General features: G+C 56.1%; 44 protein-coding genes and 3 tRNA genes (1 of these 47 running past the window's edge). 27 read left to right on the forward strand and 20 right to left on the reverse strand.

Translation table 11 applies throughout. From position 1 onward, the window contains the following. A partial coding sequence (locus RDV48_02435) for an HNH endonuclease signature motif containing protein (GenBank protein MDQ7821635.1) occupies positions 1-1,602 on the forward strand: 1,602 nt, incomplete at its 5' end. 231 nt (positions 1,603-1,833) lie between these two features. Here the strand turns inward: RDV48_02435 and RDV48_02440 are convergent. Next, positions 1,834-1,906: transfer RNA gene (locus RDV48_02440), tRNA-Ala, on the reverse strand. Positions 1,907-2,026: 120 nt separating this feature from the next. Between RDV48_02440 and RDV48_02445 the strand changes: the two genes are divergently transcribed. Together RDV48_02445 and RDV48_02450 are read left to right on the forward strand one after the other, a co-directional pair. After that, positions 2,027-2,977, forward strand: a complete 951-nt coding sequence (locus RDV48_02445; GenBank protein MDQ7821636.1) for a diguanylate cyclase — start codon at positions 2,027-2,029, stop codon at positions 2,975-2,977. 41 nt (positions 2,978-3,018) lie between these two features. After that, positions 3,019-3,390, forward strand: coding sequence for a hypothetical protein (locus tag RDV48_02450; GenBank protein ID MDQ7821637.1), 372 nt, complete (start codon positions 3,019-3,021; stop codon positions 3,388-3,390). Positions 3,391-3,409: 19 nt separating this feature from the next. Here RDV48_02450 and RDV48_02455 read toward each other — a convergent pair whose 3' ends face one another. Then, positions 3,410-4,399 carry a TGS domain-containing protein gene (locus tag RDV48_02455; protein MDQ7821638.1) on the reverse strand — a complete coding sequence of 330 codons (990 nt, stop codon included), beginning with the start codon at positions 4,397-4,399 and terminating at the stop codon, positions 3,410-3,412. 175 nt (positions 4,400-4,574) lie between these two features. On the opposite strand from RDV48_02455, the gene RDV48_02460 reads away from it, so the two are divergent. Then, the gene (locus RDV48_02460; GenBank protein ID MDQ7821639.1) at positions 4,575-5,636 is read left to right on the forward strand and encodes an NHL repeat-containing protein; all 1,062 of its coding nucleotides are present in this window, start codon (positions 4,575-4,577) and stop codon (positions 5,634-5,636) included. A 182-nt stretch (positions 5,637-5,818) separates the two neighbouring features. Continuing rightward, positions 5,819-6,628 (forward strand): energy transducer TonB, encoded by an 810-nt coding sequence (locus tag RDV48_02465; protein MDQ7821640.1) that lies wholly within the window; start codon positions 5,819-5,821, stop codon positions 6,626-6,628. On the opposite strand, the gene RDV48_02470 is transcribed toward RDV48_02465, so the two are convergent. Next, the gene (locus RDV48_02470) at positions 6,622-7,377 is read right to left on the reverse strand and encodes a FliA/WhiG family RNA polymerase sigma factor (protein ID MDQ7821641.1); all 756 of its coding nucleotides are present in this window, start codon (positions 7,375-7,377) and stop codon (positions 6,622-6,624) included. The two genes, RDV48_02465 and RDV48_02470, sit on opposite strands and share 7 nt — an antisense overlap. Before the next feature lie 160 nt (positions 7,378-7,537). Here RDV48_02470 and RDV48_02475 point away from each other — a divergent pair, with 160 nt between their 5' ends. From RDV48_02475 to pheT, 4 genes are all read left to right on the forward strand, one after another. Further along, positions 7,538-8,476: a response regulator gene (locus tag RDV48_02475; GenBank protein ID MDQ7821642.1), complete on the forward strand. Its 939-nt coding sequence runs from the start codon at positions 7,538-7,540 to the stop codon at positions 8,474-8,476. Between the two features lie 169 nt (positions 8,477-8,645). After that, positions 8,646-9,677: a YncE family protein gene (locus RDV48_02480; protein ID MDQ7821643.1), complete on the forward strand. Its 1,032-nt coding sequence runs from the start codon at positions 8,646-8,648 to the stop codon at positions 9,675-9,677. 147 nt (positions 9,678-9,824) lie between these two features. Beyond that, positions 9,825-11,372 carry a phenylalanine--tRNA ligase subunit alpha gene (locus RDV48_02485; protein MDQ7821644.1) on the forward strand — a complete coding sequence of 516 codons (1,548 nt, stop codon included), beginning with the start codon at positions 9,825-9,827 and terminating at the stop codon, positions 11,370-11,372. Next, on the forward strand, positions 11,372-13,060 hold the full coding sequence (gene pheT, locus RDV48_02490; GenBank protein ID MDQ7821645.1) for a phenylalanine--tRNA ligase subunit beta: 1,689 nt from the start codon (positions 11,372-11,374) through the stop codon (positions 13,058-13,060). Before RDV48_02485 ends, pheT begins: the two co-directional genes overlap by 1 nt. Before the next feature lie 3 nt (positions 13,061-13,063). Here pheT and RDV48_02495 read toward each other — a convergent pair whose 3' ends face one another. The 4 genes from RDV48_02495 to RDV48_02510 form a co-directional block, all read right to left on the reverse strand. Continuing rightward, positions 13,064-14,380, reverse strand: a complete 1,317-nt coding sequence (locus tag RDV48_02495) for a serine/threonine-protein kinase (GenBank protein ID MDQ7821646.1) — start codon at positions 14,378-14,380, stop codon at positions 13,064-13,066. After that, positions 14,377-16,638: a hypothetical protein gene (locus tag RDV48_02500; protein ID MDQ7821647.1), complete on the reverse strand. Its 2,262-nt coding sequence runs from the start codon at positions 16,636-16,638 to the stop codon at positions 14,377-14,379. Before RDV48_02500 ends, RDV48_02495 begins: the two co-directional genes overlap by 4 nt. After that, positions 16,625-17,290: an RNA polymerase sigma factor gene (locus RDV48_02505; GenBank protein MDQ7821648.1), complete on the reverse strand. Its 666-nt coding sequence runs from the start codon at positions 17,288-17,290 to the stop codon at positions 16,625-16,627. The genes RDV48_02500 and RDV48_02505 overlap by 14 nt, the downstream gene beginning before the upstream one ends. Before the next feature lie 76 nt (positions 17,291-17,366). Next, a complete protein-coding gene (locus RDV48_02510) occupies positions 17,367-18,929 on the reverse strand; it encodes a tetratricopeptide repeat protein (protein ID MDQ7821649.1) in 1,563 nt (520 codons plus the stop codon). Positions 18,930-19,139: 210 nt separating this feature from the next. Between RDV48_02510 and RDV48_02515 the strand changes: the two genes are divergently transcribed. The 3 genes from RDV48_02515 to RDV48_02525 all read left to right on the forward strand — a co-directional run bounded on the left by RDV48_02515 (position 19,140) and on the right by RDV48_02525 (position 21,096). Next, positions 19,140-20,585, forward strand: coding sequence for a S8 family peptidase (locus RDV48_02515; GenBank protein ID MDQ7821650.1), 1,446 nt, complete (start codon positions 19,140-19,142; stop codon positions 20,583-20,585). 105 nt (positions 20,586-20,690) lie between these two features. Beyond that, positions 20,691-20,972 carry a hypothetical protein gene (locus tag RDV48_02520; GenBank protein MDQ7821651.1) on the forward strand — a complete coding sequence of 94 codons (282 nt, stop codon included), beginning with the start codon at positions 20,691-20,693 and terminating at the stop codon, positions 20,970-20,972. 41 nt (positions 20,973-21,013) lie between these two features. Continuing rightward, positions 21,014-21,096 (forward strand) — tRNA-Leu (locus RDV48_02525). Between the two features lies 1 nt (position 21,097). Here RDV48_02525 and RDV48_02530 read toward each other — a convergent pair. After that, complete coding sequence (locus RDV48_02530; protein ID MDQ7821652.1) at positions 21,098-21,388, reverse strand: hypothetical protein; 291 nt, start codon at positions 21,386-21,388, stop codon at positions 21,098-21,100. Positions 21,389-21,406: 18 nt separating this feature from the next. Here RDV48_02530 and RDV48_02535 point away from each other — a divergent pair, with 18 nt between their 5' ends. Then, positions 21,407-23,104 carry a histidine kinase dimerization/phosphoacceptor domain -containing protein gene (locus RDV48_02535; GenBank protein ID MDQ7821653.1) on the forward strand — a complete coding sequence of 566 codons (1,698 nt, stop codon included), beginning with the start codon at positions 21,407-21,409 and terminating at the stop codon, positions 23,102-23,104. Here RDV48_02535 and leuS read toward each other — a convergent pair. Both leuS and alaS read right to left on the reverse strand, forming a co-directional pair. Continuing rightward, positions 23,099-25,549, reverse strand: a complete 2,451-nt coding sequence (gene leuS, locus RDV48_02540) for a leucine--tRNA ligase (protein ID MDQ7821654.1) — start codon at positions 25,547-25,549, stop codon at positions 23,099-23,101. The two genes, RDV48_02535 and leuS, sit on opposite strands and share 6 nt — an antisense overlap. 39 nt (positions 25,550-25,588) lie before the next feature. After that, positions 25,589-28,249 (reverse strand): alanine--tRNA ligase, encoded by a 2,661-nt coding sequence (gene alaS / locus RDV48_02545; protein ID MDQ7821655.1) that lies wholly within the window; start codon positions 28,247-28,249, stop codon positions 25,589-25,591. A 290-nt stretch (positions 28,250-28,539) separates the two neighbouring features. Here alaS and RDV48_02550 point away from each other — a divergent pair, with 290 nt between their 5' ends. From RDV48_02550 to pfp, 4 genes are all read left to right on the forward strand, one after another. Continuing rightward, positions 28,540-31,179, forward strand: a complete 2,640-nt coding sequence (locus RDV48_02550) for a hypothetical protein (GenBank protein MDQ7821656.1) — start codon at positions 28,540-28,542, stop codon at positions 31,177-31,179. A gap of 56 nt (positions 31,180-31,235) precedes the next feature. Next, positions 31,236-32,597 (forward strand): SpoIID/LytB domain-containing protein, encoded by a 1,362-nt coding sequence (locus RDV48_02555; GenBank protein ID MDQ7821657.1) that lies wholly within the window; start codon positions 31,236-31,238, stop codon positions 32,595-32,597. A gap of 102 nt (positions 32,598-32,699) precedes the next feature. After that, positions 32,700-33,458, forward strand: a complete 759-nt coding sequence (locus RDV48_02560) for a Crp/Fnr family transcriptional regulator (GenBank protein MDQ7821658.1) — start codon at positions 32,700-32,702, stop codon at positions 33,456-33,458. Positions 33,459-33,509: 51 nt separating this feature from the next. Next, positions 33,510-34,775, forward strand: a complete 1,266-nt coding sequence (gene pfp, locus RDV48_02565) for a diphosphate--fructose-6-phosphate 1-phosphotransferase (protein MDQ7821659.1) — start codon at positions 33,510-33,512, stop codon at positions 34,773-34,775. Positions 34,776-34,871: 96 nt separating this feature from the next. Here the strand turns inward: pfp and RDV48_02570 are convergent, their stop codons facing one another. The 5 genes from RDV48_02570 to RDV48_02590 are packed head-to-tail and all read right to left on the reverse strand — an operon-like array spanning position 34,872 to position 39,685. Beyond that, the gene (locus tag RDV48_02570; protein ID MDQ7821660.1) at positions 34,872-35,558 is read right to left on the reverse strand and encodes a hypothetical protein; all 687 of its coding nucleotides are present in this window, start codon (positions 35,556-35,558) and stop codon (positions 34,872-34,874) included. Between the two features lie 18 nt (positions 35,559-35,576). After that, positions 35,577-36,266, reverse strand: a complete 690-nt coding sequence (locus RDV48_02575; protein MDQ7821661.1) for a hypothetical protein — start codon at positions 36,264-36,266, stop codon at positions 35,577-35,579. A gap of 17 nt (positions 36,267-36,283) precedes the next feature. After that, positions 36,284-37,657 carry a hypothetical protein gene (locus RDV48_02580; protein ID MDQ7821662.1) on the reverse strand — a complete coding sequence of 458 codons (1,374 nt, stop codon included), beginning with the start codon at positions 37,655-37,657 and terminating at the stop codon, positions 36,284-36,286. Positions 37,658-37,673: 16 nt separating this feature from the next. Further along, a complete protein-coding gene (locus RDV48_02585; GenBank protein MDQ7821663.1) occupies positions 37,674-38,372 on the reverse strand; it encodes a hypothetical protein in 699 nt (232 codons plus the stop codon). Positions 38,373-38,392: 20 nt separating this feature from the next. Beyond that, entirely contained in the window at positions 38,393-39,685 is a 1,293-nt protein-coding gene (locus RDV48_02590; protein ID MDQ7821664.1) for a hypothetical protein, read from the reverse strand. Between the two features lie 277 nt (positions 39,686-39,962). Between RDV48_02590 and RDV48_02595 the strand changes: the two genes are divergently transcribed. From RDV48_02595 to RDV48_02615, 5 genes are all read left to right on the forward strand, one after another. Beyond that, a complete protein-coding gene (locus tag RDV48_02595; protein MDQ7821665.1) occupies positions 39,963-40,733 on the forward strand; it encodes a hypothetical protein in 771 nt (256 codons plus the stop codon). Positions 40,734-40,799: 66 nt separating this feature from the next. After that, positions 40,800-41,753 (forward strand): calcium-binding protein, encoded by a 954-nt coding sequence (locus RDV48_02600; GenBank protein ID MDQ7821666.1) that lies wholly within the window; start codon positions 40,800-40,802, stop codon positions 41,751-41,753. A 140-nt stretch (positions 41,754-41,893) separates the two neighbouring features. Next, positions 41,894-41,977 (forward strand) — tRNA-Tyr (locus tag RDV48_02605). 1,477 nt (positions 41,978-43,454) lie between these two features. Then, positions 43,455-44,111, forward strand: coding sequence for a thioredoxin-dependent peroxiredoxin (gene prxU, locus RDV48_02610; protein ID MDQ7821667.1), 657 nt, complete (start codon positions 43,455-43,457; stop codon positions 44,109-44,111). A 247-nt stretch (positions 44,112-44,358) separates the two neighbouring features. Then, positions 44,359-44,844 carry a hypothetical protein gene (locus RDV48_02615; protein MDQ7821668.1) on the forward strand — a complete coding sequence of 162 codons (486 nt, stop codon included), beginning with the start codon at positions 44,359-44,361 and terminating at the stop codon, positions 44,842-44,844. A 45-nt stretch (positions 44,845-44,889) separates the two neighbouring features. Here RDV48_02615 and RDV48_02620 read toward each other — a convergent pair whose 3' ends face one another. After that, entirely contained in the window at positions 44,890-46,653 is a 1,764-nt protein-coding gene (locus tag RDV48_02620; protein MDQ7821669.1) for a hypothetical protein, read from the reverse strand. Positions 46,654-46,733: 80 nt separating this feature from the next. Then, positions 46,734-47,408, reverse strand: coding sequence for a hypothetical protein (locus tag RDV48_02625; protein MDQ7821670.1), 675 nt, complete (start codon positions 47,406-47,408; stop codon positions 46,734-46,736). A gap of 202 nt (positions 47,409-47,610) precedes the next feature. Here RDV48_02625 and RDV48_02630 point away from each other — a divergent pair, with 202 nt between their 5' ends. The 3 genes from RDV48_02630 to RDV48_02640 all read left to right on the forward strand — a co-directional run bounded on the left by RDV48_02630 (position 47,611) and on the right by RDV48_02640 (position 51,270). Next, the gene (locus tag RDV48_02630; GenBank protein ID MDQ7821671.1) at positions 47,611-49,176 is read left to right on the forward strand and encodes a clostripain-related cysteine peptidase; all 1,566 of its coding nucleotides are present in this window, start codon (positions 47,611-47,613) and stop codon (positions 49,174-49,176) included. A 266-nt stretch (positions 49,177-49,442) separates the two neighbouring features. After that, complete coding sequence (locus tag RDV48_02635) at positions 49,443-50,924, forward strand: DUF4070 domain-containing protein (protein MDQ7821672.1); 1,482 nt, start codon at positions 49,443-49,445, stop codon at positions 50,922-50,924. Positions 50,925-51,117: 193 nt separating this feature from the next. Beyond that, complete coding sequence (locus RDV48_02640) at positions 51,118-51,270, forward strand: hypothetical protein (GenBank protein MDQ7821673.1); 153 nt, start codon at positions 51,118-51,120, stop codon at positions 51,268-51,270. Between the two features lie 12 nt (positions 51,271-51,282). Here the strand turns inward: RDV48_02640 and RDV48_02645 are convergent, their stop codons facing one another. Further along, positions 51,283-51,789 carry a hypothetical protein gene (locus tag RDV48_02645; GenBank protein MDQ7821674.1) on the reverse strand — a complete coding sequence of 169 codons (507 nt, stop codon included), beginning with the start codon at positions 51,787-51,789 and terminating at the stop codon, positions 51,283-51,285. 209 nt (positions 51,790-51,998) lie between these two features. Between RDV48_02645 and RDV48_02650 the strand changes: the two genes are divergently transcribed. Next, positions 51,999-54,830: a UPF0182 family protein gene (locus RDV48_02650; protein MDQ7821675.1), complete on the forward strand. Its 2,832-nt coding sequence runs from the start codon at positions 51,999-52,001 to the stop codon at positions 54,828-54,830. Here the strand turns inward: RDV48_02650 and RDV48_02655 are convergent. Together RDV48_02655 and RDV48_02660 are read right to left on the reverse strand one after the other, a co-directional pair. After that, positions 54,823-55,875: a cyclic nucleotide-binding domain-containing protein gene (locus tag RDV48_02655; protein MDQ7821676.1), complete on the reverse strand. Its 1,053-nt coding sequence runs from the start codon at positions 55,873-55,875 to the stop codon at positions 54,823-54,825. The genes RDV48_02650 and RDV48_02655 overlap by 8 nt on opposite strands. An 11-nt stretch (positions 55,876-55,886) precedes the next feature. Then, on the reverse strand, positions 55,887-56,960 hold the full coding sequence (locus RDV48_02660) for a PilT/PilU family type 4a pilus ATPase (protein ID MDQ7821677.1): 1,074 nt from the start codon (positions 56,958-56,960) through the stop codon (positions 55,887-55,889). A 178-nt stretch (positions 56,961-57,138) separates the two neighbouring features. Here RDV48_02660 and RDV48_02665 point away from each other — a divergent pair, with 178 nt between their 5' ends. Further along, positions 57,139-57,671, forward strand: partial view of a hypothetical protein gene (locus tag RDV48_02665; GenBank protein MDQ7821678.1) — the start only. Its footprint extends 661 nt past the window's final position; only the first 533 of its 1,194 coding nucleotides appear in the window; the start codon lies at positions 57,139-57,141; its stop codon lies off the right edge, out of view.

Consider the following 57,671-nt stretch of genomic DNA (forward strand, 5'->3'; position numbering starts at 1 on the left):
AATAAAAAGGGTAACCGCCCCATATTTTCAAGTGTGCCTCTTTTGAAGAGGCGGATGTGGAATCGCCGCATCAGCGATCCCGATGAGGTCACCGGTCAGGATGGCGCGGGAGAGGACGGTGACAATCCATGGTCCTCTCAGTGGAGCATCTTCTTTCCGTCGTGGCTGGAAGAGGCCCGGCCGGAAAGAGGTGCCGGGGGCTCCGCGAGGGAAATTGCAGGCCGCCTCATAAGGGCCGCCTCGATCCGCCAGAGGCTCGACGTGGCCATAGGCATGCTCCTGCGGGCGATGGACGAGAGGCAGCTCCAGCGCCTTCTCGGCTACGAGTTCATCGAGGACTACGCCGGGGAGCGCTGCGGATTCTCGATGGCCCAGACCCGCCAGCTCATTAAGATGGCCGAGGGCTTCCACCGCCACTCCCTCACCGAGGATGCCTTCAAGAAGGGCGTCATCACCAGGGAGCAGGCGCGCCTCATTCTTCCCCTCGTGGACTCCAGGAATGAAAAGCAGTGGATTGCCTATGCGGCGAGCGTCCCCACCGTTGACCTCAGGGAAGAGGCGGGACGCATCGCCCGGATCCTGGAGTATGACTGCCTTGCCCCGCACAATTATGTGATTCTTCCCGGGTTCCGCTATGTCACCGACGAGAGGTTCCACGACCTGCCGGAGGAGGTGCAGGATCTCATAAGGAGCGGCTCATGGTACATGGGACAGACTTGTATACCGCAGTCCAATAAAAAAATGGTGTCTGTCCCCAATTATTGGCCCCTCTCATCAGATGACGAGGAGCTCGTCGCCTCCCGGGACAGGCGCCTCGATGCGCCCTGGAAGTATTTCAGCGATGTGGAGGAGTTCCTCGCCTCCGAGGCATCATTGAAAATTGAAAAAGATTCTACCCTGTGTGCGGGCCTCGGAAACCAGTCGGGGAGCGATCAACTGTATGGGGGGGCATGCAACGGGGAGGAGCAGGCACCCCATGGGCAGGGATGCCAGAATCCCATGTGTTCCTGTCATCAGTCACTGGAAAAAGCCCGGGAAGCCTGCACCATTCCCCGGGGTGAGCGCCCCGAGGAAACCTTCCTGGTGGACATCCTCTCGGCGGGAAACTCCCTGCGGGCGGCAACGAGCACCATGATGATAAAGTTCTTCCTTCCCCGGGAGCTTGAGGTGCTCTGGAACCTGGCGGCCCGGGCTTTTCTCGCCAGGCTCTCCCAGGCCGAAGGCGCCGACAGCCTCGGGCTCCCCGAAGAGAAATTCCTTGCCGCCCTGCTGGCAGAGTACCTCAGGACCGAGGGAACTATGAAAAAAGCAGCCCATCACCACAAAATCCTGAAGCGGGACCGGTTCCGCTGCCAGACTCCCGGCTGCCGCTGCAGGCGTAACCTCCATGTGCACCACCTCATCAGGCGCTCCCAGGGGGGCACCGATGACGAGTGGAACCTCATCACCCTCTGCGAGGCCTGCCACCTCCACCTCCTCCACGGTCTCAGGACCCTCACCGTGAGGGGCAGGGCGCCCTTTGAGCTCACCTTCACCTTCGGATCCTCTGAAGACGGTGAGCCTTTCCTGGTGTACAGAAACGGCTCAAAAAAGCGTCCCTGAGCAAAAGCCCACAGCGCAGGAGACTATGCCACGCCCTGGCCTCACGATACTGGACCTGTGAGAGACCCGACCTCCCCGGGGATCTTATGAAAAGGGGCTCTTGAAGGGGAGCTGCAGCGCGTGTCCCCGGGGTTACCCGGCGATCCTCCAGGCTGCTGTACGGTGAGAGATGAAAGGGCTTGAAAAAATCAAAACCCACCGTTTTCTCTTCAACAGTGGGTTTTCACGGAGTGGAGATGGGGAGAGTCGAACTCCCGACCTCTTGAGTGCGATTCAAGCGCTCTCCCAACTGAGCTACACCCCCATGTGCCCACATTATAGCCAATTGCAGGAAAAAAGTCAACAAAATTGACTTTTTTCCTATTTTTTCTTATACTGATACAGAAAGCACCAGGGTGTACCGGTCCTTTTCAAGGGAAAGATAATGAAATCCAGGGTTCTTATCGCAGACGATGACAGTGCATTCCGCAGCATGATCCGCGTTGCGCTCGAAGCTGAGGAATACGACGTTTCCGAGGCATCGGACGGCCAGCAGTGCATAGAGAAGGCTCTTAAAGACAATCCCCATATCATTCTCCTCGATGTAGTGATGCCTACCATGGATGGCCTTAAGGCCTGCAGCCTGCTGAGAGGCATGGCTTCCACGAAGCAGATTCCCATCATAATCCTTACGGTAAAGAGTGAAGTTGAGCATAAGCTTGAGGGATTCGGATGCGGTGCCGATGATTACCTTCCCAAGCCTTTCGATCCCTCGGAGCTTGCCGCACGGATAGGAGCCATTCTTGCAAGAACTCATGAAATGAAGAACCGTGTGGAAAACCTGGAGACTCTTTATCATAAGGTCTCTTCGGCCAACGAATTCCTCAGAAAGCAGATGATAATTGATGAGCTCACCTCGCTCTATAACTACCGCTACTTCATGAAGAGACTCGAAGAGGAGGTAAACCGCTGTATCCGCTACAGCAGGCATTTTACCTTGATACTTTTTGACCTGGATGACTTCGCGAGGATTAACAGCATTTATGGCCACCAGTTCGGCGACAGGATCCTCAAGGAGATAGGCTTCATTCTTCTCAATATGCTGAGGGGGATTGACATAGTGGCGCGTTACGGGGGGGAGAAGTTTATCGCGCTCCTGCCCGAGACTGACCTTCCCGGCGCCGAGAGCGTAGCCTCACGAATTCAGAGCAAGATAAACCGCCTAGAGGCGGCAGAAGGTTCCCAGAGGCTCATGGAGAAGATCACGATAAGTGGTTCCGTGTGCCTCTTTCCTGACCATGGGGGAAGCACCGACGAGATCCTTGCATCGGCGGAAAAGAGCATAGAGAAGGCAAAAAGGCAGGGCAAGCACCTCATTATCACCGCAGAAGCATAGGAGTTTGCGGAAGGTTATCACAGGAGCAAGGGGGGATGTTTATGGAGATCAGGGACAAGTCGCTTCAGTTTGAGTACCCGCTCGGGAGCGGGAGGCAGAATGAAGAGCAGGAAGAGCCTGTCTGCGATAAGTTCAGCTTTTCGGAGCATGATCTCTCGGAAGAGGGAAAGATCACCCTGATTATTCAGGTGAAGGAAAACCAGTCGTGCGGCGCCATGAAGGAGCAGTGCAAAAAATGCGGGATGGGAAGGCTCAAGGAGGATCTTGAGATAATTAACGGTTTTACCGTAGAGATTGATCCCAGGGATCTCATTGAATTTGTAAAAAAGATGCCGAAGGAAGCGGAGATCACCGTCGATCACCATGAACCCTTCCCTCTGACGGGAAAGCAGAAGAATATCTTCGGCATATGAGCCCTCCCGCACGGGACTCTCAGGCGGAATGGAGCTCTATGGTGTCCTGGTCCTGGAGCACATAGTCCTTCTGCACCATCTGCCCCTCGTATTTTTTTGAGCCCCAGATGCGGGCATATTTGAATTTTTCTTCAAACTCCTTGTGGATTGCCCGGGCCAGGTCCAGGACGGTGCTCCCTTTCGCGAGCACGTGGGGATGGTCCGGGTCGGCCTTCCTGCCGGGAGCCCTCGTATAGACCCTCACTATCTCGAGCCATTCGAAAATCCCGCGCTTGAACTCTTCGAGGTGCTCGCTCCGCAGGCATGAGAGGGCAATCAGGGGGAACCTTGCACCATAGAGCTCCCTGAGCACGGAAAAATTTTCCATGGCCTCTTCGCTCTCAGCCTTGGTGCATGCCACAAGGGTTCTTATGCGGGCAGCGCTTTGAAGGGCCTCTTCACGGGAGGGCTGGTCAGCAAGCAGGATCTTTGCCTGCTGGAGTCGCCCTATGACGGTTTCGAGCTGCTCCAGAGGATCCTGGGCCCCGAGATCGACGGTCAGGACAAGACCGTCGGCATTTCTTATGATTCCGGGGAGCCATGTCTCCATGAACTCATCCGATATGGCAGGCGTATCGACCATCTGTATCGGGACATTTTCAAACTTCATCATGCCGGGAATGACCTTCCGTGTCGTGTAAGGGTAGTCGGCCACCTCGCTTTTTGCATTGGTCACCGATGAGAGGAGCGCCGATTTCCCCGAGTTGGGAAATCCCGCGATAATGACCTGCCGCGCCCCTTCCTTTTCCACATGGTAGCTGAACTGGCTTTTCCCGGACTGCTTCTTCGCCGAATCAAGGGTGAGCTTCTTTATTCTCCGCCTGATGTCGGCCTGCATCTTCTCGGTGCCCTTGTGCTTCGGGATAGTGGCATACATCTCTTCAAGGGCGCTTATTTTCTCCTCGTTTGTCTTTGCATCCCTGAAGCGCTGCTCCGCTGCAATGTACTGGGGAGTGAGATTCGCCGGCATAGGCAGACTGCTGACCTGATGATGTAGATAATAGTATGATCATGATATTCCATATAAAGGGGGGCTCCCTCCTTTCGAGCCTTCTCTCATCGGCGGGGAGGAAGGCCTAAAAGAGGAAATTCCCCCCCATTGAGAGAAACTTACAGAGGTCATTTAAGAAAGGGAGGACTCTTACATGAAAAAGCTCGTATTACTGATGTGCGCTGTGGCGGTGCTGCTGCTGGTGTGTGCCTCACAGCCGGGGTGGGCAGAACAGTACAGGCTGGTGAAACATTTTGGGTACCTTGACGGGTGGGGTAATGCCATGCGCTTCCCGACAGGTATCTTTGTGCAGGAAGGCAAGGGCACCAAGTATGATTGTGATGACCGGTGCAAGTATCTCAAAAAAGGCTATGAGGCCAAGTGCAGGGATTCGGCAAAAAAAGACGACACAAGGATCTTTGTTGCCGACTGGGACAGCCACCGCCTGGAAAAATATGACATGGACGGCCACCTTCTCAAGAGGTATGGCGACATCTGCCCCATGAAACCCTATGATCTCGTCATCGACAACAAGGGCGCCATTCACTCATCCTGCGAGTATTATGACAGGATCAGAAAAGTCAATTCCAAGGGCTACGTTGCCCATGTCTTTTTCCCCAATTATACGAACTATGCCGAGATTGGCACCGATCTGGTGGCTTCCTGCGACGATCCCCGCGGAATGGCCCTCTGCCCCCGCGGCAATATAGTGATAGCCGACTACGGCTACAGGAAGATTTTTGTCTTTGACGACCAGAAGCGCTATATCACGAGCTTCTCCACCACCGTGGACGGCGATTATGATGCGCTGCCCGAGACGGAGAAGAAGGATATGGATCCCCTTCCCAGGCCCATCGATGTGGCAGTTGACGGCCAGGGAAATTGCTACGTGTGCTACAATAAGGTCTTCGGCGTGAGAAAGTTCAACGCGCAGGGTCAGCTCTCTTCCGATTTCCCCAGGACCCTCTCCCTTCCCGGGAGCGAGATGAAGCTCGGCGGCCTTGCCCTTGACAGGAACGGCTCGATTTTCGTCACCGACATGACCAAGTGCATGGTCCACAAGATTTCGCCTCAGGGCTCCGTGGTGGCCTCATGGGGCCGGAACGGCCAGCTGCCAGGCGATTTCTACCACCCCATGGGAATAGCTGTTGATTCAAAGGACCGTGTTTACGTGGTGGATCATGGCAACCACCGGGTGCAGGTTTTCGCGCCTTAGCCTTTATTTCAGCAGAACCTGACAAAGGCCGGCTCTCTGCCGGCCTTTTTTTTGTCGGGGAATATTTTCATGGAATTCCAGGTAGAACCTCCATGAAGGGGATGCCGTGCCTCTCTTGATGGCTGCGGTGCTCCGTGGTATAATGGGAGGAAGTGAAAGCTGTCGTGACAGGGAAGCTCTCTATGGAAGCTCGTGAAGTTCGCTTTGTGCGCAGAAGGAAATGGACGGTTCTCCATAAGGCCATTTTGATTTCCCTGATCTTTCACCTGGTGCTCATACCAGTCATTTCACTCACGGGAAAGGCACCAAATTCGCGTTTTAATCCTGACAAGTTCCAGGTTTTCTTTGTCGATGCCGTTCCTGCCGGAGATGAGAAACCCTCATCAGGGGATGCGCCCCGCCGTGAAGCTCCAGAGGAAAAGCTCTTTGATGTCGATCTCGCAAAGACGCCGGTAATCACCGCGTCGGAGCCACCACCCCTTCCCGGCGAAGCGCCCCCTCCCCTGATTTCCTTCACTCAGGACCGTGAGCCACCGCCTGGCAGTCCGCCGCCCGAGCTTACCGGCGGCTCCCCCCAGGGTGATGAAGGGGGAGGCTCTGCGGGAGGAGGCTCCGGTGACGGGACAGGAACAGGCGCAGGCACGGGCGCAATGGTGGCGCCTACCGCCCTGGCAGGCGGCTGCAAGCTCTTTATTCTCCCGCCCAAAGAGGCGCCTCTCCCGTTGACAAATGCCCTCGCATTCTGTGAAGGCATCACCAGGTCAGAGACTTTTTCCGCAAAATCAATCGAGATGACCGTCTCTCTCGATCAGGAAGGCCAGCCGTCAAATATCAGGCTTGTCCGTTCATGCGGCAACAAGGAAATCGACAATGCGGTGCTGGAGTTGATGGGCCTGATGCGCTTTGACACGGCGCACCTGGCGAGCGCGCCTCAGTACTATCTCACCCTTGTCGTGGTGAATAATGAGATCTCCGCCAAGGGCTCTCAGTAATCTCTTTTTGCGAGCCAGTCTCTCAGCTTGAAGACCACCCTGCGATGGATCTGCTGGAGTTTCTGAAGGGATATCCCCATCTTTTCCGCTACTGTGTTGAAAGACGCTCCCTGGTAGTAGTGGAGCTGGATGAGAGTCTTTTCATCTTCGTCAAGCTCCGCCATGGCGCTCTTGATGATATTCTTGTCTTCCTGGGCCTCGTACTCGCTCACGGGATCGCTACCCGTCTTGTCCTCGAGCACATCAAGAAAGGAGAAGCTCTCTTCTTCCCCGTCTGAAAGAGGCTGATCAAGCGAGGGGACGTACATGCAGAAAAGGTCCAGCACAAGGTCGGAGACTTCTCTTGAAGTGGTTTTCAGCTCCCTGGCGATTTCCTCCTCTGTTCCCGGCCGTCCATGTTCCATCATGAACTTTTCCATGGCCTGCTGCAGCGAGCGGACCTTGGCACGGGTTCTTTCCGGCATCCAGTCAAGGTCGCGCAGGCCGTTGAAAATGGCTCCTCTGATGACCGGCGTGGCATAGGTTTCAAACTTGACGCCCCTGGAGGCGTCAAACTGCTCGATGGCCCGCATGAGTCCAATGGTTCCGTCGCTCACCAGGTCATCCATTTCAATGCCGGACCAGAGTTTTTTCAGTATTCCCAGCGCGATCTGCTTTACAAGGGGAAGATAGTGTTCCAGGAGACTCTCCTTCGCCCGCGAGTCGTTCCTTCCCTTGTAAAGCTCCCACAATGCAGCCGGTTCTTCCAAGTGATGCCTCCAGAGAGTGGTATTGTGATAAATAATTTCCTGGAACTGCGGGAAATCCTCTTTTCTCCTCATGGGGCGAAAATGGGGGGGGGACGGCAAGAGGATTTTTAATCTTTTCAAATAATTGAATCATGGATGCACTGCCTTTCGGAGAGAGCCGTTGAAGAAGCACAAAATCCTCATCGTAGACTATGAACCATCGGTGCTCAAAGTACTTGCCTCTATTCTTATCAAGGCCGGCTACGAGTGTATCACCCTGGACAACAGCGACGAAGTGCTCTCTCTTGTCGGAAAAGATATCCCCGACCTCCTTATCATTGACAGGGCGATGCCCGGGAAGGACGGTCTCGCGGTCTCCAGGGAGATTAAAAAGAAGCCCCGCTTTTCGCAGATACCCATTCTGATGCTCACCGGCGCGTGCAGCGAAGAGGAGCGGATCGATGCCCTGGAGAGCGTCGTCGATGACTATTACTGCAAGCCTTTTAATCCCAATGAGCTGCTTGCCAAGATCAAGGCAATTCTCCGCCACAGCACAAGGATCCGTGACAGCAACCCCACGACAAGGCTTCCCGGGGGAAACGCTCTGGAGGAGGAAGTGAACAGGCGCCTCACCCACGGCGAAGTATTTGCTCTCATGCATGTGGATATTGACAATTTCAAGGCTTATGCCGATGCCTATGGATTCAACAGCGCCAACAGGATGATCAAGCTCTGCGGGAAGATCCTGATCCAGGCCATCGAGGCCTTTGATGAAGGCCATCCCTTTCTCTCCCATGTAGGAGGCGATGATTTTATCATCATCACCGGCGTGGAGCTTTTTGAGAGAGTGGCATTGAAAATCATCGATCTCTTTGACTCGCAGGTACAATCCTGCTTTAAAAAGGAGGATCTTGACAGGGGCTCCTTTACGGGGGGTGACAGGAAGGGAGAGGCAAGGGATTTCCCGATCACCTCCCTCTCGATAGGAAGCACCACCAATATGAAGCGCCTCTTTCATGATGCCTCAGAAATGGGCTCATACCTGGTGAAGGCCAAGAACAGGGCCAAGCAGCTCGAGAAGAAAAAGCAAGGCAAGAGCACTTTCTTCCACCTGGAATGACGTGGGCCTTTTTATCCTCAAGAAGGACTTTGCCCCCGGGGGGGAAAATTATTACACGGGATGCCGGGCGGAATGGCCGGGACAAGAGAGATACGAATCCAGGTTCTAAATTCAATCCGGCGAGTAAAAAGCAGTCACTATCCATGAATATCTGAAAGGAGAAATCATCATGCAGACAGGAAAAAGAACATTGGCCCTCATCGCGGTCATCGGGCTGCTTCTTCTGGGAGCAGCTCTTGTGATGGCAGGGTGCGGAGGAGGATCGGGATCGGGTTCATCGTACGGTACATCGAATACTGGATACACGTATACGCGGTATGCCTTCGTCACCAATTCCAATGAAGGTACCGTGGGATTCATCAACCTCAGCAGCAACGCTTATGAGACCACGGTCTCCGTGGGAACAACCCCCTATGGCATCGCCGCTGATCCGGCCGGGTCGCTGGTATTTGTCTCGACGAGCGGCGATGGGAATTTCAACACCATAAGCGTGCCTGACAAGAAGGTAGTTGCCGTTTACGGCGGGATGAACGCTCCCAAGGGAGTTGCTGAAGGCCCCCTTGCCTCCTATGTCCTTATCGCCTCAAGCGGCGATGGGTATTCCTATATTTACAACGCCATCAACAAGGGAATAAGTGACGCCCTCCAATGCGGAGGCAATCCCCTCGAGGCCACCACGTCGAACGACAACAAGAGGGCTTATGTGAGCAACACAAACAATTCCGTCTCGGTAGTCGATCTCTCCACGGGGAACTTTCAGCTTCTCACGAACATCCCCAATGTGGGAAATGCCGATCTTGATGTCGATCCCGACGGCACCTCTCTCTTTGTCGCCGATTCTGCCAATAACAGGGTGAACAGGGTTGATACGGCAAGCTTCAGCACCACCGCCACCATTCCCGTGGGCACCAACCCTTACGGGGTGGCCTGCGGCTTCCAGGCGACCGCCGGCTACGTGTATGTGTCCAACCGGGGGAACAACAATATCTCGGTTATCAACGCAACCACCAACACTGTCACGACAACCATCCCCGTGGGCACGACACCGATGGGCCTCTGCCTGAGCCCCGATGGAAAGACTCTCTATGTGTGTAATAATGGAGCAAATAATGTCTCCATCATAGATACTACATCCAACACGGTCACGGCAACTGTCGCGGTGGGAGCCGGCCCGATAAACATTGACGTGTCGCCCTATTAATCGTTCTGCTCAAGTGACCCTTTTCAGGAGAAGAGTGCCCCTCTTCTCCTGAGATTTCCCGGGCTTTTACTCTCAAGAGCACACCTGACGACATCATTGTAGATTACCTTATTTACCATGTGTGTCAGCATAAAGGAGCATTGCCATATGTCACACCATGAGGAGATTGCCGAGCGCCTTCACCCCCTTGAGACACAGATCCTTCTCCCCTTCAAGGGCGCGCCTCGCCTGTCCTGCGACTCGCTTGCAGAGGCAAGCGGCCTTGCCCAGAGCCAGCTGCGCACCGCCATTGAGTGGCTTCTTGCCAAGAATCTCATCATTGCAAGAGATGAGGGCGTGGAGGAATCTGCCACCCTGACCAGGTTGGGGGAGCAGGTGGCCCAGTCGGGATTCCCTGAAGCAGCCGTCCTCAGGGCTCTTGAAGATAGAGAGGGAAAGTCGGTGAGCCTCAAGGACCTTCCCGCCCTGGCTGGCGTGGCCCGCGAGGAGGCAAGCCCCCTGATAGGCTCATTGAAAAAACAGGGCGCCATTGACATCCGTGAAGGAGTGATCCACCTTGTGAACGGCGAGGTCCTCAAGGTCATCGGCGAGAGGGAAGCCCTTTTCAGAAAGGTCAGGGAAAAGGGAAGGGTTGACTTGAAGGAGCTTACCCCGGCCGAAAGGGAGGAGGTACGGGGAGGATTCAAGAAGAGGACGCCTGAAAAGGGTTTTTTCCGCATAGAGGAAAAGCCCCTGCTCTCGTATGAGCTCACCGGCGGCGGGCGGGAGCTTCTTCCCTATCTGCGCTGCCGGCCCGTGGTGAACCAGCTCACGTCCCAGCTCATCGCCTCGGGAAAATGGAGGGACTGCGACCTGCGCAAGTACGACATCACCCTGAACCCGCCGAGGCTTGTCATCGGCAAGAAGCATCCTTACCGGCAGTTCCTCGAGAGGGTGAGAGCCAAGCTCATCGCCCTGGGGTTTGAGGAGATGAAGGGCTCGGTCGTGGAGACAGAGTTCTGGGATATGGATGCCCTCTTCATGCCGCAGTTTCATTCGGCCCGCAACATTCATGACGTCTATTTCGTCCATGAGCCCCGGTATGCAAAGCAGATTTCCGAGCCATTTCTCTCCCAGGTGGCCGCTTCTCATGAACATGGCGGCACCACGGGAAGCACGGGATGGAGCTACTGCTTTGACAGGGAGAAGACCAAGAGGCTTATCCTGAGGAGCCAGGGCACAGCCCTCTCGGCACGGACCCTCGCCTCGGGGCCCTCGATTCCGGGGAAGTATTTTGCCATTGCCCGCTGTTTCCGCTATGAGCAGATTGATGTGACCCACGGGACCGATTTTTTCCAGATAGAGGGAATCGTCGTGGACAGGGATATTAACTTCAGGAAGCTCCTGGGGCTTCTGAAGCTTTTTGCCAAGGAGGTGGCCCAGGCTCAGGAGATCAAGTTCGCCCCCGCTTACTTTCCCTTCACGGAGCCCTCGGTGGAGCTTCACGCGAAGCATCCTCAGCTCGGCTGGATGGAGCTGGGCGGGGCAGGCATCTTCCGCCCCGAAGTGACATCCCCTCTCAACGTGGATGTCCCTGTCATTGCCTGGGGACTTGGCATAGACCGTATGGCCATGGTGAGCCTGGGGATCAAGGACATCCGCCAGCTCTTTACCCATGACCTGGAATTTATAAGGCAGTCAAAGGTGGTGTTCTGATGCCGTCATATACCTGTATCCTGAAAGATGTGCTTTCTCTTATAAAGCTTGATTCCATGCCCCTCGAGAAATTTGAGGCATGCCTTGAGTGCGCCAAATCAGAGCTCAAAGGCTACGACATGGCAAGCGGCGAGGTAAAGCTTGAGAACAATGACACGAACCGCCCCGATCTCTGGTCGGCCGAGGGCACGGCCCGGCAGATCAGGAACTGCCACTTCGGCGGCAGGGACTCCTACGGCTTCTTTGAGGAGGCCCCCCAGGAGGACCACAGGATTATCGTGAGCGGCGATCTCAAGGACGTGAGGCCTTACATCGGCGGATTCACCGTCACCGGCATCAGCGTCACTGACGATTTCCTCAGAGAGCTCATTCAGACGCAGGAGAAGCTCTGCGAGAATTACGGGCGCTCCAGGGATCTGATTTCCATAGGCGTCTATAACGCGAGGGAGATCAGATTCCCCCTCTATTTCAACGGCTACAGGCCCGGATCAAGGCGCTTCGCCCCCCTTGGCTTCACCGAGGAGCTGGACCTCGCGGAGATTCTTGAGAAGCATCCCAAGGGGCGGGAGTACGGCCACCTGGTGAAGTCCTCTCCCTTCTATCCCCTTATCGTGGACAGCAGGGAGAAAGTGCTCTCCTTCGCTCCCATTATCAACAGCAACGATCTCGGCTGCGTCGCCGTCGGCGATGACTTTCTCTTCGTCGATGTGACGGGGAAAGAACGGGAGCCCATGACGCTGGCCCTCAATATCATGGCCTGCAACATGGCTGACCGCGGCGGCACCATCCATCCCTTCACTATTGTCTATCCTGACGGCGGCCTTCACAGGACGCCCTTCAGGTTCGAGAAGCCGGTGACCCTTGATCTCTCCTTCGCGGAAACCTATGTGGGCGAATCCCTCACTGACGGCGAAGCCCGTGAACATCTGGAGAAGATGGGCCATGCCGTCACGGAAGCCGGTCAGGCCCTGAAATGCGTGCCGCCGCCGTACCGCCTCGACTGCCTCCACCAGGTCGATCTCATCGAGGATATCTGCATCGGCAGGGGGTACGGCACCTTTGTGCCCCAGATGCCGGAGAAATTCACCATCGGCGCCTCCAGACCCGTCATGAGGCTCACCGAAGTCGTCGGCGAACTGATGCTGGGAATGGGCTTCCAGGAAGTGATGACCTATATCCTCACGTCACAGGAAACGCTCTCGGCGAAGATGCAGCACGACGAGAAGCCCGTGGCCATTGACAATGTGATGAGCGAGACGTACGGGGTCATAAGGTCCTCCCTCGTTCCCATCCTGCTCGAGATAGAATCGAAAAACCCCCGCGTTGAATACCCCCATCGCATTTTTGAGACAGGTGAGGTGGTGCTCCGCGACAGCAGCCGTGACGAGGGGGTAGCCACAGTCCACCATCTCGGCGCTCTTGTAGCCCACAGCTCATCGAATTTCTCCGAGGCCCACAGCACCCTCCAGTCCCTGCTGTGGTATCTTCAAATCCCCTACCGCCTCGAGAAAAAGGACCATCCCTCCTTTATCGAGGGAAGGGCAGGGGCTGTCTATGCCGGTGAGAAGGAAGTGGGAATAATCGGCGAGGTCCATCCCCAGGTCCTTGAGAACTGGGGGATCACCTGTCCCTGCGCCGCCTTCGAGCTCTCCCTTGATGATCTTCTTCCCACGCTCCAGGGCATCTAGGGGCTATTTTCTCCCGTAGACCTCGCTACCGGGCTGCAGAATCCTGAGGCGCCCCTCGGTGATGATGATGTGGCAGAGGCGCTCGGCGTTTTGCAGCGGGGAGGGCGGGAGAAAGCTTCTTCCCTCGCGCTCCGGGGAAGCCATGAAGGAGAATGAGCCTTTCTCCGTCTCCACGTCGGCCTTGCGCCGCCCGGAAAAACGGTCGTTGCTGAAGGCAAGGCTCTTTACCTCGTTCCAGCGGGCGAAGAACCTGGAGAGCCCGTCACGGTAATATAATCCCTGCTCGTTCGCGGTGATCTGCACCGTGGCATTGAATGACTTCTGCCGGTATTCCTTGATGCCGAGCCATATGAAGAAGGGGCTGTAAGCGATGGCAAACATCGCGAGAATGGTCTGCGACGGGAGAAGGAACACGCCGAAGGCGCATCCCGCCACACTTGCCAGCGAGGAAAGGGTGTACTGCAGCTTCCGGGGAGGCTCGTTACCGTAGGAAAAAGTCTCGGCCTCGTCCATGATGGTTCTCTCTCCCCTGAGTGCCCCCTTCATCTCCTCGATGCGCTGGAAGCGGCGCGAAGGCTCGATGGACAGGGCCTTGACAAGGACCTGCTCGCACTCCTCGGAAATGGCGGGATTGAGGTCCCGCGCGTCGGGGAAGATGAAGGGCGTGCGGGTGGGATCGTGGCCCGTGAGGAGATGGTGCAGCAGCGCCCCGAGGGAGAATACGTCAGAACGGGGATCGGTCTGCTCCTGGCCATACTGCTCAGGGGCCGCATAGCCCGGCGTGCCCATGATGACGGTGTCCTTGGGCTTGCCTATGGAAAAGAAGCGCACGAGGCCGAAATCTATGAGCTTGACGGCGCCCTGGGTGGTGACGATGCAGTTTGAAGGCTTGAGATCGCGGTACACTATCTGCTGGCCATGGAGGTAGAGGAGGGCATCGCAGATCTGCGACGCCCATTCTATGACCTCGCTCTCAGCCCTTGGCGCTCTCTCCTCCATGAGGGCCTCAAGGGTCTTTCCCTCAATGAGCTCCTCCACGAGGAACCTCCTGCCCTCGAAGACGAAGTGGTCCGTCACCTTGGGGAGGTTCATGTGGCAGAGCTGTGAGAGGAGCTCTGCCTCCCTCTTGAACTGCCCTATGAGGATCTCCTGCTGCGCGGCATCGGCGACAAGCTCGCGCATCTGCTTGAGAGCCATGGAACCACCGAGGCGCATATCTTCCACCTCGTAGACGATGCTCATGCCGCCTTCGGCAATTACCTTTTTTATCTTGTACCGGTCATCGAGCACACAGCCTTCACTGAGGATCTGGTCGTTCATGGCTTCGGCACCTCCCCCTGCTCCACCTCAAGCTTCACGGTGCCTATATCGCGGGATGGATCCTTGGCAGTCACGTTGATAATCCCCACGGGGGTGAGCTCTGTGACCCTGGCGGGCTTTCCCGGGAAGCGCAGGACGGCGAGGTAGCTCCCTGAGAGGAGATTTCTGAAGGTGAAGCGCCCCTCACTGTCGGTTTCCGTCACTATGAAGGATGAGCCTGAAAAGGCAAGGGGAGTGGGAAGGGTACCCTGGACAGAGGAGAATGCCTTCCTGGTCTCCTGGCCAAGCGCCTCGCTGATGTCCCAGAGGAACCGGTGCTCGTCGTTGTAAAACCTGTCATAGAACGAGTAGTGGCGGAAGAGGGTTTCCGATGCAAAGAGCCTCACCTTGATGCCCCGGACGGGGAGGCCATTCACGATGACTGTTCCGGACACTTTGCCGGTATCTGTCAGCGGAAAGTCCTGAGTCTGTTTTTTGCACTTGACAAGCTCCTCCCGGGAGTATGGCTCGCTGATCTTCGAAAAGAGCCCCTGGGCTTTCGCACTTTTCCCGAGAAGGAGATAGTTCATTCCAAGGGCAAGCCTCACGGAGTCACTTATGAAAAAGGTCTTCTCGTCGCTTAACTGGTCGAGCAGTGAGAGGCTCTCTTCATGCTCCCTCCCGTTCACGATAATGAAGTTTCTCGGATAGAGATAGTAATGGGTAGGGGAGCATTCTTTCACGTAGGAAAGCCAGCTTTTTATGAAGCCGTCGCTGTCCCACCTGGAGAGCATGGCGGTCATGGCGATGGAGCGGGCCAGGTTCTCGTCATGACTTCTGCGCGCCCCATCTTCTGCCTTTGAGAGAAGCCGCTCATCATCAAAAGCCGCCGGGTAAAAAGAGGTCTTCATGCCGCCGGGGAAGGTGCGGTCCATGGTATCGATGCCGACAGATACCAGCGGTACCACAGTATAAGTGTTCCGGTGCGCATTGCTGATCAGTGATCTGCAGGAATCTCTGAGGGTCCGATCCTTCTGTATGGCAGGGAAGGCCAGCAGGAGTGCGAAGCCGGCAAGGGCAGTGCCAAAAAGCAATGCGGGGACGGGAGTTTCGGTGAAAAACCTCTCCCTTTTCCTCTGCTCTTCGAATCTCAAGGCGCTCATAAAGGCGCCTGCGGCTCCGAAGAGCAGGATAGGGAGAGCAAGCAGCAGCAGCCTTGTGGCGGCCGAGCTTTCCGGCCCGGAGAGAAGGTTTTCCATCCATGGGAAGGCCATACGGGCAATATAATCATAAGCTTTTGCCTGGGGGAGCGCAATGGAGAGGGCTATTCCTCCAAGGCAGCCGTAAAAAGTATAGACAAGCGCGGGAACATGGCGGACTGACCTTGTGAGGAGCAGGACAAGGGCGAACCCCGAGAGAAGAACCCCCCCCAGAGGAGTGACGAAGGGATTGGAAGCAAGCAGCACCATGCTCAAGGTATCGCTGTGATGGCGCAAGAAGGGGAGTGAGAGGTTGCTGAAAAAGAAAGGAATTCCCCTGTACACCGGCCATTCGAGCGATATCCCGTGGCCGTTCAGGAAGGCGTCGGCAAAAAACACCATGAGGTGCCACAGGAGCAGCATGGCGAAAAGGGCCACCAGGGGAAGGGCCACCGCCATGGGGGGGAGCTTCCTCCCTGACCTGAGCGCCTCCCAGTAAGCCCGCATGTTGAGCATTCTCATCCCTCCGAAAAAGAGCATGACCCCTGAGGCGAGAATGACCATTGACGCCGCCTGATAAAAGATGCGCCAGTCCATCTCCTTCACGAAAGGCATCCAGAGAAGGGCATGGAGGGATTTCTGCGAAATGATGGCCGGCCCCACCCTCAGGCCAAAAAGGAGGTTGCACTGCGCCATGTAGAGCGAAGCGACCATGGTGAGCCCTGCCACGGCGGCGGTAAAGAGAGAAAAGAGGAGGCCCGTCGATACGGCGCCGGGCACGGTGGCCCTTTGCCGGCCCAGCAGTAAGGTGGCAAGAGCCTCTGTCACCCTGCCGGCGAAGGTCTTCACAAGCCCACGAGGCGCGGCCTGTTCAGAAGCCATTGCCGCCACCCTGCGGGCAAAGCCCTCGGGGAGCGCCGGCGCCTCAAGCAGCGGCAGCGTGGCTCGTACTTTTTCCAGCGATTCCTGAAAGGCTTTGCAGGAACGGCACCCTTCCATGTGGGTGAGGGCTTCCCGGTCTTTCACCTCGCCGTCTTCATAGGATTCAACGATCCGGTCCTTTATTTCATTGCATTTCATTACTGTGCTCCTCCTTTCCTGAAAGCCACAGGGCCATCTTTTTCCGCGCCTCGCTGAGGCGGGACTTCACGGTGCCCAGGGGAATCTTCAGGGTCTTCGAGATCTCCTCGTAGGTGAGGTCGCAGTATTCCCTGAGAAGGATTGTGGTCTTTTCCGCAAGCGAGAGTGCTCCGAGGGCTTCTTTCACCGACTCCCTGGTGCATGCGGCGTCAAGGGCACTCTCTTTCAGCGGTTGCGGGGGAGCGGCCGAGGCCAGGGAAGAGGTATCCAGGGGGATCTCTTTTCCCTTTCTCTGCTGCCATTCCCTGGCGAGGTTGGCAATGATCTGGGCAAGCCAGGACTTGAAGGAATCAGGGTTTCTGAGGCTTCCTATGTGGCGGAACACCTTCAGATATGCTTCCTGCACTATGTCCTGGGCCCTGTGGTAATCCCCCGTGAGGTGATAGGCCAGGCCGAAGGCTTTCCCCGACGTGTGGGAAATAAGGTTTTCAAAGGCCAGGGCGTCCTGGCTCTTGACCCTCTCGACAAGATCAGCTAAAAGCGCATCATGATGGCTTGCAGGCGTGCTCACCCTCATCTCTTCCGCGGCGGCGCGCCCAAGTCCTCCCTCGAGGAACTCGATGCTCCGGGTGACTGCTCCCTCCATAGTCATTGCTCCCTCCCTTCAACGGCTCTTAATGGCGTCATGAGGTAAGACGGCCCTGAGGGGGGAAAAGTTCGGAGGGTGCCTATATTTTTTTGTAGGCCCGCTGGGTCTGGTTATAGATGAGGTCCTGGTTGCTTATGAGCTGCGAGTGCCTGTATTTCACGACGGAGCTCTTCTTTTTCCGGTTTTCTGTGAGCATTGTCGCCACTTCGGGGTCGCCCTTGAGACCCTGGATGGCAATGTCGCCATCAATGCGGCTCCAGTCGTCAAAGCCCTGCTCAAAGGCCTGCCTGAAGTACTCCTTGGCTTTTTTGTCGTCGCCATGAAGGGACCAGCAGACGCCCATGCGGTAGGTGATCTCGGCGTCGCCCGGAAAGATGACAAGGGCTTCCTCATACACATGGAGGGCCCTTATGTACTCCTTGAAATACTCCTCGATCTGGCCGAGGCCCAGGTAGGCGGGGTAATATCGCGATTCCAGGGAGAGGGCATTTTTGAACTGCTCCTCGGCCTTGAGGATCTGGAAGCGGCGGAAGAGGATCTGTCCCCTGATGTAGGAAATCTCTGGATCGCGGGGACTGGTTTTCTCCTCGAGGGAGAGCTCCTTCTCCGCCTCTGCCTCCCGGCCTGTTGACAGGTATATGAGGGCCCTGGCCTTGTGCAAGCCGGGAAAGTTCTTCCTGCTCTTTTCCACGAGGTATAGCTCTGCTTCCGCATCTCTCCAGCGCTTCTCGTTCATGTAGGCCAGGGCAAGGAGGTAGTGGGCCTCGGGGAGGACAGGGCTGAGGGAGATTGCCTTCTTGAAGGCGTTGACGGCGTCGTTCTCCCTTGCCATCATGAACTTTGCCCGGCCTATGTTGAGAGCCGTCCAGGCGTTCCTCGGATCGCGCACCATGAGCTTCTCAAAGATGTCCAGGGCCTCTTCTGTCCGGTTTTTCAGCAGGTAGACCTTCGCCAGGGCATTTTTGGCCTTGAAGTTCTCGGGGTCAAGCTCCAGGACTTTCTCGTAGTTCAGCGCGGCTTCATTGATGTTTCCGTTGATAAAGGCCACGTTGCCGAGATAAAAGTAGCCGTCCTGAGAGCTTCCGTCAAGCTCCACGGCTTTCCCGAATTCCTCTTCGGCATTGCGGAGCTTCCCCTGGGTGGCGTAAACCTTGCCGAGCTGCACATGGGCGTCGGCGATGTCGGGATCGAGGTCGATGGCTTTTTCCAGGTCAGCCTGGGCCTCCTGGGGCTTTTTCTCCTCGAGGAGGAGCATGCCGAGGCCGTAATAGCCCCATGGAAACCGGGGATTGGCCTCGATGCTTTTCTGGAAGTACTGTCTTTTCTCTTCGCTGCTCTGAAGGCGGCCGTAGAGGTAAAGCCAGGCCGGGTCCCTGGGGCTCTGATCGAGCTTCTCCTTGAATTCCCTCGCGGCATCGTCCTTTTTCCCCCCGAGGACAAGAAGGTCCTGGTATTTCACCCAGGCCTGGATGTTTTTCCCATAGAGCTCTGTTGACTTTCTTAAAAGGGAGAGCGCTTCAGGGACATGGCCCTGGCTTTTCTGCACCATGGCCTTCTGGTAAAGATCCTTTGATTTCTGCTTTGCGCTGCTGCACCCGATGCATACCATTGCAAGGAGGAGAAGAAAGGCCCACTTTCTCAAGATGATACATCCCTTTCTTGGTGATAAAGTGTGGAAGAGTTCTGTGGAAAACAGCTTTTTCCTCTTTTATCGGCGCAGGGTATGGCGGGATGTTAACAAAATGGTAACATCCTCTTGGGGCCTTTCTCTTGACCGGTAAGGGCAACAATGATATTCTAAATAGGGGGGGTGTCTCGCAGAACCTGATGAAGGAGGAAGGGCACAGGTAAAATGCAGATAGACAGAACGCACTCATCAACGCCGATCTCATCGAAGCAGCTTTCGCCCAAAAAAGAACCGGCCTCCCCATCAGGGGAGTCTTCACCTGCTCCTGCAGATGTGGTGCTCTTCTCGGCAGGGGATCTGACGCCCAAGGGTAAACTGCCCGTCATTCTTTCGTCGGTAACCCCTGAGGACAAGAAACAGCTCGAAAAACTCCTCAAGGAGAAATATAACGGCCGCATCACCTCTGAGATTCCCCTCGTCAACGGCTATACCGTTGAGATAAATCCCTCCAAGATGCGGCAGTTCATCAGCGCCCTTCCCGCCCATGTGGGGGTAAGCCTTGACAGCAAGATCAAATTCCCCGATCCCCAGGTCGTCATTGCAAGCCACGTCAAGGGGGGCAGTGACGAAGAGAAGAATGTCTATCTCCAGACTTACAAGCTCGACAAGATATGGGACAAGGGCATCACCGGCAAGGGTGTGGGCGTTTGTGTCATTGATTCTGGCATTTTTCCCCACGAGGATTTTGGAGACCGCATCGTGGGATGGAAAGACATGTCCTCGAAGAGCGGCAAAGAGGCCTACGATCCCTTCGGTCATGGCACTCATGTCTCGGGGATCGTGGCAGGAAGCGGCAAGGCCTCGGAAGGAAAGATCAAGGGCGTGGCCCCCGATGCAAGCCTGGTGGGAGTGAGGATCACCTCGGTGTCAGAAGCCATCAAGGGGCTCCAGTGGGCGATAGAGAACAGGGAGAAGTATGGCATCAAGGTGATCAACATGTCCCTTGGTGATTATGCCCTCAAGAGCTACAAGGACGATCCCTGGGCTCAGGCCGCAGAAAAAGCCGTAGAAGCGGGAATGGTGGTAGTCGTGGCGGCGGGAAATGAAGGCCCCGGCGCTTCAACGATAAGCACTCCCGGCACAGATCCCATGGTTATCACGGTGGGATCCATCGACGACAAGAAGACCATCCAGACAAAAGATGACACCATCGCCGACTCTTCAAGCAGGGGTCCTACCTCGCAGGACAAGCTCACCAAGCCTGACGTGCTTGCGCCAGGTGTTGCCATACTCTCGACGCTCTCTCCCGGCTCGACCCTCGACATGCCCGAGATACCCCATGTGGGCGACAAGTATATCTCCTTCAACGGCACTTCCATGGCGACTCCCATAGTAGCGGGGCTCTGCGCCCTGATGCTCCAGGCAAATCCGAGTCTCACCCATGAGCAGATCAAGGAGATTCTCCGCTCCACTGCCGACAAGCTCCCCTCTCTTGAAGAAAACACCCAGGGCATGGGAAGAATTGACGCTGTTGAGGCTCTCAAAAAGGCAGAGGAGCTCAAGAAGCCCGAAGCGCTTGATAAGCCTACGGGCAAGAAGGTAGCCTCCCACAGGAAGAACTCCAAGGCTCTTGATGATGCCCTTTCAAACGGTGGCTGGCTCATCTCCTGAGAGGGTCCGCAAAAAGGATTTTCCGCCCTGATCACGTATTCTTATAATCCTGTCTTTGCCCCTGCGGCCCAGGGGCTTGCAAAATTCTCACAGGCGGTCGGTACGATGGAATGGGTCTTTGACGAGGGCAAGAATGTGTGGAACCTTATGGACGGGACTTCCATAGCGGCAAGGATTTTCATCAAGGAGAAGCCCGATCAGAAGAATGCCTTTCATGCCAAGTCGCTCATCTCTCTCGTCTATACAGGGGGAAAGACCTTTTCCCGCCTCTCGAGGAAGCACAAGGAGTGGAAGGCCCAGAACAGGAAGTTTCACACCCGTGCCGAGATGGAGCGGTATCTCGAGGCAAAAAAGAAGGCTGTCCAGGATTATATCGAGCGGATATAGACAAGGGCCGCCTTTCATGCTACAATAGGAATCGCCAGAACGCGGAAGTGGTGGAATGGCAGACGCGCTGGGTTCAGGGTCCAGTGTCCGAAAGGGCGTGTGGGTTCAAATCCCACCTTCCGCACTCAAGAAACCCCGTGGTGGGAGATCGCCGCGGGGTTACTCATCTCGGGCCCCCTTGCCGGCGCTGCCGCTGGAGCCTTTATCTCAGGCGTGTGCTCGGTAATCAAGAATATCAGGAAGATGGAGAGAGACGAGATTCCCAAGACCTGGGGATCAATGTTTTCTCCCACACCATGCCATAATGCAGGAGCATCTTCAGTGCTCCTGTTTTTTATGTTCCGCTCCCTGGAAGAGAGCAGGGAAATCTGCCACGAGGAAGGAAGAAGTGAGCCCCAGGCGAATTCTATCCTCAAAAGGCAGAAGGATGCTCCATGAAACAGAAAATTCTCATAGTGGAAGATGATCGCACCGTTGCGGAACTTGTGGGAGAGATACTTACGGTCCTTGGGTACGAGGTAGTGCTTGTGACCCAGGCCTTTGAAGAGGTCTTCGGGCGCATAGAAAGGGAAAACCCCGATCTTGTCATTATAGACATCGTGCTGGGCCACGGTCGTCTCGACGGGATAGAAATTGCGCGCCGCCTCAAGGAGCACCACATGGCCCCCTTTGTCTTCTTTACCGGATATACCGAGGATGCCCTGCTGGCGAGGGCGAAAGAGACTGAGCCCCTCGGCTACTTTGTGAAGCCCTTCAAGGCGGAGGAGATCAAGGTCCTTGTGGAGACAGCTCTTTTCAAGGCAAAGGCAGAGAAAGAGCGCCGGTTGATTGAGCGTGAGATCACCCGGAGGCTCCAGTTCGAAAAGACTGTCTCGGTGATCTCGTCGCGGTTCATAGGCATCAACAACATCAATGAGTCAATTGAAAGCTCTCTCAGGGATATCGGAACTGTCAGGCAGGCGAACAGGGCTTATCTTTTCCTCTTCAACAATGAGGGGACCCACATGGACAACACGCATGAGTGGTGCGCCGAGGGCATCGCCTCTCAGAAGGAGATGCTCAGGAACCTTCCTGTGGCCATGTTCGGGTGGAGCCTCAAGCAGCTTGCCACCGGCGAAGCCGTCCACATCAAGTCGCCCTCGGGCATTCCTGAAGAGGCCCGAGATGAGAAAAAGCTCATCGAGAGCAGGCATATCAAGTCGCTCCTCATTTTTCCCCTCTTCATCGGGGGAGTGCTCTCGGGGCTCATCGGCTTTGAGGGCAGCCATCACACCAAGGAGTGGACCGACGATGACGTGGCTATTCTCCGCGTGGGCTCAGATGTCATCGGCAGGGCCATCCAGTTCCACAGGGCCCAGCAGGAATTGGAAAAGCACCGTTTTCACCTTGAGGAGCTCGTAGAGACAAGGACCAAGGAGCTCAAGGACTCACTCCGTGAGAAGGAGCTTCTCCTCAAGGAGCTCCATCACCGCGTGAAGAACAACATGCAGGTCATCTCAAGCCTTCTCAGCCTCCAGGGGAGAGGCTCGTCGCATCCCGAGGTGGCGGTCTTTGTCCAGGAGAGCCAGAACAGGATCAGGGCCATGGCCCTTCTCCATGAAAAGCTGTACCACATGGAGAGCATGACCCGGATCGATCCCCGGGACTACATCAAGGAACTCGTGCAGTCCCTTTTCAGAGTCTATTTTCCCATAGGGAATAAAATTACCTCCCACATTGAGATAGAGGATCTTGCCCTGGGAGTGTCGAGCGCCATTGCCTGCGGCCTCATTATCAACGAGCTGGTGCTGAACGCCATCAAGTATGCCTTCCCCGGAGACAGGAAGGGAAAGGTGACCGTGCGGCTGCTGCGAAGGGAAGAGAACACACTTGAGCTCACCGTGGGCGATGACGGCGTGGGAATATCGCAGCCCCGGAGCATCGAGGACCCTGAGAGCCTGGGCCTTGAGCTTGTGAAGCTCATCGCCGAGGAGCAGCTTGAAGGCAAGGTGCGCTGCGAGACCGAGGGAGGCACGACCTTCATCATCACTTTCCCCGAGGCAGCTCCCGCGCCGCCGCCGAAAGCTTCTGCGGCTCCCGGTGATAGTTCCGGCAGCGAAGGAGCCGACGAAAATCTCGTGGCCCGCTCATAGCACGATATTCACGAGCTTTCCCTTCACGGTGATGACTTTTTTCGGCTCTTTTCCTGCAAGGAGAGTGCTGACTGAGGCAAGGGCCGCTCTCTCCATCTCCTCGACGCCCGTGTCCTGGGCGATGACGAGACGCTCCCTCACCTTCCCGTTCACCTGTATCACGATGGTTATCATGTCGCGGCTCAGGAGTTCTTCGTCATAAGAGGGCCAGGGGCTCCTGAAGATGGACTCCCTGTTACCCATGTGCTCCCAGAACTCCTCTCCAAGGTGCGGAGCAAAAGGTGCGATGAGGAGGGCAAGCCTTTTCATCGCGAAGGCCTTGACACTGTCAGGCTCCTGTAAGCCCTCCACCAGGGGGAAGAATTCCATCATGGCGGCAATGGCCGTGTTAAAGTGGAACCGCTCAATATCCTCGGAAACCTTTTTGGTAAGCCTGTGGGTGGCTATCATGAGCTTTTGCGCTTCGCTGTCGAGGCTATCAAAGGCCGGGAGGGGCTCTTCCCTGAACAAGTCTTCTCCCGTTTCCATGAAGAAGCTGTAGAGGCGCGTCACAAAGCGCTTTACTCCCACGATGAAATTGTCGCTCCAGAGGACCTCCTTGTCAGAGGGCGAGGCGAAGAACATGGCAAGCCGTGACACATCCACGCCTGACTCCTCGATGAGCCTCACAGGCGAGACGACATTCCCCTTGGACTTGGACATGATGTCGCCCTTCTCGTCGAGGACCATCCCATGGTTGAAGAGGCGCAGCGTCGGTTCGTCGTAGGGGACCCACCCCTTGTCCTCGAGGAACTTGTTGAAGAACCGGAAGTAAATCAGGTGGCCGCATGCATGCTCGCTTCCCCCGATATAGAGGTCCACGGGAAGCCAGGTTTTCACCTTCTCCCTGTCAAAGGGAGCCGATTCGTTATGGGGATCGGCATAGCGCAGATAATACCATGAAGAGCACATGAATGTATCAAGGGTGTCAGGGTCTCTCCGGGCATCGCGGCCGCAGGCAGGGCATTTTGTCCTGATATAGTCCTGGCAGTCCTCAAGGGGCGAGCGGCCCTTGGGGACAAAATCAATGTCGCCCCTGGGGAGAAGGACGGGCAGATCCTTTTCTGGGACCGGCACGGTGCCGCATTTATCGCAGTGTATGATGGGAATGGGAGCGCCCCAGTAGCGCTGCCGGGAGACGAGCCAGTCCCTCAGGCGGTAGTTGATGGTTCTCATTCCCGCGCCCTTCTCCTCGACGGCGAGGGAGACCGCGGAGATCCCGTCCGGTGAGGGGATGCCGCTGAAATTCCCCGAGTGGGTCATCACCCCCTCGTTTACGTAGGCCTCTTCCATGGTGGCGGCGTCGAGGCGCTCCCCTGGAGGCTCGATGACGACCTTGAGGGGAATGCCGTACTTCTTCGCGAAGAGAAAGTCCCTCTGGTCATGGGCAGGGACTCCCATCACGATGCCTGTACCATAGGAGGCCAGCACGTAGTCGGCTATCCAAAGCTCTATATGGTCGCCCGACATGGGATTTATGGCGTAGGAGCCTGAGAAGACCCCGTCCTTTTCGCCTACCGTGGAGGTCCTGTCAATCTCCTTCTTGAGCTGGCTCTTGTTGATATACTCCAGGACTGCGCCCTCCTGGGGCGTTCCCTTTACAAGCTCTTTCGCAAGGGGATGCTCAGGTGCCATTGCCATGAAGGTGACGCCGTAAAGAGTGTCAGGCCTCGTGGTGAAGACTGAGACCTTATGGGGGGAGTCCTTGAGGGGAAAATCAATCTGGAGGCCCTCACTTCTCCCTATCCAGTTGCGCTGCATGGCCACGATGTTCTCGGGCCACCCCTCAAGGGTGTCGAGGCCTTCCAGGAGCCTGTCGGCATAATCGGTGATCCTGAGAAACCACTGGACAAGGTCTTTTTTGGTCACCTCGTTGCTGCAGCGCCAGCAGAGGCCGTTTATCACCTGCTCGTTGGCAAGGACTGTCTTGCAGTCGGGGCACCAGTTGGCCAGGGACTTCGCCTGGTAGGCCAGTCCCGCATTGAAGAACTGCAGGAACATCCATTGCGTCCATTTATAGTAGTCGGGAAGGCACGTGATCACCTCCCTTGACCAGTCGTAGCTTATTCCCAGCCGCTTGAGAGTGGATCTTGAGACGCTTATATTCCTGAGGGTCCATTCCTCAGGGTCCACTCCGGCCTTGATGGCCGCCCCCTCGGCAGGGAGCCCGAAAGCGTCCCACCCGAAGGGGTGGAGGAGATCGTAGCCTTCCATCATCTTGTGGCGGGCTATGACATCTCCGATGGAGTAATTCCTGAAATGCCCCATGTGGATGTCGCCCGACGGGTAGGCGAACATGACCAGCAGGTAATATTTCTTCCGCGGCGCTTCACTGGTGCGGAACAAGCCGGTGCTTTCCCATTTTTCCTGCCATTTTTTCTCAAGCTGTGCAAAGTCGTAGCCCATGTTGTTTCTCCTTACCTTATGTCGTGACCGGGGTCAGGCTCAGTCAAGATGCCCGAGCCCCTCTTCAAGCTTTTTTCCCGCCATCGCAAGGGCTTCTTCGAGCTTCTCCCCATGCCTGCCGCCGCCCTTTGCAAAGTCGGGGCGGCCTCCCCCCCCTCCCCCGAGGAATGCCGACGTCTCTTTCACAAGGTTCCCGATGTGGATTTTTCCCGCGAGGGCCTTGGAGGCAAAGCCGATGATGACGAGATTATCCTTCTCCCCCGAGGTGATAATCCCGCATACGGGCACCGGACCTCCCCTCAGCTCGTCGGCAAGCTCTCCCAGGGCCGCGGGGGCAATGTCCCTGAAGGAAGCCAGGACAATTCTGGCCCCGCCGGCATGAAGAGCCTTGTCGAGAAGCTCCTCCCTCAGGGCCTTGAGGTCTTTCTTCTCCTCGCGGGCCTTCATTTTCTTGAGCTCCTTCACCTGGGTGATCATCCCCTCGATGCGGGCGGGGACATCGGAAGGCTGCGCATTAAGGGAGGCAGAGGCGGCCCTGAGAAGAGACCGCACCTCCTGGATTCTCGCAAGGCTGCCCATCCCGGTCATCGCCTCGATCCTTCTCACGCCGGCCTCCGATGAGGACTCCGAGGCAAGGTAGAAAAAGCCCAGGTCACCGGTCCTCATCGTATGGGTGCCGCCGCAGAGCTCGCGGGAGAAGCCTCCTATGTCGATGACCCTCACGAGGTCCCCGTATTTTTCCCCGAAGAGGGCCGTCACCCCTTCGCTTTTTGCCTCGTCGAGCCTTTTTATGCTGATGGCGAGGGGAATGTTGTCGCATATCCTCTCGTTCACCAGGCTCTCTATCTTCTGAAGCTCCTCAGGGGTTATTGCCTGGGGGTGTGTCACGTCGAAGCGAAGATACAGGGGATTTACTTCCGAGCCCTGCTGGGTGGCATGGGGGCCCAGCACTTCCCTGAGAGCCCAGTGAAGGAGGTGCGTCGCCGTGTGGTTTGCACAGATGCCCTTCCTGCGCCCGGCGTCAACGCGGGCCTCGACCCCGGGGGGAAGAGGGCCTCCTGCGCCCTCGACGAGTTCCCCGATGTGGACGATATAGTCACCCGATTTCTTCGTGTCATCGACCCTGAAGGTGAAGCCTGGCGCCGCTATGGTGCCGCTGTCACCCACCTGGCCTCCCGCCTCGGCGTAAAAAGGCGTCCTGTCAAGGATAAGGACCTGCCTTCCCACGAGTTTCAGAGGGCGGGCCTTTGACACGAAACCGAGTTCTTCCGAGCCTTCCTGCTCCCAGTACCCGGTGAATTCCGTAGACGCAAGTCCCACGAGGTCGTCAGGGCTGAAAGGCTCCTGCCGTGCCTCGCCTTTCGAGCGCTCGCGGTGCTCCTCCTCGGCCTTCTTCCAGCCCTCCTCGTCAACGGCAAGGCCTTGCTCACCGGCCATCTGATCAATGAGATCCCTGGGGAAGCCGTCCTGGTGATAGAGGCGGTACGCCTCAGAGCCGTCAAGGACCGTGCGGCCTCCCAGGCTTTCGACGACAGCGGCAAAGCGCCCCAGGCCCCTGTCAAGGGTGAGGGCGAAGAGCTCCTCCTCCTCCCTCACGATGCCCTCAATGTGGCCAAGACGCTCCATGACATTGGGGAAAATGTCATGGTAAAGGGTGCCCACCACAGGGGGAAGACGGTAAATGAAGGGCTCTTTCATGGCGAGGACCTGCCTCCCGAAGCGTGCCGCCCTCCTGAGGAGGCTCCGCAGCACCGAGCCGCGGCCTTTCTTCTCCGGGATGGCGCCGTCGGCAATGGCGAAGCAGAGGGCTTTCACGTGGTCTGCCACGACGCGGAGGGCCACGTCGATCTCGCCGCGGTGCTCCTTGTAACCGAACCCCGTTATTTCTTTCAGCGCCTCGAAGAGAGGCCTGAAAAGGTCGGTGTCATAGTTTGAGTGAGTCCCTTCCACGATGCCCACGAGGCGTTCGAAGCCCATGCCGGTGTCCACGTGGTTTTTCTCCAGGCGCATGAGGCTCCCGTCCTTCTTCCTGTTAAACTGGATGAACACGAGGTTCCAGATCTCGATGAAGCGGGCACAGCCGCCGTTCACCGCGCATCGGTGGCCGGCGAGGTGTTTTTTGTCGCAGAAGCTTTCGCCCAGGTCAATATGGATCTCCGAGCAGGGCCCGCAGGGCCCCACCTCGCCCATCTCCCAGAAATTGTCCTTTTTTCCGAAAGGGAGCACCCTTGAGGGAGCGATTCCAGTCACTTCAGGCCAGATGTCGCGCGACTCGGTATCAGCGGCAGTTCCTTCACGGTCATCGCCGCCGAAATAGGTGGCATAGAGCTTCTCCTTTTCAATGCCGCAGGTGCCGGTGAGAAACTCCCAGGCCCACAGGATGGCCTCGCGCTTGAAGTAGTCGCCGAAAGACCAGTTGCCCAGCATCTCGAAAAAGGTGTGATGGTAAGTGTCGCGGCCCACCTCGTCAAGATCGTTGTGCTTCCCTGAGACGCGCAGGCACTTCTGCGTGTCGGCAACGCGGGGATGAGGCGCCCTGCCCGTGCCCAGGAAAATGTTCTTGAACTGGTTCATACCGGCGTTGGTGAAAAGGAGCGTGGGATCGTCAATGGGGACGACAGGCGCCGAGGGCATTATGGCATGGTCTCTTTCCCGGAAAAATGCCAGGAACTGGTCTCGAATCATTTTCTGTGACTTCACGGTAAGGTAACCTCCAGGTTCTGTCAGGTGCGATGTCCTGCCCGCATTGCACAGTATATTAGCCAGAGTCCCGGCCTTTTCCTCTCCGCAGGTACATGGCCCCTTTAAGAGGCGGCCTGAGCAGCGCGGCGCTCCAGAGCCTATGGTGTCGCCCGCAGGTTGAAGCCCCGGGCAATATATTTACATTATCTTAACAAAAGAACTGTTGAAAAGGGGCGTGATACGATTATAATAGGACTATCGGGAGAGATCCGCTCTCTTTTCATTTCATTGAAAGCGAAGGTGAGCTTATGAAGATAGAAAATTACGGTGTTTCCCAGGTTTTTCCCCAGAAGACGGCGCCCTGCGGGGAACTGCAGGGGAAGGGAGAGCCTGCCGCGCAGGATACGGTGCAGCTGGGCCGGAGCAGCTCTTCAAGGAAGATGGCGAGAATCACCGTTCCTTCACGGAGCGCCGCTCCCATGGAATCTCTTGCCGATGGAAGCGCCTTCACGGCCCTTTCAGCGTCAGCCTCAATGACGGGCGCCGCTTTGGGCTCCACCATAGCCACCCTGAGCCATGACGAGCTTGTGGCGAAGCTCCAGAACATTGAGACAAAGGGCTTTTCTTTCTTCTCGAAAAAGTCTTCGTGGCTTCCTTTCTCGGACAAGCACAAAGCCCTCACCGCCCAAGGCGCCGCAGAGGTCCTGGAGCATGGGAGCGCCAAGGAGAAGGGAGCCATTGAGGTAAAAAGGGAATCCCTCACCTACCTTCCCATGGAGAGCGCGAACGACGTGAGGGAGCTTGACGGCCTCTACGGCAGCCTCGACATGGCCAAGGTGGAGAGGCCCGACCTGCTCAAGCTTTTCGGCGATGTCGAGGGGGTGGGCTACTCCTTCAAGGCGAAGGGTGAAAAGGGAAAGGAAACCGTGGGAGCCTATGGTGCCTATAACCTCGTCACGGGTGACTGGAAAGATATTCCCTTGGCGCGGGAGGTCATCATTGACTCAGGCGGCGTGACTCTGGCGACCATAGACAGCGCCAAGGCTGCCGATCCCATGAAGATAAGGGAAGAGCTCAAAGACGCCAAGGATGCCGTGGCAAGGCTCGCAGCCCTCGGCAGCCATATCACGCAGGCCGAGATAAAGATGGTGGGGAAGCCCGTGAGCGGCACCACCTTTGCGGAGCGGGCCTCGTTCTTCCAGGAGCTCGCGTCCCGTGATAAAGATCTGGACGATGTAAAGAACACTTACCAGCTCGTGGCGGGAGCGAGCGCCTCAAAGAATGATTTCAACGGGTCATCGGCCACGATGCTCCGCCTCTATGACGAGGTGGGCTCCCATGGCACCAGGGATGTGCAGTGGGCCTACAACTATATCCAGCAGAACCTTAAGGAGAGCTCACCGGCGTGCGAATCCTTCCACAGGCTCCTTAAAGCCACGGGGGACCTGAACTCCGCCATCAACGGCCTCCAGTTCATCCAGAACCCCGTGGGCAAGGAGGATCTCGCCGCCAGGGAGCACACCTTCGTGGCCCTTGTCGAGAAGGAGAGGGACAACGACGAGGCCCTCAGGGATTACCAGGCCCTCGAATCGCACTTAGGGCAGGGCGAGACACTTGAGGGAGCCTCGAAGGAGTTTTTCAGCCTCATGGAAGGCCTTGAAAAGAGAGGCAAGCCCCTCAACAGGACCAGGAGAGGCTTTGTGTACCTCAGGACGGACCTCAACGGGCAGAAAGACCGCCAGGAGTCCTTCGGGAGGATCTTCAGGGAGATGGGCGACATCGAGGAGAGCATCAGGGCGATGAAGTTCCTGAAAAATCCCCAGGGCTCCCAGAACTACGGCGTCCGCGAAGGGGCCTTTCTTGCCATTCTCGCCGGTGAGAAGGATACGGGCCGCGCCTGCGATGACTACTCCTTTGTGGCGAAGCACCTTCCTGAAGGCCTCGACCTTGCCGGGGCATCGTCGCTTTTCGCCGGCCTCCTGGGCGATGTGAAGGACTCATGGGATGAGAGCGACAAGGCCCGTGCTGCTTACCAGTACCTCGCGGAGCACCATGGCACTGATCCCATTGCACAGGAGCGCTTCAGGAACATCCTGAGGCATGTGAAAGAGGTGGACGCGGCGGGACAGGTCTCGTCTGCCCTCAATGAAAGCCTCGGAAGTGAGGCATACGAGGCCAGGGAAAAGTCCTTCTTCTCCATCCTTGAAGTGAGCCGGGGCTATCGCGATGCCCTTGAGAATTACAGGGGAGTGGCGGCTCTCATCGCCCCCGGAGAGGACGTGGACGCTGCCGCCGGGCAGTTCGTCATCCTCGCGAAATCGCTCACTTATTCCTACAATGAGTCGCCTCTTGCCGCCTACCGTGAGACCAGGGAAAGCTTCAAGGACAATCCCGCGGGCTTTGCCGTCTTCCTGGACCTTGCAAAGTCCCTTGAGCGTTATGATACCACAAAGGAAGCCTATGATCTCATCACAGCGCCCGTGAGAGAGGAATCCCTTGAGGATCGCAAGGAGGTCTTTCTCCGCATCGCTGAGAACTGCGCACCCCAGGCGCCCATGCATGCCTCCCAGGCCGAGGTCAATGAGAAAAAGGGAAAAGAGGCTGTTGAGAACTACCGGATCATCTCCACAAAGCTCAACAATGCAGAAAATCTCAAGGATGGCGCCGCAAGGTTTGAAAAGCTCGCCTCCGTCATGGGCGGCGAAAAACGTGGCGAAGAGGCCCGTGATGCCTTCGCTTTCATTGCCGCCGAGATGGAGCGGGGGAGCTTCCCCGGCAAGTCCGCCCAGGAAGTCACCGAGGAACTCATGAAGATCCTCCTCATCACCGACTCCCTGGCGCAGGCCAAAACGCAGCTTCTCCACCCGCAGAGCGGCAACAAGATTGAGGAGGGTGACGACTTCGTAATTATCGGGGGAGTGATGCTCCCCGTAAAAAAAGGAACCTGAGGCGCCTCTAGAGAATCTCACCTTCTATGCGGCGTGTACCATTGAAAATGTGCCTTATGGGAGTGCTGCTCCTGATGATATGCGGCGCTCCCTTTTCCGTATACCCCGGCGAGGATGAGACCGATATCAGGGTCCACCTTCTCTCCGGTGACGCCGTGAGAATAGCCTCCAGCGGCGATATGAAGGTATTTTTAGGAAACGATGCCCTTCTCACTCTCAAGGGAGCCACCGCCATTGCTCTCAAGGACGGCAAGTTCTTTTTCAACGACGACCCTTCATCGCTTGAGTCTTTCATGATTACCCCCTCCCGTGAGCAAGACGCGATCTCCGTGAACGGGAAAGCTTACAGGGGAAAGATCGCCGTGATAAAAAGGAAGCCCGAGAGCTTCATTATAGTGAATCATGTGGACATCGAGGACTACCTGGCGGGCGTACTGGGCGGCGAGGTGTCGGCCTCGTGGCCTCCCGAGTCTCTCAAGGCCCAGGCCGTGGCGGCGCGAACCTATGTGCTCTACAAGAAAGAGCACCCCAGGGACAAGGATTTCGACGTTTTCTGCACCACGCAGGACCAGGTCTATTCGGGGCTTGCAGGCGAGGTGCCGGCTCTCATGGGCGCCGTGAGGGACACGAGGGGGCAGGTGATCTTCTACCAGGACAAAGTGATCAAGGCCTATTACCATTCCACCTGCGGCGGACACACCGAGGATGGCAGCGAGGTCTTCCCCCAGGACGGCGCGTTCTTGAAGGGCGTTCCCTGCCCTTTTTGTGATGTGTCACCGTGCCGCTCGTGGGTCTATGATATCTCTCTTGATGATCTGGGAGGGCTCCTCAAGAAGGGGGGGATCCTCACCGGCGATCTGCTGGAGGTGAAGATCACCAGGGCGAGCCGCTCAGGGAGGGTAGGCGAGGTGACCCTTGTCGCCACCGAAGGGGTAAAGACCATCAAGGGCTCAGAGCTCAGGATGCTGGCGGGCCCCGGCAGGGTGAAAAGCACCCGCTACACCCTCTCAGCCGATGAGCCCCGCGAAGTGGCCGTCATGCGCCTTGTTCCCGACTTGAAAAAGGTGGCTCCAAGGATGGAGCTTCCCGATGACACGAGGCTCCTGGCAGGTTTTGTCCTTACAGGAATAGGACCCCTCTGCCCCTCTGCGGCGCAGGTTTTGAGAGCCGTGTACCCTGAGGAAACAGCCGAGAGCCCGTCTCCCCGCGTGGTTCGCAATGACGTGCTCTCAGGCCATCTCGAGGAGGTGCTGGTGAAAGTGCCTTCGCGCTTTCATTTTTCCGGCGGGGGGTGGGGTCATGGCGTGGGGATGTGCCAGTGGGGAGCTTACGGCATGGCAAAGCAGGGCTCAGGGTACAGGGATATCCTGAAATACTATTACCCTGGCACCGAGATCCGCGACATTCACAGGAAGTAACCCCTTATCCCGGGCTTCCGCCCCATGGTGAGGCCTTCACCGCCGTTCGTGACTCTCGCTCCATAAAGTGCCCCAGGAGGATACTTTCCCATAGGGGAGAATATGAAGGGAAAGACTTTTACCCCGGAAGGTGAGGTTGCCGTGGAAAAGAGTGTTCCCATTCCCGTGAAGGATCTTCTCAAGAAAGTGCCGCTTTTTGCCGAGATGGCCGATGACGATCTCACGAGCCTCAAGGAGATTGTCCATGTAAAGAAATTTCCCAAGGGCACGGTACTATTTGAAGAGGGAGACGAGGGGCAGGAGCTTTTTGTCATCCTGAAGGGGCTCCTGAAGATAAGCGTCATCCATGAGGACGGCAGGGAATTTACCCTCATCATCAGCAGGCCCTATGACTGCCTCGGCGAGATTGCCCTCCTTGACGGCTCGCCACGCTCTGCGGGGGCCACGGCCCTCGAGGATGTCGAGGTCCTCTCGATCCGCAAAAGCGATTTTGACCAGGTCATAAACAGGCATTCAAAACTCAAGGATTCCATCATCAAGCTCCTGTGCTGGCGCCTGCGGAACCTTACCGATGAGGTCACCGATTTTGCCTTTCTGAACGTCTATTACCGCCTGTCGAAGAAGCTCCTGGAGCTTGCCGATACCTTCGGCGTCGAGAGCCCCGAGGGGATCGTCATCAACAGGAAGATAACCCACCAGGAGCTTGCCAACATGGTGGCCACCTCCAGGGAGATGATCACCAAGATAATCAATGAGATGAAGAAAGAGAAGGTGCTGGCTCTCCAGCAGCACCGCATGGTCATACCCCAGAGGGGGAAGACCGTGCTCCTGCGGGCTTCCACTATACTTGACAAGCATTAAGGGCGGCAGACTCTCTGCTGCATAAGAACAATAAGGAAAGAAGGGAAAACCATGCTGAAAGGGAAAAAGCTTGCCATTCTCGTGGGAGGAGGACCTGCCCCCGGCATCAACTCGGTCATCAGCTCGGTGACCATCGAGGCCGTGAAGAAAGGGGCCTCGGTCATAGGAATTTATGACGGGTACGAGCACCTGGAGAAATGCGAGAAAAACATAGAGTTTCTGAATATCCCCAAAGTGAGCCGCATCCATCTCACCGGCGGGAGCATCCTGAGGACCTCCCGGGCCAATCCCACGAAGAGCGAGGAGAAGCTCCGGAATGTGGCGGAAACCCTGATGGACATGGAAGTGGGCTTCCTGGTGACGATAGGTGGTGACGACACGGCCTTCTCTGCGAGAAAGGTCACCGAGTACGCGAAATTTATCGGCTTCGATCTCAGGTGCTGCCATGTGCCCAAGACCATTGACAACGACCTTCCCCTCCCGGCGGGCATTCCCACCTTCGGCTACGAGACGGCGCGCTCCGAGGGGGCCCGCATCATCTCGACGATTGCCGAGGATGCAAGAACTTCGGGAAGGTGGTTTATCGTCATCGCCATGGGTCGCAAGGCAGGGCACCTGGCCCTGGGCATCGGCAAGTCAGCCGGGGCCACCATCACCCTCATCCCCGAGGAGTTTATCGGGAGGATCTCAATCGACCTGGTGATCGACACCATCACGGGCGCCATCATCAAGCGCCTGAGCCAGGGCTACGGGTACGGCGTGGCCGTCGTGGCCGAGGGCTTTTTTGAGTTCCTCGAGGAGAAGGACATTGAGAAGCACATCACCAAGCTCGAGAGCCTCGAGCGCGACGAGCACGGCCACATTCGCCTCTCGGAGCTCAACATCAGCGACGTGCTGAAATTCGGTGTCAAGAAAAAGCTCAAGAAGCACGACATCAAGATGACTATCGTGGACCAGGAGCTCGGCTACGAGCTGCGCTGCGTCCATCCCTGCCCCTTCGACGTCGAGTATACCAGGAACCTGGGCTACGCCGCCGTTGATTTTCTCAACAAGGGCGGCACCAATGCCCTTATCTCCATCAACGGCGACTCGGTGGTCCCCATCCCCTTCGAGGAGATGATGGATCCCAAGACGGGAAAGACCAAGGTGCGCCTGGTGGATACCAGCTCCCTCTCCTTCACCATTGCCAAGGAATATATGATCCGCCTTGAGCCTCAGGATTTCGAGGACGAGGAGGCTCTCAGGCTTCTTGCCAAGACGGCCCACATGTCGCCCAAGGAATTCAGGGAGCATTACGAGTACGTCGTGAAGTCATAGAGTGAGCCCTTCCATCGCAAGGGCCGCAGCTCTTTCCGCCAAAAGAAAAGCCCCGCACAAGGTGCAGGGCTTTTTGGTGTCAGCATGGAGAGGGAGCTATTTCCTGTTGTTCCAGAGGGCGTCCTTGACTCCCTGGCCAAGACCAGTGGCCACGTCACACACGCCGTCCACGATCCCGGCTCCTGCCTGGTAGCCTTCCTTGAGGCTCTCGCTGAAGCCCACCATGGTGCCCGTGATGGCTCCCTCGGTGACGTTCTGGGTAATGAGGCGTATCTTGCTGTCGCTCTTGTTGTCCTTGATTGATTCGTCAACAGCTTTTTCCACCTTTTCGGTGAAGCGCTCGGCAAAGCCGGCCTTCCCCTCGATGGCCCTCACGAGGCTCCCTGCGATGAGCCCCACGCCTGCCCCTATGGCCGCCGTGACAGGGCCTCCCATCACGAGCCCCGTAGCGGCCCCTGCCGCTACAAACTCGCCGACGGTGAGAGCGGTGAACCATCCCGTGTCCACGTTGTCATAATCCATCGAGAGCCCCTCGGCGATGCCCTCTGCGGTGCCCGCGGGGGTGTGGATTACCGCGCTTGCGGCAGCAAAGGCTGCGCCTACCACGCCCTTGGCAACGGCCTTGGGAAAGCCCAGTATCTTGCTTCCCAGGGATTTTTCCTCTCCCCCGAGGGATACCTTGTCCTGGGCCTGCTGCGCCCCGTCCTCGCCCGCGCGCTCGCGCTGAGCCTGCGGTGCCGGCGTGGAAAGCGGTGTCGAGACATTTCCTATGCTCTGCGTCATGTTCGTTTCTCCCTTCCCTTATTTCCCGAAGATGCCTTCCTTGGCGCCGTCAGCCACGCCGCGGATCCCCGCGACGAGCCCCTTGCCAAGGCTCTTGCCAAGATGCCATCCGGCGGTGCCGCCGACGATGCCGCCCTCGATAAACCCCTCGGTGGCGTTTCTCGTGGCGAGCTGCATGGCCGTGCCGCCCGTGTTATCCTCAATGGCCTTGTCAACCTTCTTTTCAATATTTTCCACGATGACATCATCGGCGCCGGTTATTGACTCAAGCCCTCTCACTATGAGGCCGGTGATGAGGCCTATCCCGGCCCCTATACCCGACGTGACGGGACCGCCCATCACCAGGCCCGTGGCGGCGCCGGCGGCGACGAACTCGCCGATTGTGCCCACGGTGAACCACCCTGAGCGGCCTCTTCCCTTGTAATCAGCCACTCCCTCATTCACGCCCTCGAGGGCTCCCGGGACCACGTTCTTGGCGGCATATGCCGCTCCGAGCGTCGTGGAAAGGCCCACTTCCAGTACCTTCACCGGGAAGTCTATTATGGCCTCGCCAATCTTTTTTATCGTCGATTTTTCAGGCGACAGCTCCACCTGGTCGCCTGAAGCGGCCGGTGCCTGCTCCTCTCCTGCCTGCGGCGCCTGTGAAGGCCGCACGGGATTATTGTCAAAGTTCTGGGGACCTACCTGGGGAACTCCATTCATCGTCATTGTGAATACCTCCGTTCTTACTCTTCGGTCTCTGCCTGCGGCTTGGGGGGAGCGGGATTCTTGAGGGCGTCGAAGGCGCCCTTGAGGCCCTTGCCCACGCCCACTACCGAGTCCGCCACGCCCTGGACAAAGCCTGCGCCGGCGTCATATCCCGTGGAGAAACCTTCCCTTATGCCCGCCGCCGTGCCTACCATGGCACCTTCTATCACGTTGCGGTGGCCGTTTGCGATGGGGCTCCCGAGATCCTTGTTATCAGCCATCTCACGTTTAAGGCTGTTCTCGATTCCCTTGGCAATGTCTTTGTCTGTTTCCGTGGCATGCTCGATCCTCGAGAGCACCCCGCCCACGAGAAGGCCGCCCAGAGCTCCAGCCACCGCGCCGCCCACAGTGCCGAGGGGGCCTGCAATGGAGCCTGCCGCTGCGCCTATAAGGGTCGTCTCAATCTTGAGCAGCGCCCTGTGAAGCTTTGTATCGACATTGATTCTGGATGCATCTCCGTGATGGTGCGCTCCCTGGATTACTCCCTCAATAAGCCCGTTGGGCGTGGTGAGCACGGCGCCGACAGTGCCTGCCGCTGCGCCGAAAACCGCCTTGAGGATCTCCTTGGGGACGCCTACGACAAAGAGAGCGGCGTCCTTGAACTTTTCGCCCAGGGTCTTGGGCTCCTGGGGTGCTGCAGGAGGGGCTTCCTCTGAAGAATGGGCAAGGGTTCTCACGAAGCCCTTGGAGCCTTCCCAGAGCCCCGACATGGTGCCCTGGCCCTTTTCCCTCCCCGTTGTGAAGCTCTCCTTGATGCCGGCTTTCATGCCCACGATGGCGCCTTCAGAGATGTTCTTGCCGGCGTCATACATCTTGTCACCTGTAGGTATATTGTCAAGGATCGGACCGTATGTCTTATCTTCTATGCTGCCGGTGACTCTTTTCATCGCCCCCGTCTCGTGATCGATTCCCATTTTCACGAGGCCTGCGACAATCCCTGCGCCGCCGCCGATAGCGACTCCCCATGGCCCGCCCATGACCCCGCCTGCCACGGCACCTGCCGCACCGGCCTGGAGCACATAGCCTACGCCGTACCCCCCGTCGGCATCTCCCTTGTGGCCTTCATACTGGCCGTCGGGGCGTCTCACTGAAAGGCCAGACTCTATGCCTCCGAGAGCGCTTGGCACTGCCCCGATGGCAGCCTCGACGGTGCCGTGGGCTATGCCTACGACCTCCTTGAAGGCTTTTCCCGGAAGCGAGATAAGCTTTTTCCCAAGGGACTCTCCCGAGGAGAGGCTTACCTCGTCCTTCTGCTCGGCCGCGGGGGCCGGGCCTTCACCGGCATCCTTCGGCGCGCGCATGGGAGCGCCCGTCATCATTCCATTCTGTGCAGAAAGCTTGTCTATCGTCATTGTCATCCCTCCCGTCCTACTCTTCGTCCTTGAACTTGATGGCCTCTTCGATGCCCTCGATGACACCCTCGGCCACGTCTCTCACGCCGCCTATGATTCCCTTGCCGGCCTCATACCCGGCGTCCCATCCTTTTTTCATCCCCACGGCGGTCCCCACGATGGCGCCCTCGGTGATGTCCTGGCTGAAGGTCTGGGCCTTGCTTGGGCCCTGGTTGTCCTGGATGGCTGTGTCAACGGACTCCTCGACGGCACGGCAGAACTCCTTGGGGAAACGGGCCTTGCCTTCGAAGAACTGAAGCAGGCCGCCGGTAAAGAGGCCTGCCGCGGCGCCTATACCTGCACCCACGGGACCTCCGAGCATGAAGCCTGTCACGGCGCCCCCTGCAATAAACTCTCCCATCAAGGTCGCCTTGTACCACCCTGTGTCAACGTAGTCGGTCTCCTTGTTCACCGCCTCCGAGATGCCTTCGGCAGTGCCCGGGAGGCCGTGAATCGCCGCGCTCGCCGTGCCTACGACGATCCCCGATGCCGTCTCGGCGGCCTTGATGGGGAACATGGCGATCCCTTTCAGTATCTTCCCGACGGTACCCGTCGATTTTCCCGAGATATTTACTGAGTCGGCCTGTGAAGGGGCCGCCTGCTCTTCCTTCTGCTGCGGCGCGCCTTGAGGGCGTTCCGCCTGCGGTGGAATCTGAGAACCTGTTATCTTCACCATTATGCTTGCCTCCTTCCAGTCTACTTCTTTTTCCCTGCGATGTCGGTCACGGCGCCGAAGAAGCCCTTGACGCCCTCAACGACACCATCCACCACGCCTACGCCGCCCTCGAAGCCTTTTTTGAAGCCTTCCTTGGCGCCGGCTGCTGTTCCCACCATGGCTCCCTCAATGGTATTCCTGAAGGTGTCATGGACCTTGTTGTCCGTTTCGGGGTTATCTGATGCGGCTGCCTCGAGAGTCTGGGAGATGTTGTTGGTGATCTCCTTGTCGGCGCCGCTCTTCTTCTCAATTCTTCTCACCACTTCGCCGGCGATGAGGCCCGATCCCAGGCCTATGCCGAGCCCTACAGGGCCTCCCATCATGAAGCCGCTGATTGCACCTGCGGCACCGAACTCAAGGAAGCCCAGCATCCTCTGGAACTTATAAAAGCCGTTGTGGATACCGTCAAACTCCTTGCTCGCCCCTTCGCCGATGCCCTGGATAAGCCCAGCCGGCGTGCTCATCGCTGCCCCTATGGTTCCGGAGAAGAGGCCCGCTGCCACTCCGACAACTTTCTTCGGGAGCCCGAGCACGGCGTCAAAAATCTTGGCCATGCCGCTCTTTTCTGCTCCCTCTGCCTGGCCGTCCTGAACGGCGCTGCCACTTTCGGCAGGAGGCTTGGGACCGATCTTGCCGGTGATGACTCCGCCCACGCCCTTGGCTCCTTCTATGACGCCGCTCACAAGGCCTCTCCCTTCCTGGAAGCCGGTCTTGAAGCCTTCCCTTCCTTCCACTATGGAGCCCAGGATGGCTCCCTCGGTGGCGTTCTTTGCCATATCGCGGGCTTTTTTGCCGCTGGGCACGTTATTGCTTACCGCCTTTTTCACGGACTTTTCGAGCTTTTCTGTCATCTTGTCGTCGGCATCGCATTCGTGCTGCACGCCGAGCCTTATGACGCCAAGGACTACTCCGGCTATACCGCCGCCTATGGCTCCCGGCACACCGAGAACCGCTGCGCCGCCGAGGGCTCCTGCCGTTCCCAGTTCAAGCACTGTGGCAACCTGGAAAGGCGTGGAGCCGCTTCCCTCATCGACGCCTTCCACCATGCCTCCCACGAACCCTGCCGGCACGTTGACGACTGTCTCAATAGCGCCGCCGATGGCGCCCGCCGCGGTCTCCAGGGCTTTCCTGGGGAGCGACATGACGCCGCCGCTTCCTGATATGGTGACCTGGTCCTTTGCCTCCCGGGCCTGGGGAGCATCCTGGGCGGGCGCTCCTCCCGGTCCCCTTTCCGGCATTGGATCGGGCATTCTGGTCTGGCCTATCGTGTTCATCGTATACCCCCTTCTCAATGCAAATGGTCTTTCCGTGTGATACTTCTATAGTATACCATGAAGGCTTCCATGCACAAGCATACTATATTGCCAAAGTGTAAACAAATGCCCAGAAAAAAATGCTTTCAGGGCGCCCTGACACGACTTTCCCGGCAAAAAGCATTTCAGGGCGGCAAGGTGCATTTACACGCGGTGAAGGGTCAGAATCATTCGAGCAGGTGGCTTTACCGCCATGGAAAAAGTCGTGATAATTTCAAAAAACAAAGGAGTGGTGGCAATGGAGATAAAACCATCAGGGCGGATGAAAAAGCCCTGTTACCCCCGTATGGAAGAGTTTGGCGGGAAAAGTGACGACTTCATTCCCATGCGGTGGAAGCGAAGCGCTCTTGTCGCAGGGGCGGTGTGGACTCTCGCAATGTCGGGTGCGGCACTGCCGTCGTTGTGTCCTGCAGTGACCTCTGTTGCTGCCGAGCAGGGAGTGATCAGGTTCGTTTCTAATGCTGCAGTGGCGCCGCTTTTTGACCATGGAAACGGCTTCGTGAGGAGCGGCGGCAAGGCCCCTTCATATCCTAAATCCCTCACTGAGGATGAGGCACGGCAGATTATAGAGGGTGAGTTCAAGAAAGCCGGCGTGGTCTTCGACCTCCATGGGGCAAAGGTAGAGGGGCTCACGGGAGATTACCGGAACCTGAATTCCCTTGCGGGCGGGGAGCTGGGGCTCACCGGTTACAAAGGGCCCGTGGACCTGGATGGGTACTCCACGAAAAACAACTTTGCCTACGAGTTCGTGTCGGGAGCTGATGCGGCGCTCTTCATAAAGCGGGGGGAGGCCAGGAGCACGGCACCGCCTGTGGCTTACACAAGGCCGGCGGCGAAAATCCTGAGGGCCCTTTTTGAGAAGGCGGGGAAGATCAATGTGATTGTGCTCTATGATCCCATGGCCATGAAAAATTACCAGGGTGACCTTGCAGGGTCCCGCAGGAACCTCAAGGCCCAGGCGGCCGATGCCGTCACGTGGGCAAAGAAACAGGGCTGGGCAGGGAAGTGACGGCACTCCCTTGACAGGCAGGCACTTTGCCGTGATACATAAGAAAAAGGAATGGGAGGTGTTCTTATGTCAGAGATAGGAGCAATCCAAGGTGACAACGCGCTCTGGAACATAAAAAGTCCCCAGGGTGCCGGCCCGGCAGGTTCCGCCGCTGCCGCCTCCTCCTCCTCGGGAGGCTCGGCCGCTGCCGCAGCGGCTTCCAGCGGTAGTGGGGCAGTATCGTCAGACCTCATCAATTACTCGGAGGATCTCTCAGAGGAGCTCACCGAAAATCCCGATTACATGAAGCAGCAGGAGCCCATAGTAATCCGGGGAACTGAGGGCAACGACAAGATCAAGGTAAAGCAGCACAAGGACGGAAGCGTGACGGTAAAAGTCAACGGGCAGAAGATGAAGTTCTCTCCCGAAGAAGCCCAGCGGCTTGTCATAGATGCCGGCGGCGGCAACGACAAAATAAAGGTGAACAAGAACGTGAAGTATGACCTCACCCTCCAGGGCGGTGACGGGAATGACAGGATAAAAGGGGGGAGCGGGAACGACACTATAGACGGTGGTGCGGGAAATGACGTGATCCGCGGAAAGAAAGGCGATGACTGCATAGAAGGCAGTGAGGGGAATGACCGCATCCGCGGTGGGAAAGGCAACGACTGCATCAACGGCGGTAATGGCAACGATAAGATCCGTGGCGGCCGCGGCGACGATGAGCTCTACGGCGGCGATGGAGATGACAAAATCCGTGGTGGAAAGGGAAACGACTGCATATGCGGCGGCGACGGCGACGACAAGCTCCGCGGCGGCCGCGGCGACGACTTTATTCACGGCAGCACGGGAAATGACCGCATCCGCGGCGGGAGAGGCAACGACACCATTTACGGCGGTGACGGGAATGATGTGATCCGCGGCAGGCAGGGCAACGACACCATTTACGGCGAAGAGGGCGACGATAAGCTCCACGGCGGCCGCGGCAAGGACCAGATTGACGGAGGCGAAGGAAACAACAAGATATACGACAGGAAATGAGCCAGCCGGCTGACGGGGCGGCGTGACGTGAATAAGAGCCATGAGGCCCAGGCAGGCTCATCTGCCCGGGCCTTTTCCCATACTATTGACAATTCAAGGAAGGTCATTTATAATATCTCGTACATCGGTTCTGTTCACATGGGTAGGTGGCCGAGTGGTTAATGGCACTAGACTGTAAATCTAGCGAGCGATGCTCTACGGTGGTTCGAACCCACCCCTGCCCATTTTTTATTGTACCGGAAAGGATCCGGCACAATAAAAAACACCATCCTGCCTGGGATGGTGTGTGCGTTGATTACAAGTCTATTGTTGTCTCTATGCTATCAGAAATATTCTCGGCGCGCTCCTCGATGAACCCGGACTAGACAGGCCTGTCCTTTCTGCTGCAGCGCCGAAGGAGTTTTTTTCTCCTCCCGCATATCATTGTTCTCTTTCACCGGCGGCGGGCAGCACCACCGGCAGGAGCACCACTCCTTATGACTCTTTGATCCCATTGCCAGGTGTTTCGCCTCTCCCTTTTCCATTCACTCTCTTCCACCATGGCTTCCTCGGTTCTGCCCTATGACTATTGCTTGGCCGATATGCCTTTAAACGGATATTTCTTTGAAGTTCCTTCGATATACCCCAGCCTGTGAGCTCAATTATGGTTATGCTCCCTGTCGGAGCAATACTTCTCCCCAAAATGGGATGAATCTAGCTCTTTTGCGATATAGCGAATCGGTTGCCGTAGCACCGCTTTTTTGGAAGCGGTCATTGCCATACCCTTTGCCCCCTTTCGGTTTGAATAAAGATTAACTGAGCTTGATGCGGTTCTCACAACATTCTCTCTTACCGCTTCTTTAATTATACTACATTCTCTCTGCCAATTACAAGCTGAACATTCGATAACAATTGTCACTCTGAGCTTAGTGCTTAGCCAAATATCATGGTGGCCCTTCACATCGCAAAAAATCGAACATACCTATAGTGCCGCATATATAAGAAAGGGGTTTTCAGTAAGAAACATTTCATCGTGGCTTATTTTCTCGATGTATTTAAAAATCACTTTTTCTCCATGCCCTATGTGAAGAGCTTTTTACCTGTAACTCATTTTCAGGGCAGTCTCGAGCCACCGGGAGAGGTCGTTCGTCTGGAAATCCCGTGGTTATAGATAGGTGGCCGAGTGGTTAATGGCACTAGACTGTAAATCCAGCGAGCGATGCGCCATGGTGGTTCGAGCCCACCCCTTCCCCCTGCGGGCAGGGAAAAGCACCTTCAGAGAGGCATGGTGACTAAATAGGCCACCTGGCCCTGTATGCACCGGACACAGATAATTATATCTTTCGTTCCACCTCTGAACACACTCTGTATCATTCTTACCGCCTCTTTTCATTTCGTGCTTTGGTATATGCCTGTATTATACAGAATATATTTGAAGAAACCATGAATTTGAGGTGAAGATTTGATGAAGATGAGATTCATCAGAAGTCGCCACTCTGGAGACACATGACAGGAAGGTATGGTGGTGCCGGCCTTGAAATACTATAGAGTATCATTTTTAACAAGAAAGGAGGTGAAAGTATGAAAATCCGAGTAATCACCGCTCTTCTTGCTATTCTGCTTTTTGTCTTCATTGCAGGTGCATTCTGTGCTGCCGATGAGAAAGCCAAGCCGGCAGAAGGCTGCGTCACCGAGGCGAAAGGGCCCCTTGTCTCCGGAGAGGTGCAGAAACACCAAGGGACTCCCGAGCCACCCCACAAGGTCCATGCCCGGGTAGGAAAGGCCGCGCCCGATTTTGAGGCGAGCGCTTACCTCAATGGAGGGTTCAAGAACATCAAGCTCTCCGACTACAAGGGAAAATGGGTCATTCTCTGCTTCTATCCCGGAGATTTCACCTTTGTCTGACCGACCGAGTTATCGGCAGTTGCCGTTAAATACAAAGAAATCCAGGGCATGGGGGCAGAGGTCATCTCCATGAGTACTGACAGCAAGTTTGTGCACAAGATATGGCAGGAGGAAGAGCTCTCAAAGATGGTGCCGGGTGGCGTGCCTTATCCCATGGCATCAGATCCGGGCGGCCAGATCGGCAAGGTTTACGGCGTCTATGATGAAACCGGCGGAGTTGACATCAGGGGCCGTTTCATCATAGATCCTGACGGCGTTATCCAGGCCCTGGAAATGCTCACCCCCCCGGTGGGCAGAAACGTGTCGGAGCTCATCAGGCAGCTCGCTGCCTATAAGCATGTCCGGGCGACCGGCGAAGTGACGCCCTCGGGGTGGAAGCCGGGGAAGAAAACCCTGAAGCCGAGCCCCAGCCTGACAGGCAAAGTCTGGAAAGAGTGGAAGCCCCAGGAAGCCTTCGAAGACCCTCGAAAGTAATAAGATCCCGTGCAAGGAGAGGGTGCTGCACCCTCTCCTTCTTTCTTGCCTGCCGCAGGCAGAGCCCCTGCACTCACCCCCTGGCTTCCCCTTGACATGATCTCTCAATTCATAAGCTTCCTTAAGCTGACCATTGAGAAAGGTTTCATGAACGGAGGGTTGAATTATACCTTAGTATCAATAAAAAAATTTACTGAATCATTGCAGTCATATGAGCAGCCACAAAAAAAAACGGGAGGACAATTTTATGGCCCATTACCTGATCGTCGCAAATATGATCAATACGGCTGACGGCTCGGCACTCTCCGCCCCTGAAGTTTATGAGACAATGATAGACCATAACTGCTGGGAGTTTGCCCCCACCGCACCCCACCTGGACAAGATCACGAAGGATGATGTGCTGTTTTTTTATCTTGGAGCAGAAAACGCACGCTATATTGCAGGAGAAGCGCTGGTGGCAGGCGATCTTGCAGAGATCGACCAGAACGCTCCCAGTACTTTTGCCAAAAGAAAAGTATCTATTTTCACGAAGCGCCTTCCGTTGAAAGAGATAGTAAAGTATAAAGCGGGACATGTGGGACCCACTGTCATGAAGAAGCTCAGCTTTGTGAAGAGCAGCACCGTTCCAGAAAAATACTTTGGAGTACACCTTAAAGATGGAATATGCGCACTCGATAAGAATGACGCTCAGGTAATCAGGGATGCGGCAGGTATCACCGAAAAGCCAGAGTAAGGTGAAGTCAAGTTGATAATCCAGTAAAATCCGCCTGAAAATGTGCTAAGCCGGAACGGCTCCCCCGGGCCTTATTTTCAGTTTGGCAGGCAGGTATTCATCCAGGAACTCCTTTGCCCTCTTAGAGCGGATGATGAGAGTGAAAGCTGCAAGAGGGATTACGATAAAAGAGAAAAAGAGATATCCCATTCCCAGTAATTCAGCAAATCCAAAGGCATACCCCTCTGATAAGATCTGTCTCCATAGGACTACGCAGACAATGAGCACCACGCCAAAAAGCACAATCTCGGCACTGCTCGACTTGAATTTTATCTTGAAATCAAGCTTTTGAATCGATCCCACCACTCTTGAAAAGAATTCGTCGAGAATCTTGCCCATTACCCCGGGGTGGACAAGTTCACCGATAAGAATAACCCATGGGACCAGTGAGGCGGTATTGAAGGTAAAATCACTGGTGAGAAAAAGTCCATTGATGCGGGTGCAGAATACATAGAGCTGAGCGGGAATCAAAAAAGCCGGTCCCCATAAAGTGTGAAGGATACAGCAAAGCTTTGAGTAAGGGTAGATTCCCGCATGGACAAAAAGCCCCAGAATGTATGCTGCATAGAAAGCAAAGATATAGAATACAACTTTCACAAGACTATAGATAAAAAAGCGGGTGATTTTCTCCGCATCTTCTTTCTGTGGCTGTGCCCCTCCTTTTATATGCCATTCTCCAGCCTTTCGCACAAATAGATTGGAGGAGAGCACTGCAAGAAACATAGCCGAGAGGACATAAATGTGGATCAGATGCTCTGCAGGGCTATGAACCAGCCATAAGATCAGATAAAGGAGCAGAAAAGCCACTATTCCCATACGCTCCAGAAGAATCTTCCGAAAAGTGCCGGCAGGTGCTTTCAGTGTGGGAACTCCAGTTATTTCAATGAAGGAGAGAAAAAAAAGCAGGTATACACTGAAGAAAAGTGAGGATCTGGTCAAAATCTGAGCCCGGACTCCGTGGAGTATTTCACCGCGGGCTGCCTGCTCCCCTCCAAGTGATTTGATAAAATGTAGTGACGCCCGGGTAATATCAGGATCAAGCGGTTCTATGTAGTGATCCGTTAAAAAGGAGATAAAATAAATACGGTTTGTCTTCTCTTTCGATATGCTATGGGGAATATCACTGTTTCTTATAAGAATCTCCCTGGTGGTCTTCTTTCCCACTGTTCCCAGAAAGGCGTCCAACATTTTTGAAACAGGGTGGAGCTCATCAAAGATTCCTGCAGTCATGAGCAGCTGAGAAGAAGAGCCAGGCAGGTATTCTACGGGATAACCCACTGCAATCTCACCGGCCACCCCGGAATGGGATCGTGCCACCATTGATGTGACATTCGCTCCAATGGAGTGCCCTGACAGAAAGACCCTTCCGGTATCCACGTACTCAATTGAAAGCATGTAATCCGCAGCAGCCTTTACATCAGAGAGATAATCCTCGAAGCTCTTCCTTTTCCCGTCAATCTTCCTTGCTTTCTTCAGGAGCAGATCCATTACCACAATGCCATTTTCAGCCAGAACCCTGGCGGCAGGCTGGAGCGCCTCCCTGTTTTGAAGCCCGTAATGGACCGAGACGAGGGCAGGGCACTTTGCATCACTGTCATTTAAAGGGATATAAAGAATTCCCTCAACAGTATCCTGCCGGTCATTTCTGAAGCCCACCGTTTCAGTTCTGTAATGATTAAACGGCCTTGCGAAAATGAGCACAGAGAGGATAATCCCCGGTGCGGTGAGCACAATAAAGATAATGAACACAATCCTGTTAAATCTGGGCATTTACTTCTCTTCACTCCAAGGAGATGAAACCGGGTGCCATGGCCGGGGTATGAAAAGCTGCCGACAGGCCCCCCTTTTCCTCATGTGCCAAACTCGAAGCCCAGAACCCAGTGGGACTCCTCACCTGCGAGAGCGATGAGCTCCATGGTCTCCCGGTGGTCTTTCTCGATGTGTTTTGCGAGGTCGGGGCTGTCTTCCCTGGCCATTGCGATGACATAGTCGATGGCGCCTGTGGCATTGAGGTCTCCGACAAGCAGCCGCGCCTCACGGGGCGCCGTAAGGGCCGCCCATTCACCGTAGAATCTTCCCGGCGGGGGGCCTTTCCCGAAGAGCCACCAGGGATGCCTCACGGCGGATTCCGCCTCAAGCCCGATACCCACGGTCCTCAGAAGCGAAATATAGGCATCTCTCTGGCCTTTCTCCCGGAGGCGGTCCCAGAAGGTCTCCCTTGAGCCGTAGCCCCCGTTCTCCATGTCCTGCCAGAACCTGTCACAGGTCCATGAACTGTACTGCATCAGGCGGCACTCCGCAATGCAGGCCCGGTAAATCTGGATCACGGCTTCTCCTTTGAGGACCGTCCGCATGCCGTCCTTTACCAAGGCAAATTTATCACCCTCATACTCGTTTCTTTCAGCATCCATGTCATCTTCGGTGAGGGCAAGTATTTCCTGCCACCGTTCCTCGAGAAATTCCCTGGCAAGAGTGAGGTATTTCTCCTCGAAGACTTTCCTGTCGAGCAGTATGTGGGTTCCCATAATAATCTCTCCACCCCTCTCTTGTATTTCTCCCCTTCTCGGTGCCATTCTCTGTTGACATGTTTTTTCCCTTGTCCCGGTGGCGGGGTATTTCTCATTTCCGCGCTCATGGCACTTTTCCCCATTGACAGGGATCTTTCTCCTGTTCTATGATAAGAGGAAGGGCTTTCAGAGGCAGATGGTGCTTTAAGGAGCGTGCAGGATGAAAATGCTGTTACAAGTCATGGCGATCCTTGTGCTTATTGCAGGCGGCTGCGGAGGCGGCAGTGGCGGGGGGAGCGCCGGTAGCGGAGGCATCGGAAGCACTGGAGGGGGAGCCTCAACGGCTTCAGGCACCGCAACTCTCGAAGGCACTTGCTGTTCACTGGGAAGCAGCATCTTCTCCCAGGACTCGGTGAGGATCCCTCCGGGGTACGTCCCCGCCCAGGGAATCCTCGTGACCTGTGATCTCTCGACCGCTTCAGCCACGACGGACACGGGCGGCCGTTTTAAAATCCAGGGCGTACCCCCGGGCGGGCCCTGCAAAGTCACCTTCTCGGTGAGCGGCGAAAGCCGCAAAACGGTCACGACCGCCACCCTCAAGTCCGGCGAAACCTGCAATGTGACGGCCGACGGCTACAGTGTCGTCGCGGTCCCCCCCTCGAGGAAGCAATGGACCTATCTCTGCTATATCGCCTCGGACAACGACCTCGGCGATCCCGGAAACTCCGAGCCCAATGTCTCCAGGAACGTCATCGAGTCAATGGAGAAAACGGGCTCGACAGACCTCGTGAACGCCGTGGCGCTCCTGGATGAGCGTTACTCAAACACGAAGTTCTATTATGCAAAGAAAGACAGCGATTACTCTGCTATCACGTCGCCTGCCGAGGATTACGGGCAGAACATGGATACCGGTGATTATAAGGTGCTGCAGAGTTTTGTTGAGAAAGCAATGACGCTTTATCCCGCTGAGCATTATGTGCTGGATGTGTGGGATCATGGGAGCGGTCCCAGGGCGAAGGCCTCCAGGCCCCGCCCGCGCTCCATCTGCTCGGACAGCGTGACGGGTCACCAGATAACGGTGCCGCAGCTCGGGCAGGTATGCTCATCAGCCAGTCAAAGGGCGGGAAAAGCCCTCGATATCCTTGTGCTCTCCGCATGCACCATGGGTGACTACGAAATCATGTACGAGGTGAAGGACTCGGTGAGCTATTTTATAGCCTCGCCCTCGTCCCTTTACGGAAATATGTATATACCGAGCGAGCCTTATGACCAGTTTCTCACAAGGCTCAACAGCGTTACCTCGGGGAGCGGCATCGCCGCCGCGGTGCAGGCCATGGCGGCCGACACCTTCAAGGCGCATACTGACCTGATGCCGGCCGACCCCCATGCTTTTGTGGCTGCTGACCTTGGGAAACTGAACGCCTTCCACGGGAAATTTACGAGCTTCGCCCGGCTCTGCAAGGACGCCCTCTCTTCCTCAAAGACAGAGCTTGCCTCGCTCATGGCTCAGGCTCCCCAGCTCGGGTCAGGAGGCGATCTCTATTTCTTTGCCGATAAGATAAGGACGTCCATGAGCGGTGACCTGGCCTCCTCGGCCGATGCCCTGGCGGGGGCAATCGTGGTGGGCGACGGCAGCCTCCTTCTCTATTCGGCCTCGAACAGGAGCGAGTGGAGCGGTCTCAAGCTTCTCTCTGTCACCCTGGAAGCCCTGGCCCCGCAGTCCACCTATGATGACCTTACCCTTGCAAAGGACACGGACTGGGAGAGTTTCCTGAAAGGATTCTAGCCGGTACAGGGAGTGCCGCCCTTTGCACTTCCTCCAGGAAACCTTTAATAAAAGTGATTATTATCTTTTAATACTAGAAAAATTCTAATTGCTCCGGTCTTCCTCTTCTCGTATAATAAAAATGAGGAACTCTTTCCTTTACGTGGACTCAATGATTGAAGAAATATCCGGTTCCCCCGGCGATCCTTCATGAATGATGCATAAGGATAAAGAGATTCCGTGATGCTCAGTAAGGGAATCCATCCCTATGAGGGAGGCTGCAGGGAATGAGGAGCGGGAACATAAGGGTTCTTCTTGTCTATCCCCAGTATCCAGACACCTTCTGGAGCTTCAAGCATATTCTGCCTTTCATTGCCAAGAAGGCTGCCTTTCCCCCGCTTGGCCTTCTCACGGTAGCCGCGATGCTTCCCCGGGAGTGGGAGAAAAAGCTCGTGGACATGAACGTGTCGCCCCTTGCCGACAGTGATATCCAGTGGGCTGACTATGTCTTACTCAGCGCAATGATTGTGCAGCGTGACTCGGCGAAGAAGGTGATAAGGCGCTGCCGGGAAATGGGCACCGCCGTCGTGGCCGGGGGGCCTCTTTTCACCTCACAGTATGAATCATTTGAGGAAGTTGATTATATCGTCACCGGCGAGGCCGAGGTGACGCTCCCCCGGTTTCTCAAGGACCTCGGCGAAGGCACTCTCCGGCATCTGTACGTCTCCGATGAGCATCCAGACCTTGCCTCAACCCCCGTGCCGCTGTGGGAGCTTATCTCGATGAAGGACTATGTCTCCATGTCGGTGCAGTATTCCCGCGGCTGCCCCTTTCAGTGCGAGTTCTGCGATATCATCATTCTCAACGGCCGTGTGCCCAGAGTGAAGACGACGGCGCAGCTACTGGGGGAGTTCGAATCCCTTTACACCAGGGGGTGGCGCGGTGACGTCTTCATCGTGGACGACAATTTCATAGGAAAAAAGGAAGAGGTGAAAAGGGCCCTCCCCGAGATAACGGCCTGGATGAAAGAGAGGAAGAATCCCTTTTCACTTTTCACCGAGGCGTCGATTAACCTTGCCGATGACGAGGAGCTCATGAGACTCATGGCTGAAACGGGATTCCACAGGGTCTTCGTCGGCATAGAGACGCCTGAAGAGGAGAGCCTCGCCGAGTGCAGGAAGCACCAGAACAGCGGCCGAGACCTTGTGGCATCGATAAAGCGGATCCAGAAGCACGGCATGGAGGTTCTGGGAGGCTTCATAGTAGGCTTTGACAGTGATCTTCCGTCGATTTTCGAGCGGCAGATCTCCTTTATCCAGAAAAGCGGCGTCGTAGTGGCCATGGTAGGCATCCTTAACGCGCTTCCCGGCACGATTCTTTACAAGCGCCTCAAGAAGGAAAACAGGCTCATTGCCGATTCATCAGGTAATAACGCCGACGCCTCCATAAACTTCCTCCCGAAGATGGACATGGAAACGCTCATGGAAGGGTACCGGAAAGTGGTGCGCACCATTTATTCGCCCAGGGAATACTGTGACCGTGTCATCACCTTTCTGAAGGAGTGCAAGCCTGACGTGAAAATCAAGTTGTGCCGCCATGAGTTCCTCGCGTTCCTGAAATCCATATGGTATCTCGGCATTGTGGGCAAATACAAGAAATATTACTGGAAGCTCCTCTCGTGGTCCCTTCTCCACCGGCCGAAGCTTTTTCCGAAGGCGGTGGCCCTCGCCATCTGCGGCTTTCATTTTCAGAAGATCTCAATGTGCTGAGGGGGGCTGCTCCTTTCCCTGAAGTAAAAAAAATCTCCTGAAGAAGGAATTACCCTTTTTTTCTCGAATTGCCACAGTGCGGGAATCACGGCTGGAGCGATCCGGTAAGATTCCCGTTTCTCTTTGAAAAAGCCCCTGCACCGCGCTCCTGCCGCTTGACTCCTGACATTGAATCTCCCAAGGAGGAACAGGCATGCCCTCATCACTTGAGAACCTTTCACTGAGAGAACTCGTGGATTTCTGCTCCCAGGTCATGGAAAGAAAGCAGTGGGTCACCAATGACGATTTTCTAAAGCTCAAGGAGGAGATGGGAAGGCGCAGCATTATGGAGTGCTATTCCTGGTAAGGGAGAAGCCTGTCAGATCCGGCCGCTTATAGGCTCGATATCCTCTTCCTCTTCATCGATCTCGCTGAGGTTTTCCTGGTGCTGCTGCATTTTCTGGAGGAACTGCTCCCTTTCGGCTTCTATTTCGGTCTTTCCCTCGAGGGGAGGAAGGCTTTCCTGTGGCGCCGGTATTTTCCTTGGCGCAGGCAGGGGCTCCTGCGGGGGGGCTGCGGGCTCAGCGGCAGCCTCTTCAGGGTGGACAGGCGGCGTTTCGACATTGAGTGACGGTGCGGTCCCGGAGAGCTGGTTCATAAGGGCGAGGGCGGCCGTTGCCCGTGAATAGTCGAACCGGTTGAAGGTGGGTTGTAGCTGTGGAGAGGCGATACGGAGCTGCGAGACCTTGTCACACTCCTTGCGGAGCATCATGTCAAAGACTTCCTCTGTATTGAGAGGCTCTTCCCGCTGCACCGCACCAAAAGCGCCCCCTGACATGAGGGCGGCGACGGGATTTGAATAAGCGTTATAAACAGGTCCCACCATGTTCAGCTCCTCTCCTGATTTCAGTATACCTTCCAAGCCTCCCATGATCCATCGTCCTGCCGTAACATCTGTTACCAGAATGTTAAATAAAAAAGATGGAATGGTAACATTCGGCTGCCCCGGCGCTGAGGAGGAAGGTATTCGCCGACTTGTAAGGAATCTCAGAAAGGTGCCGGTGCAAGGCACCTTATGAGAGCAGGAGTGTCACCATGAAAACCAAGAACCTCTGGAAATGGATTCTCGCGGGAGTAATCTTTACGGTCCTCTTTTTCTTCTGGAGAATAGTATACCTTATCACTGAGTGGCTCTGGTACCGGGGAAACGGCTATGAGGCCGTCTTTAATAAGCTGCTGTGGAGCCAGGTGATCTGCGGGTTCTCCATAGGCCTTCTCTTTTTCATAGTCATCGGCATCAACCATCTGCTGGCCATGAAGTTCCGGTCCAAGGCCCCCCAGTTCCTCGGCGACAACGTGCTCCAGATGCCGGGTGTGTTCTATTTCGATCATTACATGCACAGGGTCGGCCTCATTTTCTGCATCTGCGTGGCCTTTCTTGCCGGCCTGGAGGCCTCAACGAGGTGGGATCTCTTTTTGAAAGCCATGAACCCCGTGGCCTTCGGCCTGAAGGACCCCCTTTTCGGCCTGGATGTGAGCTTCTATGTCTTTCTCCTCCCCCTCTTCGAGTACCTCAGCTATGGCGCCTTTGTCCTCGTGCTCATCTCGCTTCTTTATACGACCGTCATCTATATTCTCGGGCGCGGCATCCACTACACGCCCAAGGAATTCTACGTGCCGAAAAATCCCAAGATACATATTCTTGTCCTTATCACCCTCATGCTCGCCGTAAAGGCATGGGGATACCATCTTTCGCAGTACAGGCTGCTTTTTTCCAAGGACGGTCTGGTCTTTGGCGCCATGTATACCGACGTTTTCGCGGTGCTCCCCTTTCTCAAGTTCGCCGTCATCATATGCATCATCGGTGCCGTCGTCGTGCTTTTCGATGCCTTTACCCGCTATTTCCGATTCACGCTGGGCACCGTTCTCGCCGTGCTGCTGGTCTCTCTTATCGGCGGCGTGGTGTACCCCGGGATTATGCAGAAGTTTCTGGTTGCACCCAATGAGCTCAACAAGGAAAAGCCTTTTATCGCCAGGAACATCGACTTTACCCGCTATGCCTTCGGCCTTGACAGGATCGAGGAGCAGGAGTTCTCTGCCAATGAAGATCTCCGCTGGGCCGATATCGAGAAGAACAATATGACCATCAAGAACGTGCGCCTCTGGGATCACAAGCCTTTGCTTGAAACTTACTCGGAGCTTCAGGAAATCCGCACGTACTATAATTTCTTCGACGTGGACAACGACCGCTACATAGTAAACGGCGAATACCGCCAGACCATGCTCTCGCCGCGGGAGCTCTCCTATGAAAAGCTCCCCGACAAGAAGTGGATAAACCAGACCTTTATCTATACCCATGGCTACGGGGGATGCCTCGGGCCGGTGAACAAGGTGACAGAGGACGGGCTCCCGGAGTTCTTTATCAAGGATATCCCCCCTCTGAGCAGCGCTTCAATCTCCCTAACCCGTCCCGAGATTTATTTCGGCGAGATGACCAATACTTACTCCATTGTGAACTCAGGCGTCAAGGAGTTTGACTATCCTTTTGGCGACAAGAACATGTACTGCCAGTACCAGGGCTCGGGAGGCTTTCCCATTGACAGCTTCTGGAAGCGCCTGCTCTTCGCCTTCCGCTTTCATGAGCTCAAGATCATGCTCAGCACCGATATCAAGCCCACAAGCAGGATACTGTTTTACAGGAACATCAATGAGGCCATAAAGAGGATCACCCCCTATGTCCATTATGATTCCGATCCCTATATGGTCATTTCGGAGGGGCGTCTCTTCTGGATCGTTGACGGCTATACCATCTCGGCAAATTACCCATACTCGCAGCCCATCCCTGAGCTGGGAAACTATATCAGGAACTCGGTGAAAGTGGTCATAGACGCCTACAACGGCACGATGAAGTTCTATATCAGCGATGCATCGGATCCCCTCATAAGCTGCTACAGCACCATCTTCCCCGGTGTCTTTGAGCCCATTGCGAAGATGCCCCCCGACCTGAGGGCCCACATGCGCTACCCTGAAGGGTTCTTTTATGCCCAGGCCCTTATGTACGCCACATACCACATGACTGATCCCCAGGTCTTTTACAACAAGGAGGACCTCTGGAAGATACCGGCCCAGCGGAGTGAAAAACACGAGGGCGACATGCGCCCCTACTATACGATCCTGAAGTTTCCCCCGCCCCATGGCAACAAGGAGGAGTTTATCCTCATGATCCCCTTTACTCCCTCCAGGAAAGCCAATATGATTGCCTGGATGGCGGCCCGGTGTGACGCGCCCCATTACGGAAAGATACTTGTCTATTCGTTCCCCAAGGACAAGCTGATTTACGGGCCTCAGCAGATAGACTCCCGTATAGACCAGGATCCCGAGATCTCCAAGCAGCTTTCCCTCTGGGGGCAGGGCGGCTCTGAAGTCATCAGGGGAAGCCTCCTCGTGATCCCCATTGAGGATTCCCTGCTCTACATCGAGCCCCTTTACCTTGCCGCCGAGAAGGGCAAGATCCCCCAGCTCAAGCGTGTCCTTGTCGTGTATGGGAGCAATGTGGCAATGGAGGAAAACCTTGAGGCTTCGCTCAGAAAAGTCTTCACGGTCGCGGGCGGCCCGGTACCGTCTACGGGCGATTTCTCCGGTGAGCCAAAAGGCCAGGGGTATGAACCGGGAGAGGATATGAAGACGCTCATTATCGAGGCGAACCGTCACTATGACAAGGCCCGGGCATTCCAGCGCGAAGAGAACTGGAGCGGGTACGGCGAGGAAATGAAGCACCTCCGTGCGGCGCTTGAACAGCTGAAAAAGCTCTCAGAAAAGCAGGCGACTCCTGATGAAGGAAAGCTTCCCCGCAAAGACAGTGATGGCACACCCACTCCCGGCGGGGGAGAGCAGGGCCTCGATGAGGGGAAGCCCGCCGTTAAATAACGCTCTTGAAGTACATTCTCCTGAACTTCTCGCGGGCCGTGTGCTCCTCCTTGATGCGCGAGGTTTTCACTTCCAGCGATACCTGCTTTGCAATGGCTGATGTGAGGAGAATCTCGCTCTTGTTGAAGGGGATGAAGTCATCCTTCTTGAGGAGGAAGATGAAGCCGATGGGCTCCTGTTCCACTTTCATCGGCGCGATGAGGAGCCACGAGGGAATGTTCCCTGTCCCGAGGATAAATTTGAGGGTCTCATCAATAAAGGATCCGTCTATTGCAGTGGTCAAGCCTTTTTCCATAACCTGCTTCATGACGCCCGTGAGGGGAACGCCCCGTGCTTCGGGGTTTACCGGTGTCACGCCGTGAAGCGCTTCAAACTCCATGAGCTGGCTGAAGGGGTTGTAGACAAGGAGGGCCCCGTCTTTCAGCTCGAGGGAGACCAGGAGGGTGTCCAGGATTTTTAAAGCCTGCTCCTCTATGGGTTTCTCACCGCTCAGCACGTTTCCGATCTCGTAGAAGGTGATGAGCTTCATATGGTTCGCGCGGAGCCTGTTCGACTGGATCCTTATCATGGAGAAGAGGATTTTCGTGAAGGCTTCGGGGTGAGCCTGCAGCAGCTCAACGAAGCGGGAGCCGTCGATGACGAGAAGCTGCGACCCCTCGGTGGTCTCGGCACGGGCAGAGCGGCGGGCGTTCTCGAAGACGGCCATCTCCCCGAAAAAGTCCCCCGGATCGCAGTAGTCGATGATCAGCTCCCTCCCCCTGCCCCAGTCGATGCTTTTCATGATGGCCACCTGGCCGTAGTCCACGATGTAGATCCTGTCGCCGGGATCCTTTTCGTTGAATATTACCTGGCCGGCGTTGTAACGCTCTATTTTCATGTAGGAGAGAAGCTCTCTCTGGAGCGCAGGATCGAGATCCTTGAAGAGGCCGATCTTGTCAAGGACCTCCTTGATGTCCTCGAGGCCTTCGAAGGAGACGGGGTGCGGCGATCCTTTCCGGGAAGATCCTGGTACCGCCTTTTTCCTGCCTTTTGGTTTCTCAGTCATTGGAAGCCTCCCTAAACATAGAGCCCTACCATGCGGTCAAGCTGGGACTGCACCGCTTCCACGTCAAACGCCTTGGAGAGCACCGTGTCGATGCTTATGGCGCCCTGCTTGTAAATCTCTATCAGCGCCTGGTCCATTGTTCTCATTTCCGGTATGCCGCTCGTAACCATGGCGTTGTAGATGAGGTGCACGTCATTCTGCCTGATAAGGTTAGCAATGGCGGGAGTGACGAACATGATTTCCCTTGCCGCCACAAGGCCCGAGCCCTCGGAGCGCGGCACAAGCTGCTGGGAGACCACAAGCTTGAGGACCCCTGCGAGCTGAACTGCCACCTGCTGCTGCTGGTAAGCAGGGAACACGTCAACAACCCGGGAAAGGGTCTGAGGGGCATTGATGGTGTGGAGGTTGGCTATCACAAGATGCCCCGTCTCGGCGAGGGTGAGGGTCGCGGCGATAGTCTCAAGGTCGCGCATTTCGCCGACCATGATCACGTCGGGATCCTGGCGCAGGATGGCCCTGAGAGCATTGGCATAGGAAAGGGAATCCTGGCGCATCTGGCGCTGATCAATGACGCACTTGTCATTTTCAAAAATAAACTCGATGGGATCCTCCAGGGTGATTATATGGAGCGACCGGCTGTGATTGAGGTGCTCCACCAGGGCGGCGCAGGTCGTCGATTTGCCGCTCCCTGCCGACCCGGTGACAAGGATAAGGCCCCATGGCTGTTCGGAAATTTTCAGTATGGACTTGGGGAGCATAATCTCTTCGGGGAGAGGGGGCCTGAAGCCGATGATCCTGAAGGCCGATGCCACGCTGTTGCGCTGCTTGTAAAGGTTGACGCGGAAGCGGGAGAGCCCCTTGATCTCATAATTCATGTCCAGCTCGCCGTCAGACTCGAACTTCTTTATCTGGTCATGGTTCAGGATTCCGTAAAGGAGGCGCTTTGTCTCATCAGCGGAGATTCGCTGCGTCGAGATGGCCTTGAGGGTGCCGAGAATCCTGTAATAGGGCGCGTTGTTTGCTGAGATCAGTATATCGGTGGCGCCATCTGCCACACCTCGCCGAAGGATTTCAATCAGTTCCATGGTCTCCCCCTTGTCGGAAGAATAAAGTGCTCCATTTTCTCTCATTGGAAAATTAGACAAAGAATGTTTTTTCCCTCTTCATGGAGAAGCTTTTGGCAGTATGAAAGCCTGAGGATTTTGGAACAGGGCAGAAAATTTTCCATTGAAGGCTGGCAAGACAACCCAGGGAGATGAGGCTATGAAGAACAGGACATTCGGACGGGCCGGCTCGTTCGCAGTGGCAGCCATTGTGCTGTCTTTCCTTTATGTGCTCGGGACGCCTTCGGGCGCCGACGAGGAGGAGAAGCCCCTGCGTATCGATAGCAGGTTCGCTGAGCATCTTTACGTGGTGAGCGCCTCCGAAAAATACCGCAGAGAGGGAAAAAACCTTTTTATCATTGATGTCAAAGCCACCTTTTCTCCAAAGGGCAAAGGGGCCCCGCCGGTCCAGCTGTCGCAGAAGGTGGAGCAGTGCGCCTTCACGGCCGATGGGTCACTGTGCCTGTGCATAAACTACGATGAGCCCCGTCTCGTCGCGCTTGACGCGGAAAAAGCGGCTGAGAGCCCTGACGAGGCCGCAGCTTTCGACGTAGCCCTCTCGGCTCCCCCCGTCCAGCTCGCCGTTATGAGAAAAAAGCCCTTCGCTTTCGTGGTGACAAAGGAAAAGTCTGTAATAGAGGTGATCGATCTCACCCGGAAGGCCACCTGCGCCACCGTCCCCCTCAAAGTTCA

It is taken from the genome of Candidatus Eremiobacterota bacterium, assembly GCA_031082125.1.
Classification (GTDB): domain Bacteria; phylum Vulcanimicrobiota; class CADAWZ01; order CADAWZ01; family Ess09-12; genus Ess09-12.

Coding starts and splice junctions, on each gene's coding strand:
- RDV48_02660 (MDQ7821677.1), bottom strand. CDS start 56,960: ATGGAACTGATTGAAATCCTTCGGCGAGGTGTGGCAGATGGCGCCACC.
- RDV48_02580 (MDQ7821662.1), bottom strand. CDS start 37,657: ATGACGATAGACAAGCTTTCTGCACAGAATGGAATGATGACGGGCGCT.
- RDV48_02625 (MDQ7821670.1), bottom strand. CDS start 47,408: ATGGGAACCCACATACTGCTCGACAGGAAAGTCTTCGAGGAGAAATAC.
- RDV48_02640 (MDQ7821673.1), top strand. CDS start 51,118: ATGCCCTCATCACTTGAGAACCTTTCACTGAGAGAACTCGTGGATTTC.
- RDV48_02515 (MDQ7821650.1), top strand. CDS start 19,140: ATGCAGATAGACAGAACGCACTCATCAACGCCGATCTCATCGAAGCAG.
- RDV48_02595 (MDQ7821665.1), top strand. CDS start 39,963: ATGGAGATAAAACCATCAGGGCGGATGAAAAAGCCCTGTTACCCCCGT.
- RDV48_02445 (MDQ7821636.1), top strand. CDS start 2,027: ATGAAATCCAGGGTTCTTATCGCAGACGATGACAGTGCATTCCGCAGC.
- RDV48_02505 (MDQ7821648.1), bottom strand. CDS start 17,290: ATGACTATGGAGGGAGCAGTCACCCGGAGCATCGAGTTCCTCGAGGGA.
- RDV48_02645 (MDQ7821674.1), bottom strand. CDS start 51,789: ATGGTGGGACCTGTTTATAACGCTTATTCAAATCCCGTCGCCGCCCTC.
- RDV48_02535 (MDQ7821653.1), top strand. CDS start 21,407: ATGAAACAGAAAATTCTCATAGTGGAAGATGATCGCACCGTTGCGGAA.
- RDV48_02600 (MDQ7821666.1), top strand. CDS start 40,800: ATGTCAGAGATAGGAGCAATCCAAGGTGACAACGCGCTCTGGAACATA.
- RDV48_02590 (MDQ7821664.1), bottom strand. CDS start 39,685: ATGAACACGATAGGCCAGACCAGAATGCCCGATCCAATGCCGGAAAGG.
- RDV48_02630 (MDQ7821671.1), top strand. CDS start 47,611: ATGAAAATGCTGTTACAAGTCATGGCGATCCTTGTGCTTATTGCAGGC.
- RDV48_02585 (MDQ7821663.1), bottom strand. CDS start 38,372: ATGGTGAAGATAACAGGTTCTCAGATTCCACCGCAGGCGGAACGCCCT.
- RDV48_02560 (MDQ7821658.1), top strand. CDS start 32,700: ATGAAGGGAAAGACTTTTACCCCGGAAGGTGAGGTTGCCGTGGAAAAG.
- RDV48_02635 (MDQ7821672.1), top strand. CDS start 49,443: ATGAGGAGCGGGAACATAAGGGTTCTTCTTGTCTATCCCCAGTATCCA.
- RDV48_02655 (MDQ7821676.1), bottom strand. CDS start 55,875: ATGACTGAGAAACCAAAAGGCAGGAAAAAGGCGGTACCAGGATCTTCC.
- RDV48_02485 (MDQ7821644.1), top strand. CDS start 9,825: ATGTCACACCATGAGGAGATTGCCGAGCGCCTTCACCCCCTTGAGACA.
- RDV48_02570 (MDQ7821660.1), bottom strand. CDS start 35,558: ATGACGCAGAGCATAGGAAATGTCTCGACACCGCTTTCCACGCCGGCA.
- RDV48_02495 (MDQ7821646.1), bottom strand. CDS start 14,380: ATGAACGACCAGATCCTCAGTGAAGGCTGTGTGCTCGATGACCGGTAC.
- RDV48_02620 (MDQ7821669.1), bottom strand. CDS start 46,653: ATGCCCAGATTTAACAGGATTGTGTTCATTATCTTTATTGTGCTCACC.
- RDV48_02550 (MDQ7821656.1), top strand. CDS start 28,540: ATGAAGATAGAAAATTACGGTGTTTCCCAGGTTTTTCCCCAGAAGACG.
- RDV48_02650 (MDQ7821675.1), top strand. CDS start 51,999: ATGAAAACCAAGAACCTCTGGAAATGGATTCTCGCGGGAGTAATCTTT.
- RDV48_02500 (MDQ7821647.1), bottom strand. CDS start 16,638: ATGAAATGCAATGAAATAAAGGACCGGATCGTTGAATCCTATGAAGAC.
- RDV48_02480 (MDQ7821643.1), top strand. CDS start 8,646: ATGCAGACAGGAAAAAGAACATTGGCCCTCATCGCGGTCATCGGGCTG.
- RDV48_02465 (MDQ7821640.1), top strand. CDS start 5,819: ATGGAAGCTCGTGAAGTTCGCTTTGTGCGCAGAAGGAAATGGACGGTT.
- RDV48_02615 (MDQ7821668.1), top strand. CDS start 44,359: ATGGCCCATTACCTGATCGTCGCAAATATGATCAATACGGCTGACGGC.
- RDV48_02575 (MDQ7821661.1), bottom strand. CDS start 36,266: ATGACGATGAATGGAGTTCCCCAGGTAGGTCCCCAGAACTTTGACAAT.
- RDV48_02450 (MDQ7821637.1), top strand. CDS start 3,019: ATGGAGATCAGGGACAAGTCGCTTCAGTTTGAGTACCCGCTCGGGAGC.
- RDV48_02555 (MDQ7821657.1), top strand. CDS start 31,236: ATGGGAGTGCTGCTCCTGATGATATGCGGCGCTCCCTTTTCCGTATAC.
- RDV48_02460 (MDQ7821639.1), top strand. CDS start 4,575: ATGAAAAAGCTCGTATTACTGATGTGCGCTGTGGCGGTGCTGCTGCTG.
- pfp (MDQ7821659.1), top strand. CDS start 33,510: ATGCTGAAAGGGAAAAAGCTTGCCATTCTCGTGGGAGGAGGACCTGCC.
- RDV48_02520 (MDQ7821651.1), top strand. CDS start 20,691: ATGGAATGGGTCTTTGACGAGGGCAAGAATGTGTGGAACCTTATGGAC.
- RDV48_02455 (MDQ7821638.1), bottom strand. CDS start 4,399: ATGCCGGCGAATCTCACTCCCCAGTACATTGCAGCGGAGCAGCGCTTC.
- pheT (MDQ7821645.1), top strand. CDS start 11,372: ATGCCGTCATATACCTGTATCCTGAAAGATGTGCTTTCTCTTATAAAG.
- leuS (MDQ7821654.1), bottom strand. CDS start 25,549: ATGGGCTACGACTTTGCACAGCTTGAGAAAAAATGGCAGGAAAAATGG.